General features: G+C 71.5%; 52 protein-coding genes and 3 pseudogenes (1 of these 55 running past the window's edge). 23 read left to right on the forward strand and 32 right to left on the reverse strand.

The genetic code is table 11. The annotated features are described in order from the left end of the window. Positions 1–83 precede the first annotated feature (83 nt). Positions 84–992, forward strand: coding sequence for a pseudouridine-5'-phosphate glycosidase (locus ACIQI8_RS10780; protein ID WP_402350351.1), 909 nt, complete (start codon positions 84–86; stop codon positions 990–992). Further along, a complete protein-coding gene (locus ACIQI8_RS10785; protein WP_402347211.1) occupies positions 989–1918 on the forward strand; it encodes a carbohydrate kinase family protein in 930 nt (309 codons plus the stop codon). Before ACIQI8_RS10780 ends, ACIQI8_RS10785 begins: the two co-directional genes overlap by 4 nt. A 395-nt stretch (positions 1919–2313) precedes the next feature. On the opposite strand, the gene ACIQI8_RS10790 is transcribed toward ACIQI8_RS10785, so the two are convergent. Next, entirely contained in the window at positions 2314–3108 is a 795-nt protein-coding gene (locus tag ACIQI8_RS10790) for a methyltransferase domain-containing protein (RefSeq protein WP_402347214.1), read from the reverse strand. 211 nt (positions 3109–3319) lie between these two features. On the opposite strand from ACIQI8_RS10790, the gene ACIQI8_RS10795 reads away from it, so the two are divergent. Further along, positions 3320–4447, forward strand: coding sequence for a magnesium and cobalt transport protein CorA (locus ACIQI8_RS10795; protein ID WP_402347217.1), 1128 nt, complete (start codon positions 3320–3322; stop codon positions 4445–4447). A 52-nt stretch (positions 4448–4499) separates the two neighbouring features. Here the strand turns inward: ACIQI8_RS10795 and ACIQI8_RS10800 are convergent, their stop codons facing one another. The 3 genes from ACIQI8_RS10800 to ACIQI8_RS10810 all read right to left on the reverse strand — a co-directional run bounded on the left by ACIQI8_RS10800 (position 4500) and on the right by ACIQI8_RS10810 (position 6252). Then, complete coding sequence (locus ACIQI8_RS10800) at positions 4500–4928, reverse strand: CBS domain-containing protein (RefSeq protein WP_124004415.1); 429 nt, start codon at positions 4926–4928, stop codon at positions 4500–4502. A gap of 194 nt (positions 4929–5122) precedes the next feature. Next, a complete protein-coding gene (locus tag ACIQI8_RS10805; RefSeq protein ID WP_402347220.1) occupies positions 5123–5518 on the reverse strand; it encodes a PPOX class F420-dependent oxidoreductase in 396 nt (131 codons plus the stop codon). A gap of 92 nt (positions 5519–5610) precedes the next feature. Further along, positions 5611–6252 carry a uridine kinase gene (locus ACIQI8_RS10810; RefSeq protein WP_402347223.1) on the reverse strand — a complete coding sequence of 214 codons (642 nt, stop codon included), beginning with the start codon at positions 6250–6252 and terminating at the stop codon, positions 5611–5613. 102 nt (positions 6253–6354) lie between these two features. On the opposite strand from ACIQI8_RS10810, the gene ACIQI8_RS10815 reads away from it, so the two are divergent. Together ACIQI8_RS10815 and ACIQI8_RS10820 are read left to right on the forward strand one after the other, a co-directional pair. Beyond that, positions 6355–7047, forward strand: coding sequence for a DUF2293 domain-containing protein (locus ACIQI8_RS10815; protein ID WP_402347226.1), 693 nt, complete (start codon positions 6355–6357; stop codon positions 7045–7047). Positions 7048–7175: 128 nt separating this feature from the next. After that, positions 7176–7409 (forward strand): hypothetical protein, encoded by a 234-nt coding sequence (locus ACIQI8_RS10820; protein WP_402347228.1) that lies wholly within the window; start codon positions 7176–7178, stop codon positions 7407–7409. 68 nt (positions 7410–7477) lie between these two features. Here the strand turns inward: ACIQI8_RS10820 and ACIQI8_RS10825 are convergent. Then, a pseudogene (locus ACIQI8_RS10825) lies at positions 7478–8436 on the reverse strand (IS110 family transposase); the annotation flags it as partial. A 431-nt stretch (positions 8437–8867) separates the two neighbouring features. On the opposite strand from ACIQI8_RS10825, the gene ACIQI8_RS10830 reads away from it, so the two are divergent. Both ACIQI8_RS10830 and ACIQI8_RS10835 read left to right on the forward strand, forming a co-directional pair. Beyond that, positions 8868–9347, forward strand: a complete 480-nt coding sequence (locus ACIQI8_RS10830) for a DUF1772 domain-containing protein (protein ID WP_402347231.1) — start codon at positions 8868–8870, stop codon at positions 9345–9347. 167 nt (positions 9348–9514) lie between these two features. Beyond that, complete coding sequence (locus ACIQI8_RS10835; protein ID WP_402347234.1) at positions 9515–11002, forward strand: glutamate synthase subunit beta; 1488 nt, start codon at positions 9515–9517, stop codon at positions 11000–11002. Between the two features lie 187 nt (positions 11003–11189). Here ACIQI8_RS10835 and ACIQI8_RS10840 read toward each other — a convergent pair whose 3' ends face one another. Next, entirely contained in the window at positions 11190–11735 is a 546-nt protein-coding gene (locus ACIQI8_RS10840; protein ID WP_402347237.1) for a carboxymuconolactone decarboxylase family protein, read from the reverse strand. 46 nt (positions 11736–11781) lie between these two features. Between ACIQI8_RS10840 and ACIQI8_RS10845 the strand changes: the two genes are divergently transcribed. From ACIQI8_RS10845 to ACIQI8_RS10860, 4 genes are all read left to right on the forward strand, one after another. Next, positions 11782–13263, forward strand: a complete 1482-nt coding sequence (locus tag ACIQI8_RS10845; RefSeq protein ID WP_402347240.1) for a PLP-dependent aminotransferase family protein — start codon at positions 11782–11784, stop codon at positions 13261–13263. A gap of 358 nt (positions 13264–13621) precedes the next feature. Continuing rightward, on the forward strand, positions 13622–15988 hold the full coding sequence (locus tag ACIQI8_RS10850; RefSeq protein WP_402347243.1) for a PEP/pyruvate-binding domain-containing protein: 2367 nt from the start codon (positions 13622–13624) through the stop codon (positions 15986–15988). Further along, complete coding sequence (locus tag ACIQI8_RS10855; RefSeq protein WP_402347246.1) at positions 15985–16902, forward strand: hypothetical protein; 918 nt, start codon at positions 15985–15987, stop codon at positions 16900–16902. Before ACIQI8_RS10850 ends, ACIQI8_RS10855 begins: the two co-directional genes overlap by 4 nt. Positions 16903–17084: 182 nt before the next feature. Further along, positions 17085–17789, forward strand: a complete 705-nt coding sequence (locus tag ACIQI8_RS10860; protein WP_402347249.1) for a dual specificity protein phosphatase family protein — start codon at positions 17085–17087, stop codon at positions 17787–17789. Positions 17790–17909: 120 nt separating this feature from the next. Here the strand turns inward: ACIQI8_RS10860 and ACIQI8_RS10865 are convergent, their stop codons facing one another. Both ACIQI8_RS10865 and ACIQI8_RS10870 read right to left on the reverse strand, forming a co-directional pair. Beyond that, positions 17910–18164: a DUF397 domain-containing protein gene (locus ACIQI8_RS10865; RefSeq protein ID WP_124004405.1), complete on the reverse strand. Its 255-nt coding sequence runs from the start codon at positions 18162–18164 to the stop codon at positions 17910–17912. Then, the gene (locus ACIQI8_RS10870) at positions 18165–19025 is read right to left on the reverse strand and encodes a helix-turn-helix transcriptional regulator (RefSeq protein ID WP_402347253.1); all 861 of its coding nucleotides are present in this window, start codon (positions 19023–19025) and stop codon (positions 18165–18167) included. 227 nt (positions 19026–19252) lie between these two features. Between ACIQI8_RS10870 and ACIQI8_RS10875 the strand changes: the two are divergent. From ACIQI8_RS10875 to ACIQI8_RS10885, 3 genes and pseudogenes are all read left to right on the forward strand, one after another. Then, a pseudogene (locus ACIQI8_RS10875) lies at positions 19253–19876 on the forward strand (ATP-binding protein); the annotation flags it as partial. Positions 19877–20598: 722 nt separating this feature from the next. Beyond that, complete coding sequence (locus ACIQI8_RS10880; RefSeq protein WP_402347256.1) at positions 20599–21036, forward strand: hypothetical protein; 438 nt, start codon at positions 20599–20601, stop codon at positions 21034–21036. A gap of 343 nt (positions 21037–21379) precedes the next feature. Beyond that, complete coding sequence (locus ACIQI8_RS10885) at positions 21380–23341, forward strand: ABC transporter ATP-binding protein (protein ID WP_402347259.1); 1962 nt, start codon at positions 21380–21382, stop codon at positions 23339–23341. A 2-nt stretch (positions 23342–23343) separates the two neighbouring features. Here the strand turns inward: ACIQI8_RS10885 and ACIQI8_RS10890 are convergent, their stop codons facing one another. The 4 genes from ACIQI8_RS10890 to ACIQI8_RS10905 form a co-directional block, all read right to left on the reverse strand. Beyond that, positions 23344–23532: a hypothetical protein gene (locus ACIQI8_RS10890; protein ID WP_402347262.1), complete on the reverse strand. Its 189-nt coding sequence runs from the start codon at positions 23530–23532 to the stop codon at positions 23344–23346. Between the two features lie 175 nt (positions 23533–23707). Further along, on the reverse strand, positions 23708–24397 hold the full coding sequence (locus ACIQI8_RS10895; protein ID WP_402347265.1) for a DUF899 domain-containing protein: 690 nt from the start codon (positions 24395–24397) through the stop codon (positions 23708–23710). Between the two features lie 89 nt (positions 24398–24486). Beyond that, positions 24487–25686 (reverse strand): cytochrome P450, encoded by a 1200-nt coding sequence (locus ACIQI8_RS10900; RefSeq protein WP_402347268.1) that lies wholly within the window; start codon positions 25684–25686, stop codon positions 24487–24489. A gap of 52 nt (positions 25687–25738) precedes the next feature. After that, on the reverse strand, positions 25739–27091 hold the full coding sequence (locus tag ACIQI8_RS10905; protein ID WP_402347271.1) for an amidohydrolase: 1353 nt from the start codon (positions 27089–27091) through the stop codon (positions 25739–25741). A gap of 136 nt (positions 27092–27227) precedes the next feature. On the opposite strand from ACIQI8_RS10905, the gene ACIQI8_RS10910 reads away from it, so the two are divergent. Continuing rightward, positions 27228–28178, forward strand: coding sequence for an endonuclease/exonuclease/phosphatase family protein (locus ACIQI8_RS10910; RefSeq protein WP_402347274.1), 951 nt, complete (start codon positions 27228–27230; stop codon positions 28176–28178). Here the strand turns inward: ACIQI8_RS10910 and ACIQI8_RS10915 are convergent. Further along, a complete protein-coding gene (locus ACIQI8_RS10915) occupies positions 28148–28951 on the reverse strand; it encodes a class I SAM-dependent methyltransferase (protein ID WP_402347277.1) in 804 nt (267 codons plus the stop codon). The genes ACIQI8_RS10910 and ACIQI8_RS10915 overlap by 31 nt on opposite strands. 166 nt (positions 28952–29117) lie before the next feature. Between ACIQI8_RS10915 and ACIQI8_RS10920 the strand changes: the two genes are divergently transcribed. Further along, positions 29118–30398 carry a sensor histidine kinase gene (locus ACIQI8_RS10920; protein ID WP_402347280.1) on the forward strand — a complete coding sequence of 427 codons (1281 nt, stop codon included), beginning with the start codon at positions 29118–29120 and terminating at the stop codon, positions 30396–30398. A 23-nt stretch (positions 30399–30421) separates the two neighbouring features. Beyond that, positions 30422–31078, forward strand: a complete 657-nt coding sequence (locus ACIQI8_RS10925) for a response regulator (RefSeq protein WP_402347283.1) — start codon at positions 30422–30424, stop codon at positions 31076–31078. Between the two features lie 71 nt (positions 31079–31149). On the opposite strand, the gene ACIQI8_RS10930 is transcribed toward ACIQI8_RS10925, so the two are convergent. The 3 genes from ACIQI8_RS10930 to ACIQI8_RS10940 all read right to left on the reverse strand — a co-directional run bounded on the left by ACIQI8_RS10930 (position 31150) and on the right by ACIQI8_RS10940 (position 35071). After that, positions 31150–33012 (reverse strand): FUSC family protein, encoded by a 1863-nt coding sequence (locus ACIQI8_RS10930; RefSeq protein ID WP_402347286.1) that lies wholly within the window; start codon positions 33010–33012, stop codon positions 31150–31152. Between the two features lie 460 nt (positions 33013–33472). Continuing rightward, on the reverse strand, positions 33473–34204 hold the full coding sequence (locus ACIQI8_RS10935; RefSeq protein WP_402347289.1) for a hypothetical protein: 732 nt from the start codon (positions 34202–34204) through the stop codon (positions 33473–33475). Positions 34205–34252: 48 nt separating this feature from the next. Beyond that, positions 34253–35071, reverse strand: a complete 819-nt coding sequence (locus ACIQI8_RS10940; protein WP_402347292.1) for a nucleotidyltransferase domain-containing protein — start codon at positions 35069–35071, stop codon at positions 34253–34255. A gap of 118 nt (positions 35072–35189) precedes the next feature. Between ACIQI8_RS10940 and ACIQI8_RS10945 the strand changes: the two genes are divergently transcribed. After that, positions 35190–35654 carry a GNAT family N-acetyltransferase gene (locus ACIQI8_RS10945; RefSeq protein WP_402347295.1) on the forward strand — a complete coding sequence of 155 codons (465 nt, stop codon included), beginning with the start codon at positions 35190–35192 and terminating at the stop codon, positions 35652–35654. 18 nt (positions 35655–35672) lie between these two features. Here ACIQI8_RS10945 and ACIQI8_RS10950 read toward each other — a convergent pair whose 3' ends face one another. From ACIQI8_RS10950 to ACIQI8_RS10965, 4 genes are all read right to left on the reverse strand, one after another. After that, positions 35673–36629 (reverse strand): glycoside hydrolase family 6 protein, encoded by a 957-nt coding sequence (locus tag ACIQI8_RS10950; protein WP_402350354.1) that lies wholly within the window; start codon positions 36627–36629, stop codon positions 35673–35675. A gap of 161 nt (positions 36630–36790) precedes the next feature. After that, a complete protein-coding gene (locus tag ACIQI8_RS10955) occupies positions 36791–37813 on the reverse strand; it encodes an MBL fold metallo-hydrolase (RefSeq protein ID WP_402347298.1) in 1023 nt (340 codons plus the stop codon). A gap of 33 nt (positions 37814–37846) precedes the next feature. Then, positions 37847–38560 (reverse strand): aspartate/glutamate racemase family protein, encoded by a 714-nt coding sequence (locus ACIQI8_RS10960; protein WP_402347301.1) that lies wholly within the window; start codon positions 38558–38560, stop codon positions 37847–37849. Between the two features lie 5 nt (positions 38561–38565). Beyond that, positions 38566–40041, reverse strand: a complete 1476-nt coding sequence (locus tag ACIQI8_RS10965; protein ID WP_402347304.1) for an NCS1 family nucleobase:cation symporter-1 — start codon at positions 40039–40041, stop codon at positions 38566–38568. A 194-nt stretch (positions 40042–40235) separates the two neighbouring features. On the opposite strand from ACIQI8_RS10965, the gene ACIQI8_RS10970 reads away from it, so the two are divergent. Beyond that, positions 40236–40895: a GntR family transcriptional regulator gene (locus ACIQI8_RS10970; protein ID WP_402350357.1), complete on the forward strand. Its 660-nt coding sequence runs from the start codon at positions 40236–40238 to the stop codon at positions 40893–40895. A gap of 56 nt (positions 40896–40951) precedes the next feature. Here ACIQI8_RS10970 and ACIQI8_RS10975 read toward each other — a convergent pair whose 3' ends face one another. Together ACIQI8_RS10975 and ACIQI8_RS10980 are read right to left on the reverse strand one after the other, a co-directional pair. Beyond that, positions 40952–41683: a uracil-DNA glycosylase gene (locus ACIQI8_RS10975; RefSeq protein WP_402347307.1), complete on the reverse strand. Its 732-nt coding sequence runs from the start codon at positions 41681–41683 to the stop codon at positions 40952–40954. A gap of 24 nt (positions 41684–41707) precedes the next feature. Further along, a pseudogene (locus ACIQI8_RS10980) lies at positions 41708–42001 on the reverse strand (YfcC family protein); the annotation flags it as partial. A 165-nt stretch (positions 42002–42166) separates the two neighbouring features. Here ACIQI8_RS10980 and ACIQI8_RS10985 point away from each other — a divergent pair. Continuing rightward, complete coding sequence (locus tag ACIQI8_RS10985; RefSeq protein ID WP_402347310.1) at positions 42167–42805, forward strand: RNA-binding S4 domain-containing protein; 639 nt, start codon at positions 42167–42169, stop codon at positions 42803–42805. 82 nt (positions 42806–42887) lie between these two features. Here ACIQI8_RS10985 and ACIQI8_RS10990 read toward each other — a convergent pair whose 3' ends face one another. Then, positions 42888–43343, reverse strand: a complete 456-nt coding sequence (locus ACIQI8_RS10990; protein ID WP_402347312.1) for a DoxX family protein — start codon at positions 43341–43343, stop codon at positions 42888–42890. A gap of 66 nt (positions 43344–43409) precedes the next feature. Next, entirely contained in the window at positions 43410–44357 is a 948-nt protein-coding gene (locus tag ACIQI8_RS10995) for an acyltransferase domain-containing protein (protein ID WP_402347315.1), read from the reverse strand. A 125-nt stretch (positions 44358–44482) separates the two neighbouring features. Here ACIQI8_RS10995 and ACIQI8_RS11000 point away from each other — a divergent pair, with 125 nt between their 5' ends. Then, on the forward strand, positions 44483–44749 hold the full coding sequence (locus ACIQI8_RS11000) for a DUF6343 family protein (RefSeq protein WP_402347318.1): 267 nt from the start codon (positions 44483–44485) through the stop codon (positions 44747–44749). A gap of 53 nt (positions 44750–44802) precedes the next feature. On the opposite strand, the gene ACIQI8_RS11005 is transcribed toward ACIQI8_RS11000, so the two are convergent. The 5 genes from ACIQI8_RS11005 to rpsA form a co-directional block, all read right to left on the reverse strand. Further along, positions 44803–45183: a tetratricopeptide repeat protein gene (locus ACIQI8_RS11005; RefSeq protein WP_402347321.1), complete on the reverse strand. Its 381-nt coding sequence runs from the start codon at positions 45181–45183 to the stop codon at positions 44803–44805. A gap of 50 nt (positions 45184–45233) precedes the next feature. Next, entirely contained in the window at positions 45234–45863 is a 630-nt protein-coding gene (gene coaE / locus ACIQI8_RS11010) for a dephospho-CoA kinase (RefSeq protein ID WP_402347324.1), read from the reverse strand. 120 nt (positions 45864–45983) lie between these two features. After that, positions 45984–46922 (reverse strand): PAC2 family protein, encoded by a 939-nt coding sequence (locus tag ACIQI8_RS11015; protein WP_401727263.1) that lies wholly within the window; start codon positions 46920–46922, stop codon positions 45984–45986. Positions 46923–47036: 114 nt separating this feature from the next. Next, the gene (locus ACIQI8_RS11020) at positions 47037–48563 is read right to left on the reverse strand and encodes a flavin monoamine oxidase family protein (protein ID WP_402350360.1); all 1527 of its coding nucleotides are present in this window, start codon (positions 48561–48563) and stop codon (positions 47037–47039) included. 309 nt (positions 48564–48872) lie between these two features. Next, positions 48873–50381, reverse strand: coding sequence for a 30S ribosomal protein S1 (gene rpsA / locus ACIQI8_RS11025; protein WP_402347327.1), 1509 nt, complete (start codon positions 50379–50381; stop codon positions 48873–48875). A 242-nt stretch (positions 50382–50623) separates the two neighbouring features. Here rpsA and ACIQI8_RS11030 point away from each other — a divergent pair, with 242 nt between their 5' ends. Both ACIQI8_RS11030 and hrpB read left to right on the forward strand, forming a co-directional pair. Continuing rightward, the gene (locus ACIQI8_RS11030; protein WP_402347330.1) at positions 50624–51607 is read left to right on the forward strand and encodes a class I SAM-dependent methyltransferase; all 984 of its coding nucleotides are present in this window, start codon (positions 50624–50626) and stop codon (positions 51605–51607) included. A gap of 4 nt (positions 51608–51611) precedes the next feature. Continuing rightward, a complete protein-coding gene (hrpB, locus tag ACIQI8_RS11035) occupies positions 51612–54125 on the forward strand; it encodes an ATP-dependent helicase HrpB (protein ID WP_402347333.1) in 2514 nt (837 codons plus the stop codon). Here hrpB and ACIQI8_RS11040 read toward each other — a convergent pair. From ACIQI8_RS11040 to ACIQI8_RS11050, 3 genes are all read right to left on the reverse strand, one after another. After that, positions 54115–55107, reverse strand: a complete 993-nt coding sequence (locus ACIQI8_RS11040; protein WP_402347335.1) for a DUF3068 domain-containing protein — start codon at positions 55105–55107, stop codon at positions 54115–54117. The genes hrpB and ACIQI8_RS11040 overlap by 11 nt on opposite strands. A 21-nt stretch (positions 55108–55128) precedes the next feature. After that, a complete protein-coding gene (locus ACIQI8_RS11045) occupies positions 55129–55263 on the reverse strand; it encodes an SPW_0924 family protein (protein ID WP_124004370.1) in 135 nt (44 codons plus the stop codon). 161 nt (positions 55264–55424) lie between these two features. Next, on the reverse strand, positions 55425–55740 hold the end of the coding sequence (locus ACIQI8_RS11050; RefSeq protein WP_402347338.1) for a lytic transglycosylase domain-containing protein. It continues 1412 nt past the right edge of the window; 316 of the gene's 1728 nt are visible here — the last part of the coding sequence; the start codon falls outside the window, past its right edge; it ends in the stop codon at positions 55425–55427.

Consider the following 55740-nt stretch of genomic DNA (forward strand, 5'->3'; position numbering starts at 1 on the left):
TCGTCTCCCACAGGCCGCAAGTGTTTGACCGGCTCTGTCGGCTGCCAGAGATGAGGGAAGAACCGATGACAGGAGTGAGGCGCGTGGTGCTGGTGGTGTCCGAAGAAGTGCGGGCGGCGATCGACGCGCGTCGACCCGTGGTGGCCCTGGAGTCCACGATCATCGCGCACGGGCTGCCGCGTCCGCGCAATCTGCAGGTGGCGCTGGAGCTGGAGGACGTCGTACGGCGGGAGGGGGCCGTTCCCGCGACGATCGCGGTGCTGGACGGGCAGCCCCGGGTCGGGCTCGACAAGGAGCAACTGGAGCGGGTCGCCAACGAGGACGGGATCCGCAAGCTGGGCCATCGGGACCTGCCGCTCGCGGTGGCGTCCGGGGCGAGCGGCGCGACTACCGTGTCGGCGACGGCACTCCTGGCGGCCCTCGCGGGTGTGCGGGTGTTCGCGACGGGCGGTCTCGGCGGTGTGCACCGGGAGTGGACGGTCACGCAGGACGAGTCGGCCGACCTGGGGTTGCTGGCGCGGACACGGATCACGGTGGTGTGCGCCGGCGTGAAGTCGATCCTGGACGTGCCGGCGACCCTGCAACGGCTGGAGACGCTGGGCGTCGCGGTGGCCGGGTACGGCACCGACCGCTTCCCCGGCTTCTATCTGTCGGACTCGGGACATCCGGTGGACTGGACGCTGGACAGCCCCGAGCAGGTCGCTGCGGTCATGCGGGCGCAGGACGCGCTCGACGGGCCCGAGTCGGCGCTGATCGTCGCCAACCCCGTGCCCGAGGACGAGCAGCTCGATCCCGAACTCCACGCGCGTGTGCTCGCCGACGCGCTGCACGCGTGCGAGGCGGAGGGCATCACCGGCCAGGCCGTCACACCGTTCCTGCTCGGCTACCTGGTCGAGCACACCGACGGTGCCTCGCTGACCGCGAACCTGGCCGCGGTCCGCGGCAACGTACGGCTGGCGGCGCGGATCGCGGCGGCCCGGGCCGCGGCGTGACCACGGCACCCGGCGGGGCGCTGCTGGTGGTCGGGGACGTCGTCACGGACGTCGTCGCCCGCCACTGGGGGCCACTGGCCGCGGGGACGGACACGGCGGCCGAGATCCGGACGGTGGCGGGCGGGGCGGGCGCCAACGTGGCCTGCTGGGCCGCGCATTGGGGCTGCCCCGAGGTACGACTGCTCGGACGGGTGGGCACGGACGCGGCCTCCTGGCACGAGCGGGAACTGACCGCGAGCGGCGTACGGCCCCGGCTCGTCGTCGACGAGGAGGCGCCGACCGGGACGGTGATCTGCCTGGTCGACACGGGTGCTTCCGCCGAGCGGACGTTCCTCACGGACAGCGGCGCCTCGCTGCGTCTGGATCCCGGCGACTGGTCGGACGCGCTGCTCGACGGTGTGGCCCGGCTGCACCTGTCGGGCTACCTGCTGTTCTCCGAGCCGAGCCGCGCACTGGTCTCGGTGGCGCTGGCGTCGGCACGCGCGCGTGGTGTGCCGGTGAGCCTGGACCCCGCGTCGGCGGGCTTCCTCACGGAGTTGGGCGTCGACCGTTTCCTGGAACTCGTCGCCGGAGTGGACGTCCTGCTGCCCAGCCGGGACGAGGCCTGCCTGCTCACGGGGCTGCCCGACCCGGCCGACGCGGCGGCGAAACTGAGTCGGTACGCCCCGCTGGTGATCGCCAAGCAGGGCGCGGAGGGCGCGTTGGTCGCCCGCGCCGGAGCGGTGCGCGCCCACGTTCCCGCGACCCCGGCCACGCCCCGGGACACAACCGGGGCCGGGGACGCCTTCACCGGCGCGTTCCTCGCCGCGCTGCTCACGGGCGCCGAGCCCGAGGACGCGGCGCGCGAGGGGTGCCGTGCGGGAGCGCTGGCGGTCGAACGGGTGGGCGGCCGACCGCCTGGGCGAGGTGAGGGCGGGCGAGGGTAAGGGGGTGAAGTGGGGGTCGGCGGAGCTTAGGAGGCAGGCGGGGGTCGGCGGAGCTCAGGAGGCAGGCGGGGGCCGGCGGAGCCGAGGAGCCAGTCGGGGGCTGGCGGAGCTGAGGCATCGAGGCCAGGACTGGCGGAGCCGAGCCAGCGCGGTCAAGACAGGCGGAGCCAAGGCGGCACGGTCAAGACCGGCGGAGCCGAGCCAGCGCGGTCAAGATAGGCGGAGCCAAGCCAAGCAGGCCTGGACCGGCGAAGCCGAGCCCGCACGGTCAAGACGAGTGGAGCCAAGGCGGCGCGGTCAAGACCGGCGAAGCCGAGCCAGCGTGGCCAGGGCCGCCTGGCCCAGGCGGTGAGGGTGCGGGCGGATCCAGCGACCGCCCAACTCCCCTCCCCTCCCTACGCCTTGCGCCCCCACGCCGAGATCATCGGGGCCGTGGCCAGGTCCATGTCGCCGGCCGCGATGTTTGCCAGGTGGCGGTCGATGTCCTCGTCGGTCGCGATGCCTGCGGTGACGAGTTGCTCGCGGATCTGGCGGATCGTCGCGGATTCGAGGGCCGTGCAGGCGGGTGAGGCGACCGGGAAGTAGGCGTCAGCCTCGACGCGGCGCAGTCCGGCCTCGCGGAGCAGCCGCGGGAGTGTGCGGCCGTAGGAGAGGTCGGCGCCCCGCTCGGCGAGGAGTTCGCGGAAGCCCTGCCGCAGCCGGTTGGCGAGCCGCTCTTCGGGACCGTGCTCGTCGGGGCTGGTCAGGGGCTGCAGGGCGGGGTCGGCGTCCTCGATCAGGAGGTGGCCGCCGGGTCGCAGGGCCTTGATCATCGACTCCAACGCCCGTTCCCGGTCCGGTACATGGACCAGGACGAGCCGGGCGTGCACCAGGTCGAAGCCCTCCCCCGGGGGTTCCTCGGCGCCTACGTCGTGGACGCGGACCGCCACCGGCGGGCGGGCGGCCGGGGTCAGCCGGGAGGTGTCGATGTCGGTCGCGACGACCTTGCCGGTGGGGCCGACCTTCTTCGCCAGCCAGGACACCACGGAGGTGCCGCCGGCACCGACCTCCCAGCAGCGCCAACCGGGTCCGATGCCGAACCGCTCGAGGTGGCGGAAGGTCGTGGGGTCGAAGAGGGTGGCGAAGGCGTCGAAGCGCTCCTGGGCCTCGGACTGCCGGTTGTTGAGGAGATATCCCTCGGTTCGCGTCATGCCGCGATCATCCCAGTTGCCCGGCTCGGCGGAAGCGGGCGACGCGGCGAAACCCTTCGTCCACAGGCGGGAACAAAGCGGAACATTCTGTTTCCACAGGCTTACCCGCCCCTCACGCCGACCTGGCAAACTGGCCGACCAAGGCGGAGGAACGCGGCGCGGGCCGTCGTTCCGTGCGTCAGATCCGGGAGATCCACGCAAGGAGATCCGAATGTCCATGGCAGGGAATCTGCGGAGGGTCACGAGCCTCGGCGGGGTCGGCGGCCTCCGCAAGGTGGCACGGCTGGCTCGACGGCGCCCACGCGTCGACCTGAGCCACCATGCCCGGTCTCCGCTGGGCTCCTCGGTGGTGAACTGCGTGACGTACCGGGACGGCGAGCGGGTGCCGGTCGGCAAGGATCTGGTCGACACGGTGGAGCAGGTGCGCAAGCAGCGCGACGGATTCGTGTGGCTGGGGCTGCACGAGCCGACGGACCAGGAGTTCGCCGGCATCGCCGAGCTCTTCGACCTGCACCCGCTGGCCGTCGAGGACGCGGTCGAGGCCCATCAGCGCCCGAAGCTGGAGCGCTACGGCGAGACGCTGTTCGCGGTGTTCAAGACGGTCTGTTACGTCGAGCACGAGAAGCTGACGGCGACGAGCGAGGTGGTGGACACCGGCGAGATCATGGTCTTCGTCGGCGAGGACTTCGTGATCACCGTGCGGCACGGCCGGCACGGCTCGCTGGGCCCGCTGCGCGAGGAGCTGGAGGCCAGTCCGCAGCAGCTCGCCAAGGGGCCCGCGGCGGTGCTGCACGCGATCGCCGACCACGTGGTCGACGATTATCTGAGCGTCACGGACTCCGTCCAGGGGGACATCGACCAGGTCGAGACGGACGTGTTCGCGGAGAACGGCGCGCGGGCCGACCCCGGGCGGATCTACCAGATGAAGCGCGAACTGCTGGAGCTGAAGCGGGCGGTGGTCCCGCTCGCCCGGCCGATCGAGGATCTCGCCACCCGGCCGATCCGGGTGGTCGACCCGGAGATACAGGCCTACTTCAGGGACGTCTTCGACCACCTCATGCGAGCGAAGGAGCAGATCGCCTCCTTCGACGAGCTGCTCAACTCGATCCTGCAGGCCCACCTCGCGCAGGTGACGGTCGCGCAGAACGAGGACATGCGCAAGATCACCGCCTGGGCCGCGGTGATCGCGGTCCCGACGATGGTCTGCGGGGTGTACGGCATGAACTTCGATCACATGCCGGAGCTGCACTGGAGGTTCGGGTACCCCCTGGTCATAGGCGTGATATCGGTGTCGTGCCTGGTGCTGTACCGCGGCTTCCGGCGCAACGGCTGGCTCTGAGGGGGCCGGTTCCGAGGCGCACGGTCGCCGCGGGGTGGGTCAGCGGGGTGGGTCAGCGGGGTCCGGTCCTGGCGTAGACGCTCTCCGCCCAGGAGGCGATCTGCTCCTCCGTCAGATGCTGGGCGAGGTCGGCCTCGCTGATCATGCCGACCAGACGCTTGTTCTCGATGACGGGGAGCCGGCGGATCTGGTGGCTCTGCATCTCCTCGAGCACGTCGCCGACGTCGGCGCCCGAGTCGATCCAGCGGGGGGTGCCCTGGGCCATCTCGCCTGCGGTGATCTTGGCCGGGTCGTGGCCCATGGCCACACAGCCGACGACGATGTCCCGGTCGGTGAGGATGCCGCAGAGCCGCTCGTTCGCGTCGCTGATGGGCAGGGCTCCGACGTTCAGCTCACGCATCAGCTGGGCCGCGCGGTCCAGCGTCTCGTGGGCGGGGATCCACTGGGCGCCCCGGTGCATGATGTCTCCGGCGGTGGTCATGGAGTACCTCCTGATGCCGGGCGGCCGGCGCGGCACGGGGGGTACCGCTGGTCCCGGCGCCCTACATTCTCGCCGCGCGAGAGGACGGACGCACCCGGAACCGGGCGGTAACGGCGGAGCCGAACCGTGCGGGCGTACAGGCAGGGGCGGGCGCGAGCACAGCGGCAGGCGCGGGCGCAGAGGCAAGGTGGCGTTCAGACCGAGAAGCCCACGATCTTCGTCGGGATGACGCGGATGATCACGCGGACCTCGTCGCCCTTCTCGGCGGGCGGGTCGATGCCGAGGTACTTGCGCGAGAGCTCGTACGGGAGGCGCTTGTCCGGGTCCGGAAGGATCTCGGCGGTGCCGCGGATCTCGACCGATGTGTAGGGGTCGGCGAGGTCGAAGACCGAGACGCTGACACGGGGGTCGCGGCGGAGGTTGCGCACCTTCTGACGCCCGTCGGTGGAGGAGAAGAGGACGGTGTCGCCCTCGCGTTTGATCCAGACCACGGAGTTCTGCGGGGCGCCGTCGGGGCCGAGGGTGGCGATGCCGGCGAAGTTCTTGCCGTCGAGGAGGGCGCGGACCGGTTCGTCGAAGGAGATCGTCATGACGTCAGCGTACTTATATGCACGTGCATTTAAAAGAGATGCGCCCGGGCGACCGCACAACGACGGTTCGGGCCGCTCAACGGTTCGGCCGTTCATGCGCTCCATGCCGGATGGCGCGGGTCGTCGGCGCGGACCAGGACGTCGGCGGTGGTGGCGGGGTCGGTCTCGTCGGTGTAGCGCTCGTAGGCGGGGAGGGTCCAGTGGTCGGCTTCGGGGGTGCGGCGGCGCAGGGCACCGGGGGTGAGGAGGACATGGACGGTCAGGTCGAAGGGGAACCAATGGCGCAGCAGGAGGGGGCCGTGCAGCAACAGGAAGCCACCTGGCGGGAGTTGGACGTGAGGGCTGCGGGTGGCACGATCGGTGACCGGGTCCCACAGGTCGGGCAGGACGCGTCCGTCGCCGCCGGGTTCGAGGGGGCCGAAGACCTCGCGCCACAGGGCGCCGGTGTCGAACCAGCCGTCGTAGTAGGCCTCCACGTCGTGGCGGCCGTACTCAAGGCGCAGCGAGGCCGGGCGCAGGAAGCCCTCCGTGCCGACGGTGAGCGAGGGGCGGCCGTGGATGCGCAGTGCCTGGCCCACGCGTTCGGCGAGTTCTCCCGGCCGGGCCGCCGGGGCGCCGTCGAAGGCGATTCGCGGCCAGGGGCTGCCGTCGGCCGGCTTCAGGTCGAGCAGGCGCTCGGCGAGGAGGTCGCCGAGCCGGTCCCAGGTGATCGCTTCGAGTCGCACACGGCCCATGATGCGCCAGGCGATGGGTAGGGTGCGGGGCCCCACGGCCGGAGTTGGGGGCACGGGCCCCCAGGGCGGGGTCGTGGACCGGCCAGAGGGAATGACATACGTATGGCGCGCCTCGCAACTCCCCCGCATCGCACCGGACTTCTCGTCATTCAGCCGCTCAGGAGACGGTACTGCGCGGAGTGTCAGGCGGGGCCGTTGGCGCTGCTGGTGCTGGAGGAGGGCGCGCCGAGGTGTCTGGACTGTGCCGACCTCGCGCATCTGGTGTTCCTGCCGCGCGGCGACACCGCGCTGACGCGCCGGTCGCGGGAGGAGAGCGGTCTTTCGGCGGTCGTGGTGCGGTTCAACCGGCGCAAGAGCCGGTACGAGCGGCAGGGCGTCCTGGTCGAGGAGGCGGGGCTCGCCCGGGCCGAGCAGCGGTGCCTGGCGGACGCGGAGGCACGACGACGGCGCCGGATACGGGACGCGCGGCGGCGGTCGGCCGAGGACGTGCGGTTCGCGGAGGCGTTCGCGGCGGAGATACGGCGGCTGTTTCCCGGATGTCCGGCGGAGCGGGCGCGGGAGATCGCCGGGCACGCGTCGGCACGGGGCAGCGGGCGGGTGGGCCGGAGTGCGGCGGGGCGGGCACTGTCCGAGGGGGCGGTGGTCTCGGCGGTCGTGGCATCGGTACGGCACGTGGACACGCCGTACGACCAGTTGCTGATGAGCGGGGTGGCCCGGCACGAGGCGCGGCGGCGGATCGGGGCGGCGGTGGAGGACGTGCTGCTGGGGTGGCGGGCGGAGGGGGCGGTCGGCTGACCATGCCGGTGTGCCCCCGGGTGAGGGAGGGGGATGGCGGGGGCGGAAGGGTGCCCCCATGTGTTTGGTCAAGGCCGAAGGCCACTAGGTTCGTGTGGTCGAGGGCGGGCTGAGCCGTAGGGGTGGGCATGAGTGATGGCCAGGTCACGATCAAGCTGACGGGTGACGAGGCACTGGTGTTTTCGCACTGGCTGGAGAAGCTCCAGATGACGGACCTCGGCCAGGTTGTCGACGATGCGGCGGTCTGGGCGCCGATCCATAGGATCGCCGGAACGCTCGATAAGACGCTTCCTGGGCTGTTCGCATCCGACTATGACGAGCGGCTTGAGGCGGCTCGTCAGAGGCTTCGGCCGGAGGACTGATCGAGCGGTCTGAACTCCTCACGTGGCTGCGGCGGGTCGGGGTTCGTAGAAGGTGCCGTCGCGGAGCATGAGTTGCGGGTCGCCGGGGCGAGGCCCGCATAGGCGGCGAGGTGGCCGGCGGTCGGGAAGGTGCTGCCGTCGCCAACCTCGATCAGGATCCGCGCGCCGGTCCTGATGCCGATGCCCGGCATGGACGTCAGGACCTTCGAAAGAGGGTGGGTCTCCAGCAGTTCCTCGATCCGCCCCCGGCCGGCAGTTTGCGCTGGTCAAGCACGGCGGTCAGCGAGCGGGTCAGGCTCGGGACGATCAAAGGGGCTGCCTCGGTGCCCGGAACAGTGACGGTCTGCTCGTCCAGGGCAGCAAAGATCTCCTCGACCAGCCGCTGGGCCATCCTCGGCGCCTTCGGCCGTAGCAACGTGACGAGGTGGCGTCGGCCGGCCCTGCGGATCTGGGACGGTGAGCCGAATCGCTCCAGCAGGGCCAGGACGGCCGGGTATTGCAACCGCGGCCCCAGCACCCGCTCCAGCGAAGGATGGATCCGGGTCAGCAGGCCGTGCAGCCGGTTCGTGACGCGGGTGACCTCGCCGGCCAGGTCGTCGTTGAAGCCGACGATCATCTCCAGCTCGGCGATCGTCTCGTCCTCGCCGTCGATGGCGCGCAGCGTGTGAGGCATCGCCCGGGAGGCGTCCGCGATGATGAACGCGTCCCGTGCATCCGTCTTGGCCTCGCCCGGGTAGAGGTCCGCGATCCGGCGCATCGTCAGTCCGGGCAGGTAGGCGATGGGGCAGCCCATGGCTCTCGCAACCGCCAGCGGCAGGGCCCCGATTGAGGCCGGCTGGTCGACCACGACCAGGACCGTTCCGTGCTTGGCCTCAAGTTTCGCGAAGAGCTCGCGAAGTTTGGGTTCGGTATTGTGCGGCCGCTTGTCGAAGGCCTTCTTCCCGGCCGAGGTGACGGCGGTGGCGTGGTGTTCGCCCTTGCCGACGTCCAGTCCAAGGAAGACGTCGATGTCGCCGGTGTCGATCACGTGCAGGCCCCTCCGGTCACGCCTTTCGTCCGGCCTGCCAGGGCATCGAGCTGCCACATCCACGTTACGGAGAGCTCTTCCGGCTCGGGTGAAGCCGGTGCTCAAGCCCCTCATCAGCGGTCCGTCGATGCCTCCGGGCCCGGTGACACCCCCCCCGGATCATGAACAACAGGAGGGGAAGTCATGCCGGACCCGAAGGCCGGAGGCGCCGTTGCCGAGCCATGAAGCCGGTAACGGAAGGGGGGAGGCCCCCCAGGGTGAGGCCCTCAGGGTTGGGGGAGGTCGGCAGCAGTCAGGTGAGTCGGGGTGGACGGTCGCTTATGTTCGTGAGGTCTTTGGGCATGGTCACCGGGGAGGTGCGGGGCTTCACTTGAGGTGGTGACGGGTGGTGCCGGGTTCGGGCTCGGCCGATACGGGGAGTTGACGTTCGGATGATCGATGGGCCGTACTTCGTGCTGGTGGTGCTGGGGGTGCTCGGAACCGGGCTGGTCGCCGGGGTCTTCTGTGGGTTCTCCACGTTCGTGATGAGGGCGCTGGCCGCGTTGCCGAAGGCGCAGGGCGTGGCCGCGATGAACTCGATCAACGTGTGCGCGGTGCAGCCGCCGTTCATGCTCGTGTTCCTCGGGTCGGCGGTGCTGTGCGCGGTGATCGCGGTGGTGACGTTCGTGGTGTGGCCGGACGAGGGGACGGTGGAGCTGCTGGTGGGCAGCGCGCTGTATCTGTTCGGCACGTTCGGGGTGACCATGGTGGCGAACGTGCCGCGCAACGACGCCCTGCTCAAGCTGGAGCCGGGCACCCCGGAGGCGGCGACGTACTGGCCGACGTATGTGCGCGAGTGGACGACGTGGAACACCGTGCGCACGGTCGCCTCGTCCGGCGCGGCGGTCTCCTATGTGCTGGCGCTCACCTGAGGGGGCGCTGAGAGCTTTCGGGCGGGGAGCTGGGAGAAGCCTGGGAAGAGGGGGCGGAAAGCGCCGTCCGTTCACTCTGCGCGGGTGGCCGATGGGCCGTATCGTGGCCGAAAGAGTGCCGCCCGATGACGCACGGCCTGTCGCATGCGGACGCAAGGAAGACGGCCATGGCCGATCCCAAGGGATTCATGACCACGCCTCGCAGAGACTGGCCCCGCCGGCCGGTCGAGGAGCGAGTCCGGGACTGGGACGAGGTGTACGTCCCGGGAGCACTGCTGCCCATCATCGACAAGCAGGCCGATCGCTGCATGGACTGCGGGATCCCGTTCTGCCACGACTCCTGTCCGCTCGGCAATCTGATCCCCGAGTGGAACGACCTGGTCAGCCGGGACGACTGGCGGGCCGCGGCGGACCGGCTGCACGCCACGAACAACTTCCCGGAGTTCACGGGGCGGTTGTGCCCGGCGCCGTGCGAGGCGGGGTGCGTGCTCGCCATCAACCAGCCCGCGGTCACCATCAAGAACGTCGAGGTCGCCATCGCGGACCAGGCCTGGGAGTTGGGTCTCGCACCGCCCCGGCCGCCGGACCGGTTGTCCGGGCGGACGGTCGCGGTGATCGGGTCGGGGCCGACCGGTCTCGCCGCGGCGCAGCAGCTGACCCGGGCGGGGCACACGGTCGCCGTGTACGAGAAGGACGACCGGCTCGGCGGGCTGATGCGGTACGGCATCCCGGAGTTCAAGATGGAGAAGCGGCATCTGGAGCGGCGGATCGAGCAGATGCGGGCCGAGGGGACGAAGTTCCGTACGTCGACGGCGGTCGGGCGGGATGTGGGGGCGGCGGAGCTGCGGGCGCGGTACGACGCCGTGGTGATCGCGACGGGGGCGACCGCGTGGCGGGAACTGCCGGTGCCGGGGCGGGAGTTGGCCGGGATCCAGCAGGCGATGGAGTATCTGCCGCTGGCCAACCGGGTGTGCGAGGGGGACTTGGCCGACTCCCCGATGTCCGCCGCCGGGAAGCACGTCGTCATCGTCGGCGGCGGTGACACGGGGGCCGACTGTCTGGGCACCGCGGTGCGTGAAGGGGCCGCGTCCGTCAGCCAGTTGGACATCTACGCCCAGCCGGGCGCCGAGCGAGACGAGGACGCCGAGCCCTGGCCGACGTATCCGAAGATCTACCGGCTGTCGGCCGCGCACGAGGAGGCCGGGGAGCTGCGGACGGCGCCGGCGGCGCACGCGGACGCGCGGCTGTTCGCGGCGTCCACGCTCCGCTTCACCGGCGACGAGAGCGGGCATGTGCGGTCGCTGCACCTCGTCGAGGTGGACGCGGCGCGGCGGCCGGTCGCGGACAGCGGGCGGACCCTGCCCGCCGACCTCGTGCTGCTCGCGCTGGGCTTCTCCGGGCCCGACCGGACGGACGGGCTCGTGGACCAGTTGGGCCTCGCGATGGATCCGCGCGGGACGATCACGCGGGACGCCGGCTTCGCGACGAACGTCCCCGGGGTGTTCGCCGCCGGGGACGCGGCGCGCGGGCAGTCGCTGATCGTGTGGGCGATCGCGGAGGGGCGGGCGGTGGCGGCGGCCGTCGACCGCCATCTGACGGGGAGTTCGCGGCTGCCGGCGCCGATCGGGCCGTACGACCGGCCGATGACGGTGTAGAGGCGGACCCCGCTCCCGCGAGACCGGGCCGCCCAGGACACCTGCTCGATCCCGCGAGACCGGGCCGCCCAAGGCACCTTCTCAATCCCGCGAGACCAGGCCGCCCAAGGCACCTCTGCAATCCCGCAAGACCAGGCCGCCCAAGCCACCTCCACACTCCCGCAAGGCCCGCCCGCCCAGAACCTGCTCAGCGCCGCGTGTCCGTCCCCGCCACCTTCGCCGTCGACAGCGCCACCCGGTTCCACGTGTTGATCGTGAGGATCAGGGAGAGCACGTGGGCCAGTTCCTGTTCGTCGAACTGGGCGGCGGCCTGCGCGTAGACGTCGTCCGGGACGCCGCCGTCGGCCACCAGGGTCACCGCCTCCGTGAGGGCGAGGGCGGCCTGCTCGCGCTCGGTGAAGAAGTGCCGGGCCTCGCGCCAGACGGGGACCATGTGCAGCCGGTCCTCGCTCTCGCCGGCCTTGCGGGCGTCGTTGGTGTGCATGTGGAGGCAGTACGCGCAGTGGTTGAGGTGCGAGGCGCGGATCTGGATCAGCTCGACCAGGGCCGGGTCGAGGCCCTCGCGGGCGGCGGCGTCGAAGCCGATGAGCGCGCGGAAGACCTTCGGGGCGGACTTCGCGAGGTCGATGCGAGATGCGGTGTCGCTGTCGGTGCCGGTGTGAGTGACGGTGTCGGTGACCTGGGCGTTCGTGTTCACGTTCATGTCCGCCTTCGCGTTCGTGTTCGTCGTCATGTGACAAATCTACGAGCCGCAAAGACCCCCTGTAGGGTGCATTTCCATGGCGAATTCGTGGGTCAATTCGGCGGAGCGGATCGGGGTCGATCTGCACCTGGAGCTGTCCGGGAGCGGCGGCCGGCGGGCCGCGCTCATCGACGCGCTGCGCGCGGCCGTGCGCGACGGCCGGCTCGCCCCCGGCACCCGGCTGCCGCCGTACCGCTCGCTCGCCGCGGACCTCGGGGTCGCCCGCAACACGGTGGCGGACGCGTACGCGGAGCTCGTGGCGGAGGGGTGGCTGACCGCGCGCCAGGGCTCGGGCACGCGGGTCGCCGAGCGGGCCCGGCCACTGCGGAGCGAACAGCGGGCGCGACCCCCGCGACACGCCGGGCACGGCCCGGTCACGGCACCTCCACGCGCGCGTGCGCCCCGGCACGACCTGCGGCAGGGCACGCCCGACGCGTCGGCGTTCCCGCGTGCGGCCTGGCTCGCGTCGTACCGGCGGGCCGTCCAGCAGGCGCCGAACGAGGTGTTCGGACCCGGCGACCCGGCCGGGCGGATCGAACTGCGGGAGGCGCTCACGGAATACCTGGCACGCGTACGTGGCGTACGGACGACACCCGACCGGATCGTGATCTGCTCCGGCTTCGCGCACGGGCTGCGGTTGCTGTTCGGCCAGGGCGGCGGCGGGGTGCTGCGCGGACCGCTGGCGGTGGAGGCGTACGGTCTGGGCTTCCATCGGGCGCTGCTCGGGGTGGCGGGCGTGCGGACCGTACCGCTGTCGATCGATGAACACGGAGCGTGCGTCGAGGAGTTGGAGCGGGAGCGGGCGGTTTTGCTCACGCCCTCGCACCAGTTCCCGACCGGTGGTCCGCTGCACGCGGAGCGGCGGTCAGCGGTGATCGACTGGGCGCGCGCGCGTGGTGGGGTGGTGCTGGAGGACGACTACGACGGGGAGTTCCGCTACGACCGCAAGCCCGTCGGGGCGCTCCAGGGCCTCGACCCGGAGCGGGTGATCCTCCTCGGTTCGGTCAGCAAGAGCCTGTCGCCGGCGCTGCGCCTGGGGTGGATGGTGCTGCCGGAGCGGTACGTCGAGGGCGTGCTCGCGGCCAAGGGCGAGCGCGAGGCCTGGGCGAGCGTCCTCGACCAGCTGAGCCTGGCCGACTTCGTGTCGTCGGGGTCGTACGACCGTCATGTGCGGCGGATGCGGCAGCGGTACCGGAGCCGGCGTGACCGCCTGGTCGCGGCGCTCGCCGCGCACGCCCCGCACATCGAGGTCACCGGCGTCGCGGCGGGACTGCACGCGGTGCTGCGGCTGCCGCCCGGCACGGAACGCTCCGCCCTCAAGGCCGCCACCTGGCAGGGCGTCGCCCTGGACGGCCTCGCCGCCTTCCGCCACCCGGACACGGACACGGACATGCCGACCCGGGACGGCTTGGTCGTCGGGTACGCGACACCCTCGGAGCACGCTTACGGGGCGGCTCTGGAGGCGCTGTGCGGGGTGCTGCCGCCGGGGGAGGCGACGGGGGTCACAACCGGCGAATGAGCAGTCGTCCGTCGCCCCCGCAGGGCACGACCGAGGCGCGGCCCGCTATTCCCCTGCGGCCGGACGAGATGTCGTACGCCCCCGCTCGGACCTCCGGAGGAGACCGCTTGTACTACCCGGGGACGAGCCGTCCGCGCCCGCTCTCCTCCCGGGTCACGAAATCCGTCGTCGGGAGGCGGGAAGGTGGCTTCCCGGCGTCTGGAATCGCAATGGCGGTGGGACCATCGGCGTAGGAGGCGAGTTGTCGTCGGGCCGGAGCGGTCCGGTCGCCGGCCCGCCCCCATCCTTCGTTCCGTCGTCAGGCGCAGGGCCACCCCCGCGCGTCCCCCCTGTTGGCGGTCGGTCCTGGAGGGTGTTGATGACGACGCTCGACGAACGTCATGGAGAGGGTGCGCGCGACGGGGACGGTCCCCGGGGCGAGGTGGCCCTGGAGCGGATCGAGGCGCGCGAGGCGGAGGGGGCGTTCCGCCCGGCCGCCGTCCCGCTCGATCACCCCATCGCCGCGTTGCCCCGACTCGCCGGTTCCAAGGCGGCGAACCTCGCGCGTGCGGCGCGGGCCGGACTGCCCGTGCTCCCCGGGTTCGTGATCCCCGAAGGTGCGGACGGCGACACGGTCGCCCTGCGCCGGGCCTGGCAGGACATCTCCGACTCGGGTGCGCTGCCCCTGGTCGTACGGTCCTCGTCGCCACAGGAGGACACGCAGGAGTCGTCCCTGGCAGGCCAGTTCGACTCCGTGCTCGACGTGCGCGACTGGCCCGCTTTCCGTACGGCGGTGCAGACCGTGCTCGATTCGGCGCATCGGCCCGACGGGTCCACCGCGCCCATGGCGGTGCTCGTGCAGCCGATGCTGGCGGCGCGTGTGGGCGGGGTGATGTTCGGCGCCGATCCCGTGGAGGGACGCGCCGACCGGATGCTGGTGAGTGCGGTGCGCGGCGGGCCGGACAGCCTGGTGAGCGGTGAACAGGCGGGAACCAACTACTGGTTGAGCCGGCGGGGGCGGTTGCTGCGTACGGAGCCACCGACCGCCGACGCGCTGCTCACGCCCGCCGAACTACGCCAGTTGGCACGGCTCGCGCGTCGCGCCCGGCAGGTGTTCGGGGGTCCGCAGGACATCGAGTTCGGGTTCGCCGGGCGCGGGAGCGAGAGTGGGGCCGGGAGCAGGAACAGGGGCGTGGACGGTGAACGGGCCGAGCGGCTGTGGCTGTTCCAGAGTCGGCCCATCACGGCGATGGCGGTACGGGCGCCGCGCGGGGCCCGGTTGCTCGGGCCCGGGCCCGTCGCGGAGACGCTCCCGGAGCAACTCCAGCCGTTGGAGCAGGACTTGTGGGTCACGCCGATGACCCGCGGGCTGACCGCCGCGCTCGACATCACGGGCAGTGCGCCGCGCCGGCTGCTGCGGTCGGTACCGGTGGTCACCACCGTCGGCGGATGGGCCGCGGCCGACCTGCGCCTGCTCGGCGCGGCGGCGCCCCGGCACCGGTGGCTCGCGCTGCTCAACCCCGCGCCGGGGGCGCGGCGGCTCGGTGCGGCCTGGCGGGTCGGCCGGCTGACCACCGCGCTGCCCGGCCTGGCCGCGGACCTCGTCGCCGACGTCGACCGTCACCTCGCCCAGATCCCGGCGCCCACCGGGCTCCCCGCTCCCGACCTGGCCGCCGAGCTCCGCTGGACCCGCGCGGTCCTGGTCTCCCTGCACGCGCAGGAGGCCCTCGCGGGCGCCCTCCTGCACGAGCCCGAGCCCTCGACGACCCGTACCGCGGCGGGCGCCGCCCTGACCGCCCTCGCGGAGACCCGCGCCAGAGGCATTCCGGACGACCAGGCACCCACCGCGTCCCCGACGATCCTCGCCCTGACGGCACCGGCCCTCCGAGGACGTGGGCGGTTGCCTCAGGGCGACGCGTCGAACACCGGCGACGGCCTCAACCGGTATCCGGGCAGCCCGTTGCCGCCGACGGCCGCGCCTACGCCAGCGGCCTCCCTGCCCACGCCCCCGTCGGCCTCCCTGCCCACGACCTCGCGGGCCCTCGCGCCCACCCCCCTCGCCGTCCCCTCCCTCGCACCCGCCCCCGTCACCGTCTCCACCGCCGCCACTCCCCCGCACACCGCGCGCCCCACCCCACCCGTCTCCCTTCTCTCCCCGCTCTTCCCCACTCCCTCCCTCCCGCCCCGCGAAGCCCTCCGCCTCCGCGTCCGTTGGGTTCAGGAGCTGCAGGTACGGCTGGTCCGGGAGGCCGCCCGGCGACTGGGGCTGGCCCCGGACCGTGCGGGGCTGCTGCGCTGGCCGGAACTGGCCGCCGTGCTCGACGGCGACCCGCTGCCCGAGGATCTGCACGCGCGCGTGCCGCAGCCCGAGTCGCCGCCGTTGCCGGATGCCTTCCGGTTGGCGGAGGGGACGGTGGTCGCCGAGCGCACCGAGGGTGCCGGTGAGGGCAGGGGCGTGTCCGGTGGGCGGGTCGTCGGGACGGTCTGGGACGGGACCGGGCCCCGGCCGCCGGACGCCGTTCTCGTCGTACGCACCCTCGACCCCGCACTGGCGCCGCTGCTGCCCCAACTCACCGGCCTGGTCGCGCAGACCGGCAGCCCGCTCTCCCATCTCGCGGTACTGGCACGGGAGTTCAGGCTGCCCGCCGTCGTCGGCGCGGCCGATGCGGTACGGCGCTTCCCGCCGGGGTCGCGCGTCTCCGTGGACGGCACCACCGGCGACGTACGAACAGGGGACGGACGATGAGACGGATCGCGTATCTCTTCGGGAGCCTCGCCGCCGCCGGGGCCGGGACCTATCTCGTCGTGTACCTGTACCGCTGGCAGTGGCAGCGGGCCATCCTGTGCGGGATCCTGCTGCTGGTCGTCGAAGTGATGCTGCTCGGCATCGTGTTGCTCGGGCGGCTGGCCCGGATCGAGGAGCGGGTCAAGGAAAGCGCCGAGCAGCAACGGGAGTTGACGAGCCGTCAGGAAGACGTGTTGGTACGGCTGCGGCAGGCGCCCGTGGAGCGGGAGAGCGCCCGGTTCCGCTGGCTGGAGGACACCGCCGACCGGACGTACGTCTTCGTGCCCGTCCTGATGGTCACCGGTGTGCTCCTGTCCGGGCTCGCCTGGGTGGTGCAGCGGATCGCGTCCGCGACCGGTCGTCCGGCCGAGCGGCGGCTCGCGGGACGGCTCACCGTCCTCACCGCACCGGCTCCGGGCACGGTGGGTGAGCTGGAGGACCGGCCCGCGCTGGGCGGCCGGCGTTCCAAGGGCTACACCGCGCGCGTGGCCGCCGTCGCCGTCGTCGGGGCGGCCCTGCTCGCCGGGCTCGTCGTCGGGCTCGCCGACCTCACCCAGACCCGGGAGCAGCACGAGAACGACAACGAGGCGACCTCCGTACTGCTCCAGGTCGACATGCGCGGCAGCGGCATGACCGCCGAACGCCGGACGCTCGCCGCGCAGCAGGTGTGGGAGCGCTGCCGGGACGCCACGTCCGTACCGCTGAACCACGCGACCCTGGGCGACCTGGGCGACGGCGTGTACGCCGGGGTGGTACGGCCCGCGCTCACCGAGCACGACCGGATGCGGCTGCGCGGCTGCCTTGAGGACACGACCCTCGACCGCGCCCATCTCACGGTGGTCGGCATCGGAGACGCGGACGCGGACGACGACTGAGCCGGCCCGCGCCCGCCGCCCGAGCCTGAGCCCGGACCCGGACCCGGGCCCGGACCTGGGCCCGCACCCGATCCGTATCCCCAGCTCACCCCGCACACCCGTACGTACACGGACAACTCACCCCTCACCCACTCGGGTTACCATGCCAAAGCGCCCCCGTCCCCTAGCCCCCCGGGTCGCCCATGGCTGTCGCCCTCGTTCCCCCGCCCCGATCCGCCCTGCCCGGGGCCCGCCTGCCACGCCGTGCGGTGCGGATCCTGCTCGCGGTCGTGCTCGGTTACGTCGTTCTGTGGGCGGCCGGTGCGCTCGGCGTGCTGGCGCTGTCGTACTGGGTGCGGTCGGAGACTCCGCCGCCGCCCGGGACCCGTACCGTGCAGGGCATCCATCACTTCCAACCCGTGGACACCGAGGGGCGGTTGTGGCGGGGCGCGGCGCCGTCGCCCGCCGGGTACCGGGAGCTCGCGGGGACGGGTTTCACCACGGTCGTCGACCTGCGCGCGGAGGACCTGAGCGCGGCCCAGCTCGCCGAACCGGGCAAGGCGGGGCTGGATGTCGTACGGCTTCCCGTCCGGGACGGTCAGACACCGAGGCCGGAGCAGGTGCGGCGACTGCTGGACGTGGTCGCGCAGGCGCCCGGGCGGGTGTTCGTGCACTGCGGTGCGGGGGTCGGCCGTACGGGGACGATGGCGGCCGCCTATCTCGTACGGACCGGGGAACGGTCGCCCGAGGAGGCGGTCCGGCGCAATCTCGCGGTCGGACCGCCGTCGATCGAGCAGATCTACTACGCGCTCAGCCTAGGGACGGGCCGGCTGGAACAACCGCCGTTCCCGGTGGTGGCCGTCAGTCGGCTGGTGGACGCGCCACGACGGATACTGTCGTGGTTCTGACTCCATAGCAAGATGTAGCGATTAGTGATCAACTCAGTGCCGTACCAAGGGACTTGCGGGGGGTTGGTGGGGGGTTGTCGGTGGGCGGGTGACGAAACTCAATGAGCCGGCGAACCGGTCTCAGGACAGCAGGAAGTCGGCCTCACCCGCCTTGGCGCCCTCGATGAAGGCGGTCATCTCGTCGGTGGTGTAGATCAGCGCCGGTCCGTCCGGGTCGGTGGACTGGCGGACGGCGATCCGGCCGTCGGCGAGCTTCATCGCCTCCAGGCAGTTGCCGCCGTTCCCGCCGCTCCACGGCTTGTGCCAGCCCTCGCTTCCCAACTCCCGCGCGGGCATGCCGTTGTAGACCTGCTTGCGCGGCTTGATGCGATCCATTCACAGCTCCTTGCGGAAATCCCGGAGGATCTCCTTCGTGCGATGTGCCGTAGCGGCCTGCGCCGCCATGCGGTCCATGACCTCGAGATGGGTCGCCACCTCTGCGCGCGCGTCCAGGTAGACGGCGCCGGTCAGGTACTCGCTGTAGACCATGTCCGGCAGTTCTGACATGGCAAATCGGAACAGCACGAAGGGCCCGAACGTGCCGGGGTGCGGCCCGTTGGAGAAGGGCGCGACCTGCAGCGTCACATTGGGCAGCTTCGTGGCGTCGAGCAGCTTGTCGATCTGTGCACGCATCACCTCCGGGCCGCCGACGTGGCGGCGCAGCGCGGTTTCGTCGAAGACGGCCCAGAAGCGGGGCGCGTCGGGACGGGTGAGCAGATCCTGGCGTTGTATGCGCAGGGCGACGTGGCGCTCTATGTCCTCGGGCTGGGTCTGGCCTATGGCGCCCGACGTGAACACCCCGCGCGCGTAGTCCTCGGTCTGCAGGAGTCCGGGCAGGAAGTGCGGATCGTAGGAGCGGATCAGGCCGGCCGCGCCCTCCAGGCTGACGTACATCGAGAACCAGCCCGGCATGATGTCGTGGAAGCGTTGCCACCAGCCGGGTTTGTTGGCCTCCTCGGCCAGCAGGACGAAGGTCTCGGCCTCCTCGTCGGAGACGCCGTAGGACTTCAGGAGCAGCTGGAGGTAGGGGATCTTGAGCGAGACCTCGGCCATCTCCATGCGGCGGACGGTGGCGGGGGCGACGCGCAGGACGCGGGCGGCCTCCTCGCGCTTGAGTCCGGCACGTTCCCGCAGGTCCAGCAGGCGGCGACCGAGGACGACCTGGCCGACCGTCGGCGCGGACCGCGGTTCGCTCACGGCTCCACCTCCACTGAGTCCCTTGATCGGCCGGGCGCGGACGGGTCCGGTCGACGCCAGAAGCATGCTGACAGCCCTGCGGCGCCATTCGAAGACCTATTCGAAGATCTGTACGGATATGTACGGATCTCCGGTGATCCCAACTGGCGCCGCTCAACGTGCTGTTGAGCAGTGTGCCACGACCGTCCACACCGTCACACCGCACTCTGCATTTTTCAGAGTGACACTTGCCAAGTGTTCACGGCGGGGCGATAGTGGCAAGCGTGATTCCGTCCGCGCCCTTAGGAACAGACGCCGCCGCAGGCCCCCTCGGCCTCGGTGCCGCCGCGGGAGCAGCGCCCCACGGGGCCGCCGCTGCCGAGCGCCGGTTCCGTTTCGAGCTGGCCGCCCATCCGGGTTCCCCCGCACAGGCGAGACGTCTGGCCAGGGCCCGGTTGACCGGCTGGTCGGTGTGCGAGGACATCTGCGACACGGCGGTCCTGGTGATCTCCGAACTGGTCACCAACGCCATCGTGCACACCGCGAGCAGCCTCATAGTCTGCGAGCTGCACGACGGTGCCGACCTGGTGCGCATAGCCGTGCGTGACGAGGGCTGCGCGCCGGGTGAGCCACACCCGTCGCCGGTCCGGCCCGAGGAGGAGCACGGGAGGGGATTGCTTCTCATAGACGGCCTCTGTCACGCCTGGGGCGCCCAGGAACACGGTCCCGGCCTGCTGGTCTGGGCCGAGCTCCCCCGCAAGGCCGACTCCCCCCGCCACGACTGCGGCCCCTGCAACGACCTCGGCTGGGGCGCCCGCCCCAAGCCCGGTCCCGCGGACGGTCCGGACGAGGAGGGCGAGCCGGAAGGACACCACTCGCTGCCGCTCGGCGGAACGGGGGGCTCGGCGGACGTCCGAACCCCGTCCCCCGACGAGCGGGCCGACGGACCGGGGGGCGTGGGGGCCTCTCGACCCGACGGCGAGCGAGCCGGTGAACCCGGGAGCGGCACCGACACCGCCGGCCCCCAGGCCCATGAGCACGGTCGGGAGGCGGGATCCAGGGGGGTCCCGCCACTCGACGCACAAGCTCGACAGTCATGGGGCGTGGGGGCTCCACGACTAGGAGGTCAGGCTCCGGGCTCGTGGAACGCGGAAACTCCACGGCCCGGAGGTCGCACTCCGGAAGCGTGGGGTGCGGGGATTGCTCCGCGGCCCGGGGATCAGTCTCCGGAACCGTGGAACGCGGAAACTCCGCGGCCCGGAGACCGGACTTCGGAAGCGTGGGGTGCGGGAACTGGTTCGCGGCCCGGAGGTCAGGCTCCGGGCTCGTGGACCGCTGAGACTCCTCGGCTCGGAGGTCAGGCTCCGGAAGCGTGGGGTGCTGAGACTCCTCGGCTCGGAGGTCAGGCTCCGGAGTCGTGGGGTGTGGGAGCTCCGCGGCTCGGAGGTCAGGCTCCGGGGTCGTGGGGTGTGGGGGATCCTCGGGTCGGCGGTCAGGCCTCGGGAACCTGGGGCGTGGGGGCCCCTCGGGTCGGAGGGACGAGTGACGTGGGGGTTCCTCCGACCGACGGTTCCGGCCGGGATCGGGGGCGGCAGTGAGCGGGACACCCGGCGGCGGCCGGGTACTGAGCCTGGACACGCTGGTCCGTGTCCAGCGGGGGCTGAGCGTGTCGGCCGGATCGCGGCGACTGCCGCTGCCCGTCGGCATGACGGCTCCCCTCGGCTGCGACGCGGTGGCGGCGCCGGCCGAGTTCGGTCCGCTGGTGCTGCCACGGCTGCCACGAGTGGGGTGCGTCTACGCCGACGAGGCGCACTGGTGGTGGCTCGTGCCGTCCGACTCCGATTACGCCCTGGAGTGGCCGGCGCCCGCGCAATACACCGCCGGGGCGGTAGTTCCGGACGCCCCGGCGGTCCCCGGCCTGATCCACAAGCCGGACGGCACACTCCCGTACACCCCGCCGATCCCTCTGTACCTGGCCCTGTGCCGGGTCACGGGGACCACGCCGACCTGGTCACGGCCGGTCAGCGCCTGACGCTTCGCCGAAGAGGCCGGGCGGGTGGCACAGGGGGCCGCTCCGCCGGAAGGCCTCGCCGGTGGTTCCTTCGGCTTCGCTCGGGGAAGCCGAAGGAACCACCGAGCGCGAAGGCACTACTGACCGCGAAGGAATGCCGAGCGCCCCGCACGGCGTACGCGTACGCGCGAGCACCGACACCGGTGGCGGATACGCCGAGTCGGCCCTCCCTCTTCCTTCTCCGTCCCGCACGGCGTACGCCCGCGCGTCCCTCCCCTCTTGTCCCGCGCCCTCCCCTGCCCATCCCCGTCCCGCGATAGTTGCCCTTCATCAGCGGGGCTCGGCGGATCGGGGGAACAGGGCGTTGGCCAAGAAGCAGGACAAGGGTGATCCGGAGGTCTCCGAGTCGGAGCGGCTGCTCTTCGGCGGACCACTGCGGTACGACATGGGCTGGAACCAGTACCGCGAGGCGTTCCTGGAGCTGAACTTCCGGGCGATGGTGACGCGCCTGCCGGCCCTGATGGGGTCGAGCTTCCGGCTGGCGTGGCAGGCCGACCGGCGTGCCGCGCGGGTCGTGATGGGCGCCGAGGTGAGCCGGGGCGTGGCGCAGGCGGTGGGTCTGCTCGCCGTCAACAGCGTGCTGGGGCGGCTCATCGCCGGCGGCCCGATCGCCGACCGGCTGCGCGACGCGGCCCCCGCACTGGCCGCGATGGCCGCCGTGACCCTGTTGGGGGCTCTGCTGCGCGCCGCCTCGACCTACGCCACCGGGCGCCTTGAGCCCAAGGTGGAGCGCGTGGCCACCGAGCTGTATCTGGAGCGGGCGGCGGCCGTGGAGCTGGCCGCGATCGAGGACCACGCCTTCCACAAGCTGCTGGACACCGCCCAGTACGGCGCCGGCGCGGCCCGCCGGATGATCTCGTACGCCACCCGGGTCGTGAACGCGGGCATCTCGCTGATCGCGGCGGCGAGCGTGCTGACCGTGCTGCACCCCGCCCTGCTCCCGCTGCTCGCGACGATGACCCTGCCGAGCGCGTGGAGCGCGCTGACCAACGCCCGGCGGCGCTACGAGTCCTTCCACACCTGGGTCCAGCACGCCCGCGCCGGACATCTGATCAGCGGGCTGCTGACCGAACCGGAGGCCGCGCCCGAGATCCGCGTGCACGGCGTCGGCCCCTTCCTGCTGCGCCACTTCCGCGCCATGTCGGAGACGGCCGAGGCCGAACAGGCCCGACTGGCCCGCCTGGCGGCGCGCACCGGGCTGATCGCCGCGGTCTGGACGGGCCTGGCGACGGTGGCGACGTACACGACACTCGGCGGTCTGCTGCTGTCCGGGACGATGGCGCTGTCGGTGGCGGGTACGGCGGTGATCGCGATCCGGACCGGTTCGTCGAGCCTGGACAGTCTCGTCCTGGAGGTCAACGCCCTCCACGAGGAGGCTCTGTTCGTCGGCGATCTGCAGAAGCTGTACGTCGAGGCCGCCGAACGCGCGATCCCGATCGGCGGGGACCCGCTGCCCGAGGACCCGGCGGAGATCCGCTTCGAGAACGTCACCTTCAACTACCCCGGCGAGTCCACCCGCCCCGCCCTCGACGACATCACCCTCACCCTGCCGCTGGGCCGGATCGTGGCGCTCGTAGGCGAGAACGGCTCCGGAAAGACCACCCTCGTCAAGCTGCTCGCGGGCCTGTACACCCCCGACCGGGGCCGCATCCTGTGGGACGGCGTGGACGCGGCGACCGCCGACCGGCACGCGCTCGCCGACCGGGTCGCGATGCTGGCCCAGGACTTCAAACGCTGGCCGTTCACGGCCCGCGTCAACGTCGCCATCGGCCGCTCCTCCGCGCCCCTCACCGAGGAGCACATGGCCACCTCGCTCACCGAGGCGGGCGCCGAGGACGTGGTCGCGGACCTGCCGCGCGGCCTGGACACCCTGCTGGCCCGCAACTTCAGCGGCGGTCACGAGCTGTCGGGCGGCCAGTGGCAGCGGCTCGGCATCGCACGGGCCGCCTACCGGCGCGGGCGGATCCTGATCGTGGACGAGCCGACGGCGGCCCTGGACGCACGGGCCGAGCTGGAGGTCTTCGAGAAGATCCGCGCCCTCGCCTCGGCCGGGCAGACCGTCGTCCTGATCACCCACCGGCTGGCGTCCGTACGCCACGCGGACCTGGTGCACGTCCTGGACCAGGGCCGCCTCGCGGAGTCCGGCACCCCCGAGGAGTTGCTGGCGGGCGGTGGCATCTACGCCGAGCTGTACCGGCTCCAGGCGGAGCAGTTCACCGCGCCCGTCCCTGCCCAGTCCGTCCAGGCCGTGCAGAAGGGGAGCTGACGTCAGGCCAGCGCGTCCACCGCCGCCTCGCCGCCGCGCACGACCACCAGGAACGTGTCCGTCGCGAGGTCCATCACGACCTCCGCCTGCAGCCCTTCCATGCGTCGCGCCTGCGCGAACTCCTCGGCCGGCCACGAACCCCGCGGCCCGCCCGCGGGAAAGCGCTCGAGCACGGTGCGCCCGTTCACCATCCTGCACCTCCAGAAACGTCGTCTTGCGGGAGTTCCTGTAGGAGTTAACGCCGAACCAGGGGTGAACGCCTCGCCAAGTTGCGGTTCTGAGACGTAGTCGACACACGGACACTGCGGAGTGTGAGAGTCCCGTCACGAATCGATCATCATTCGATCAACGACCATACGGAATGTGTCAGTCCTCGTACTCGTCGTGATACCGGACGCGTTCGCTCCCGGCCGGCGCCCCGAGCGCCGAGGCCCGCCCCACGGGCAGCTCCCACTCCTCCTGACGCCCCAGCGCGGTCAGATCCAGGAAGCTCGTGGTCGAGCCCAGGCCATCGAGACCGCGCGCGTACGTCGAGTACGTGTGGAAGACACGCCCCCCGTCCCGCAGGAAGCAGCTGATCCCGGGCCGGTCGAACAGCTCCCCGTTCTCCTCCAGGGTCGCCTCGAAGTCGTGGTTGAAGTCCCCGCCGCACGCCGAGTACCAGGGCAGCGTCCACCCCATCCGCGCCTTGAACGGCAGGATCTTCGTGTACGGCGCCCGGGAGACCGCCGCGAACGTCGTGCCCCGCGCCTTCAGATGCGCCAAATGCCCGATCTGGTCGAGGAACCCGGAACAGCTGCGGCAGCCGGCGTCCCACTCGGGCGCGAACATGAAGTGGTATACGACGAGTTGGGACCGCCCCTCGAACAGATCACCCAGCGCGGCCTTCCCGTCGCCTCCCTCGAAGACGTACTCCTTGTCGATCTCGACCATCGGCAGCCCGCGCCGCTCGGCGTTCAGCGCGTCCCGCGCGCGGGTGGCGGCCTTCTCCTTGACCAGCAGTTCCTCGCGCGCCGCGCGCCACTGCTCGCGCGAGACGATCTCGGGAAGCGACATGGCCCCTCCAGTTGCAACGGTCCGTTCCGCAGAGGTGACCGAGGGGAGGAACGGAACTCATCGGTGCCGCCGAAGTTTTTCTCGCCGGGTCAGGAAAGCCCCGGGGATCCGGGAGTTCGGGAGTACGTCACCGGCAGCGCCGTGAGCCCGCGGGCGCGCAGCGACCGGCGCCAGGTCGGTCTCTCTTCCGCGAGGGCGAGTTCGGGGAAGCGTTCCAGGAGGGCGGCCAGGGCGATCTCGGTCTCGGCGCGGGCCAGGGGCGCGCCCAGGCAGTAGTGGATGCCGTGGCCGAGGGCGAGATGGCCGGAGGCGTCGCGGCCCAGGTCGAGGCGGTCGGGGTCGGGGAAGCGGTCGGCGTCGCGGTCGGCGGCGGACAGGGAGACCCACACGGTCTCGCCCGCCGGGATGGTGACGTCCCCGATGGTCACGTCCTCGACGGGGAAGCGCCGGATGCCGAACAGGGCGGGGCCCTCGTAGCGGGCGAACTCCTCGACCGCGCCCGGCAGCAGGGCCAGGTCCTTGCGCAACTCGGCCAGCTGGTCCGGGTGTTGGAGCAGGGCGAGCACCGCGTTGCCGATGAGCTGCACCGTGTTCTCGTACCCGGCGAAGAGGATGAGGAAGGCCAGCGACATCAGCTCGTCCTCACTGAGCCGGTCGCCCTCGTCGCGCACGGCGATCAGGTCGGAGAGCAGGTCGTCGGCGGGCTCGCGGCGCTTGTCCGCGAGGAGCCCGGTGAGGTAGCCGAGCAGTGCGACCACCGCCTGCTTGGCGGCCTCGGGGCGCGCCGGGTCCGGTGCGATCAGGGCGTCGGTCCAGACGCGGAAGTCGAGGCGGTGGGTGTCCGGGACGCCGAGCAGGTCGCAGATGACGGTGATGGGCAGCGGGGCGCAGTAGGCGGCCACCAGGTCGGCGGTGCCGTGCGGGCCCAGGGCATCGAGGAGCCGGTCGGCGGTTTCCCTGATGGGCGTGCGCAGTTGCTCGATCCGGCGGGGTGTGAAGGCCCGGCTGACGAGTCGGCGGACCCGCGTGTGGTCGGGCGGATCCATGTTCAGCAGGTTGGCGTCGAGCGCGGGCGGCAGCGACAGTCCCTTGTAAGTCCCCGCCGTCGCATGCCGCTTGTCCAGCGAGAGCCGCGGATCGGCCAGTGCCGCCCGTACGTCCTCGTACCGCGTGACCAGCCAGGCGGGCGTGCCGTCCGGGCCGGCGATGCGGTGCACGGGCGAGGTGTCGCGCAGCAGCCGGTACGCGTCGTAGGGCTGGTCGAGAAGGCCTTCGGCGAGGTCGTCCATGGGGTCAGCCTATGGGGAGCTCCGGGTGGCTCCGCCGGCGGTCCGGGATGCCTCAGGTGTCGTAGTCCTGGATGCGCCGGCCGTGTCCGCGGTCGAGCAGCGCGGGCAGTCGCTCCTCCAACTCGCGTACCACCGAGGGGACATCGAGGGTGAGGAGCTGCCGGTCGCGCATCAGGATCCGGCCGTCGACGATCGTCGTGCGGACGTCGGAGGAGCGGGCGCTGTGCACGAGGGTGGCGGCGAGGTCGTGGACGGGCTGGGTGTGCGGTCCGGTGAGGTCGACGAGGACGATATCGGCGCGGCGGCCCGGGGCGAGGGTGCCGAGGGTGTCACCGAGGCCGACCGCGCGGGCGCTCTGTAGCGTTGCGTGGTGCAGGGCCTGACGGGAGGTCAGCCAGCGCGGATCGCCGGTGGTGGACTTCTGGATGAGGGCGGTCAGGGCCATCGACTCCCACACATCAAGGGAGTTGTTGGAGGCGGCGCCGTCCGTGGCGAGTCCGACGGGGATGCCGAGGTCGTGCAGGGCGCGCACGGGAGTGGTCGTGGGCCAGCCGAACTTGAGGTAGCCGCGAGGTGCGGTCGCCACCGCCGTACGGCCGCTCGCCCGCTCCAGTACCGGCAGGTCGCGGTCGATGATGCCGGTGCCGTGCGCGATGAGGACGTCCACGTCGAGGATGCCGGTGCGGGCCAGGATCTCGATGGGGGTGACGCCGTGGCGGGCGAGGCTGGCCTCGGTCTGGTCGCGGTTCTCGGCGGCGTGGAGGTGGACGGACAGGCCGTGCTCGCGGGCGAGTTCGGCGGTGGCGGCCAGGTCGGTGTCATCGACGGTGTAAGGGGCGTGCGGGGCGAGGGCGGTGGTGATGCGGCCGCCGGCGCTGCCCCGGTGCCGTAGCGCGAACTCCAGTGATTTCTCCCGGCCTTGGGCACCCTGCGAGGAGAAGTACGCCTCTCCCAGGTGTGCCCGCAGCCCGCACTCCTCGACCACGGCGGCCACCGCGTCCATCGAGAAGTAGTGGTCCGCGAAGCAGGTGACGCCGGCCCGGATCATCTCGGCGCAGGCGAGCCGCGCCCCCAACTCGACGTCTTTCTCGGTGAGGTTGGACTCGATGGGCCAGACGACGTCGTTGAACCACTCCTCGGTCGGCAGGTCCTCCGCGACTCCGCGCAGCGCGACCATCGGCGCGTGGGTGTGGCAGTTGATCAGCCCGGGCATGGCCACCTGCCCACGGGCGTCGATGCGCTCGACGGCCGGCGTCCCCTCGACCGCGGCGGCGGTGGTGACGGACTCGACGAGCCCGTCCCGTACGACGAGGGCCGCGTCCTCCTCGAACCCGATCCGTTCTTGATCGTCGTGCGTGAGGACGGTGCATCCGGTGATGATGACATCGGCGGGAGACTCGGTCATCCCGCCAACGTACGACGCGGTCGTCGGCGCGTGTGAGCCGAACCGCGCATCCCGTCACGGCCCTGTCCAGGATTCGCCCGGGCGGGGACCCTGGCCTCACCACGACCTGCCCGACGGCTCCGGAAAGAGGCCCGGCATGCTCCTCGGCACCTGGAACCTGGAGAACCTCTACCGCCCCGGCGGCCCCTCGGGCCCCAAGGACAAGGCCGCGTACGACACGAAGCTCGCCGCCCTCGCCGCCGTGCTCACCGCCCTGGACCCGGGACTGCTCGGCGTGCAGGAGGTCGGCGATCCCGAGGCGCTGGAGGACCTGACCGGGCTGCTGGACGGCACCTGGCACACCGCGCTCTCCCGGCATCCTGACGGGCGGGGCATCCGGGTCGGCTTCCTCAGCCGGACGCCGCTGGAGGTGCTGGCCGACACGAACGCGTTCCCGGCGACACTGCGTCCCGTGCAGGAGGACGACTCGGGCGCGCAGGTCGGGGCGGCGGGCCGGGGCTTTCTCGCGGTGGAGACGGTCAGCGAGGCCGGCCCGCTGCGGGTGGCCGTCGCCCACCTCAAGTCGAAGCTGCTGTCCTACCCGGGGAACCGTTTCTTCCCCCACGACGAGGGCGAACGCGCCCGTTACGGCGCCTACGCCCTGTACCGCCGCGCCGCCGAGGCCACCACCCTGCGCGCCCTCGCCGACACACTCCTGTCCGGCGACGGCCGCGAGCGGGACGTCGCCGTACTGGGCGATCTGAACGACGAGGTACAGGCGGCGACCACCCAGATCCTGCTCGGCCCGCCCGGCTCGGAGCTCGGCACGGCGGGCTACGACCGCCCCGACCAGGGCGACGCGCTACGGCTGTGGGACGTGGCCCCGCTGATCCCCGCCGACCAGCGCTACTCCCGTATCAACTCCGGCCGCCGCGAGCTGATCGACCACATCCTGGTCAGCCACCGCCTGGTCCACCGGGTGACGGCGGCGGGCACGGGCGTGCCGGGCGAGGGCACGCTGCGGCTGCCGTCGGTGGGGCCGGATCCGGCGGAGCGGCGCGGTGCGCCCGGGTCGGATCACGCGCCGGTGTGGGTGCGGGTGGGCTGATCCGGTGCGGTGACGCGGATCTTCGACTGGCCGTGCGGGAGTTGCTCCCAGTCGTCCATGAAGCGTGCGGTCAGGCCGTATTGGGCCGCGAGGGCGAGGAGCGTCTCGGTGCGGTAGTAGAAGTCCTCCCGCAGGACCTGGTGTTCCTCCCCCTCCGTACGGTCGAAGGTGAAGTCGAACCAGCCCCCCGGCGCCAGCACTCGCCCCACATTGGCCAGGCACTCCTCGATGACGGGCAGCGGGGAGTGCGAGAAGACGCTGTGCGCGTGGACGACGTCGAAGTGGGCGTCGGGCAGGAAACCGAGGGTGAGGTCGTGGACGGGAGTCAGGGTGGGGAGCCGTTTCTGCAGCCCCATCTCGACGACCGTGTCCTGCGCGGCGACGAGGATGTCCGGCGAGATGTCGATGCCGTAGTAGTGGCCGGGCTCCAGATGCCGGATGAAGCGCCAGCCGCCGCGCAGGTTGCCGCAGCCGATCTCCAGCATGCGGTGCTCGGGGCGCAGTCCGTGGCCGACGAGGTAGTCGAACTGCAGGGCGCCGAGCGCCAGCCAGCGTTCGCGGTTGCGGCTGCCGACCGCGTTGTCGGGGTCGGCGCGGGTGTCGGAGCGCATCACCGCGCGGTAGTAGGAGACGTGGTCGGGATGACGGTGGCTGAGCCACAAGTCCCGGGCGGCGCGGGCCAGATGGCGGGGCACCCGGTCGGGGTGGCGCAGGGCGTAGGCGACACGGTGGCCGAGGGCGGCGCGGTTGGCGGTGAGGTTCCTGGCGGCCATGGGCGGGTGCCTTTCGGGGTGGCGGTGCGTGCTCTGCACCCAGCCTCGGGGCGTGGACACGGCTCATGGCTCGACCGACAGTCGCTGGTCCGCGGCCCCTTCGGGCGAGCCGGATGTCAGCCGATCGGCTGATGCGCCGCCTCGCCGGGCGCGTTAGACACGGAGGATGGAACACTCCGAGGCAACCGCTCCGACCGACCCGACCGCTCCGATCGATCCGGACGAGCGCTGGCTGGTCGCGACCGTGCACGCGGCGTTCTTCCTGCTGCTCGGCTCCTCCTTCGTCCGCTTCCTGATGCGCGACGGGCGCGGAGCGCACACCGGTTGGATCGTGACCCTGTTCGCCGCCTTCTGCCTCCTCTACGTCCTCGGTCGCGCACTGACCCCGGCGCCCCGCCCCGGTTCGGCACCGACCGCGCGTCATCTGGTCTGGCTCGGCTCGGTGTCGGCGGTGTGGGCCGTCCTCGTGGTCGTGGCGCCAAGCGCCACGTGGTGCGCGATGCCGTTGCTGTTCGTCGGGGTGCACACGCTGCCGCCACGGATCGCGGTACCGCTGGCCGCCGTCCTCACCGCGCTGGTCGTCGCCTCCGAGATCCGTGTCGCGCACGGCACGCTCAACCCGAACATGGTCGTGGCCCCGCCGGCCGTCGCCGCGGTCGCCACCGCCGTACTCGTCCATCTGCAACGGCAGTCGGTACGCCAACGGGTCCTGATCGACGACCTGGTCCGCACCCGGCGCGACCTCGCCGCCACCGAACGGCGGGCGGGCGTGCTGGCCGAACGGCAGCGGCTGTCCTCCGAGATCCACGACACGCTCGCCCAAGGCCTGTCCAGCCAGCGGATGTTGCTGCAGGCCGCGGAGCGGGTGTGGGAGTCGGATCCGGAGGCGGCCCGCGCGCATCTCGGCAAGGCGACCGGCATCACCTCGCGCGGCCTCGCCGAAGTCCGCAGGCTCGTCCACGACTTGGCACCGGCCGACCTCGCCGAGCACTCCCTGCCCGGGGCGCTGGCAGCACTGGCGGAACGGGAGAGCGGGCCGGGCCTGACGGTGGAGTTCCAGGAATTCCGGGAGTTCCAGGAGTTCCGGCCGGACGGCACCCAGGGCTCGCTCCCGGAACGGTCCGAGGCGGCCCTGCTCCGCATCGCCCAGGGCGCGTTGGCCAACGTCCGCGAACACGCGGCGGCGACCCGGGCCGCGCTGACCCTGACCTGGCTGGACGACCAGGTCTCCCTGGACGTCGCCGACAACGGACGGGGCTTCGACACGACCGCAGCGACGCCGACCGGCGAGTCCGACCGGGCGCGCGGCCATGGCCTGCCGGCGATGCGGATCCGGGCCGGCCAGGCGGGCGGGACGTTGACGGTGGAGTCGACGCCGGGTGAGGGGACAGTCGTGTCGGCGGCGATTCCTTTGGCGGCCAACGTCCTTGAGGAGCAGGTCTCTTGAGCACACCTGAAGGAGCCCGTCCCGTGAGCGTCTCCGAGGCAGCCGGTCCGACGGACAAGCCCGTCCGTCTCCTCCTGTGCGACGACCACGCGGTCGTACGGGCCGGACTGCGCGCTCTGCTGTCCAGCGCCGAGGGCATCGAGGTGGTCGGCGAGGCGGGCAGCGGGGAGGAGGCACTGGCGCTGGCCGCGCGGCTCGGGCCGGACGTGGTGCTGATGGACCTGCAACTGGGCGAGGGCATGGACGGAGTGACGGCGACGAGAAGACTGACGTCCGCCGAACCGGCTCCGCGCGTCCTGGTGTTGACGATGTTCGACACGGACGCGGACATCACCCGGGCCATCGAGGCGGGCGCCACGGGCTATCTGCTGAAGGCGGAGCGCCCGGAGGAGCTCTTCGCGGCGATCCACAGCGCCGCGTCGGGCCGTACGGCCCTGTCGGCGCCGGTCGCGGACCGCCTCCTGGCCCGTATGCGCAGCCCGCGCCCCACCCTCTCCGACCGCGAGCACGACATCCTCGGCCAGCTCGCCCGCGGCCTCGGCAACCGCGAGATCGCCCGGGCGTTGTTCATCAGCGAGGCCACGGTGAAGACCCATCTCGGGCGGATCTACGGCAAGTTGGGGGTGGAGACACGGGCGGGCGCGGTGGCGGTGGCGAAGGAACGGCGGTTGTTGCGGTGACGGGGGTCAGGGGGCCGGGTCGGCAAGGACCGGGGAGGCCAGGTCGCGGGGCTGCCCGGCAGCGAGGATTGCTATCCGGCGAGGGGCACCGCGGGCGGCCGTAGCCCCCGTAGCCCCGTCCGCTCCTGCTCCCGCTCCAACTCGTCGAGGAGTTCCGCGAGTTGTTCGCTGTGCCGGGCCGACAGGTGGCCGGAGTCGTCGAGGTGGACGGCGCAGGCGGTCGTGGTGTCCACGAGCCGTTCGAGGGTGGCGACGACCTCGTCGGCGCCGGCCGAGTGCCGGGCCAGGGCGGGGAGTTCGGCCGCGGACAGAGCGATGGCGGTGCGGGCCTCGGCGAGGGCGCGGTAGGCCTCGCGGCGCAGGGTCCAGCGGGCGGCGCGGTCGTCGGAGCCGCTCAGTACGTGGTCGAGGTAGGCGTGCGCGGCGCCGCCGGCCCGGGTGAGCCGGGCCCGTACCGTCCCGCCCCGCTGCCCCGGCATCGGCAGATGGCCGACGACGAGCACGATGGCGCAGGCCAGCAGCGTCTCGCCGATCCGGCCGACGGAGGCCTGCGGTTCCCCACCGACCATCACCAGGGCGAGCACGAGGACGGTGACGACGGCGGTCTGGGCGGCGAAGTGGCGGGTGGCGACGGGGATGAGGGCACCGCTGAGGGCGACCAGCGCGATGAGTCCTTCGGGCCGGGGCAGCACGAGGGCGAGCCCGGCGAACAGGAGGGCGCCCAGGACGGTCCCGGCGGCCCGGCACAACACCCGGGAGGCGAGCGGCCCGAGGTCGGGCTTGACGAGGAAGACGGCGGTGGCGGGCAGCCAGTACCAGTGCTCGTGCTGCCCGTACCAGCGGGCGTGGTGCAGGGCCTGGGCGACGGCGACGCTGGCCCCGAAGCAGAGGGCGACCCGCAGTCCGTACTCCCGTCCGCCGGCCCCGAAGGCGACCTTGAACAGCCCCCGGACGGACCGCCGCCGGGTGTGCAGGTCGGTGCCCCTCCCCCGGTCGAAGGCCTCGGCGGCGTGCAACAGCGCGTCGTCCAGGGCCCGTAGCGCGGGCGCGGAACGGTGCGGCGCGGGCAACGGCCCCGTGTGCGTGCTTTCCCGTACGGCGGTGGCGAGCCGGCGCGGCCCTTCGGAGGCCCGTCCGGCCACGGCCTCCCCGCCCCACGCGAGCGCGGTCGCCGCCTCGGCCAACGGCAGCGCGGCCGCGTACTGCGCGTGCAGCCGCCGCTCGGACGAGGAACTGGCGTACCGCCGCAACCGGGGCCCGGCCAGGGCGTCCTGCGCATGATCGAGAGCCGCGGTCAGGGCTGCCCGCCGGGCGATGGCTTCATCGGTCCCGACGGCGTCGAGGAGTTCGGCGACGGCGTCGTACACGGCCGCGACGGCGTCACGTTCGCCGTCGAAGCGGAAGTCACCGGCGGTGGCGCCGGGGGTGGGCAGCACCAGCCGCAACGCCACCAGCCACCCGGCACCGGCGAGGAAGGCGAGGGCGCGCTGCCACCCTTCCTCGGGCAGGGGCATCCCGGCACCGATGGCGGAGGCGACGAGCAACTGCGTACCGGCGCCGGAGGCGACGGGCCCAACTGCGCTGACACCACCGGCGAGCAGCCCGACGCCGGTGAGCAGAAGGGTGAGCACCACGGCACCGACATGCTCTCCCGCATACGTCCCCACGAGCATCCCGCCGGCCCCCGCGAGCGCCGGCACCCCGATCCGCCGCACGGACGCCCGCCGGCTGCCGGGCCGGTCGTTGATCCCGGCGAGCATGGCGGCGATGGCGGCGACGACACCGAGGGAGGTGCGGTCGAGAAGGACGGCGACGAGGAGAAGGGGCCCGGCGGACAACGCCCCGCGGGTGACGGCGCTCCAGGGGACGGGGCCGCGTTGGGCGCGGAGGGCGTGGGCGAGCCAGGGGGGTACGGCGGGCGCGGTGCGGGACACGTTCTTCACCGTAGGACGCGTGAGCGGAGAGAACGGGACGTCGGCATTTCAGGAATGTGACGATCGGCGGGGAGGGCGAGTTCTTTATGAACGAAACCCTGAAGCGCCCGCACCGGACGGCAAAAGAAGGCGGACCCGGGGGCGTAGCCTGCCCCCGGGCCCTGTGAGGCCGCCCACATTCACACGCCGGTCCGTTCAAGGGTCCAGGTCAGTCATCATGTCGTCGCGTCCTGCCTTTGGACCACCGCACATCGAGCTGCGCGGACTGGACTTGAACCAGTATTTCGACGCCGTGGGGGCCTGGGCCCGGTGGATACGGCGATGGACGGCGAATACTGAGTCTGGAGCGAGAGTCTGAGATTGATTCATCACGACAAGCTTCAGCATCAGCTTTGCGCTCTTCGCGCACCCCGGTCACAAGGACCGGGGAGTCTTGAATTCAGGAACCCTGAACTTCCGGCTACTGGAAAAGATAACCGAACACGGAGTCCCCGACCCGCTGATCGACGACCTCGACGCCATTGGCCTCCTCCCGCGCGAACTTCACCGCCTGCTGCAACTTCTCGACCCGGTCGAGGAGTTCGTTGACGCGGCGGGCGGGCAGCGCGCCGGAGAACTTCACGGTCGTCCAGTACCCGACGGGAATGTCCTCGTAGTACACCTCGACCTGCGCGGGATGCTTCTCGGTGGCCTCGGCCTTCACGTGGTTGCGAGGCACCTTCTTGGTCCGAAGGGTCCGTACGGCCTCGGTCTTCCACGCGTCGGTCGACGGATCCTGCACCCAGAACTCGGAGGCGTCGAGAACGGGCAACCTCCGCACAAAGGCGTTGAGTTCGACGAGCTGCTTCTCCAGAAACAACAGATACGACACGGGCACATCGGCGACGACCACACGCCCGTCCACCGTCACATCCGCCCGCGCCTCGCAGTTGGCCCAGTCCTTGGTGGCGGTCACGTCGAACAACCGCGTAAGCGTCGCCGCGGTCTCCTTCAACACCCCTTCGGCCTGCACCTGCACCCGGGTCGACTCGGGCGGCAACTGCTCACCCTCCTCGTCCTTCGACTGATACGTCCGCGAGATACCGGCCAGCAACGCGGGCTTCTGCAACCCGTGCTGGGCAGCGGTGAGATCCTGGTGGGCCTTGGACTTGATGCCCTTCTCGACTGCGATGATCTGATTGAGTTTCGCCACGAGAAGGAAAGTAGCAACGTCAACTCCCGTAAGGCGAAAGGTTTTCCGTCACTCGCCGAATGAATCGGCGACGGCCCGGAAAAGCGTCTCGGCATCGTCGACCGCCCGGGCCAGGACCAAAGGCTCCGGTTCTGCGCCCCATCCCGATCCCAATCCACCGAGCACCCCGTCGAGACCCCGCAGCCCGGCCCGCTCCAACAACCGCTTCTCGTTGGTCACCCACTCCCCCCGCGCCGCGAGCAAGCCGTGCCCGGTCTGCACGCCGGCCGTCGCGACGGCCCCGACGACCTCGGTGAGCCGACCGCTCGGAACGTGATTGGCCTTGGCGTAGGCGAGGGTGATGCGGGCAGTCCCGTACCAGCGCGCGGCAGCGGAGACCCGCAGCGCCTCCGGATACCGGTCCGGCCGCGGCACTTCCCCCTCCCCCCGCAGCACCTGATTGATCGCCAACTCGGCGACGATCAGGTAAGTGGGAATCCCCGCGAGATGAAACAACAACGGCTCCACCCGGAACCGCCCCTCCTCCGCCTCCGCCACCTCGTGCTCGACGACATCGAGATCGCGATAGTGCACGTCGACCCGCCGCCCGTCGACGGTGAGCCAGGCCCCGCCATTGAAGACCCCGCCTCCCCACCCGCCGACTTCGGAGACCTCCCCCTCCCACCCCACGGCACGAAGATCCTCCGGATCGAGGGCACCGCGGTAGTAGACGGCAAGGTCCCAGTCACTGTCGGGACGATGCGTGCCCTGCGCACGAGAGCCGCCGAGGGCCACGGCACGGACGCTGGGAAGGGCGGCCAGGCGATCGGCGACCGTATCGAGGAAAGCCCGGTCGTCTCTGCTCATGTCACCGCTCACGTCAGCCATGACAGCAGCCTGCCCCTCGCCCGACCGTCAGTGCCACGCGTTATCAGTGCACGCGGTGGCAGGGTCGTCGTCGTGAAAATGAGGTGAGGCCCGAGCACCCGCCCTCTAGGGTGCCCGCATGCGCAGCGACTCGGATCCCGAAGTGGTGCTCCGGCGGGCCACCGCCCCCGACGCCCGTCCCGCCGCCGACGTCTGGCTTCGGTCCTTCGCCGCCGCTCTGCCGACCGTCGTCAGTCCGCGGTCCGCGGACGACGTGCGGGGCCACTTCCGGGACGTGGTGGTGCCGTTTCGGGAGACGTGGGTTGCCGATGCAGGGGGGACTGTCGTCGGGGTGATGGTCGTCAACGGGGACGAGCTCTCGCAGCTGTATCTCGAACCCGACTGGCGTGGGCGCGGGATCGGGGATCTGTTCGTCGGGCTGGCCAAGGAGCGCAGTCCGCGGGGGCTGGCCCTGTGGACCTTCCAGGTCAACAAGCCCGCCCACCGCTTCTACGAGCGGCACGGCTTCGTCGCCGTCGAGTACACGGACGGCAGCGGGAACGAGGAGCGGGAGCCGGATGTGCGGTACGTGTGGCGACCGTAGGGCGCGCGCCCGGTTGCCTCAACGGGCCTTCCCCGTCGCCGCGTTGCGCGCCAGCTCCAGCGCGTACGTCGGCCACCACTGGCCCGCCGCCGGCCCGCCCCGGCACGTGCCGTCGGACTCGCCCGGACGTTTGATCCACAGGTAGGCGTCCAGAAGGGCGTTGCCCGTGCGGGTCGTGGGTGGAGTGCCCAGGGCGCGGCCCGGGGGATTGCACCAGGCGTCCGTGCCGGTGGCAGCGGCGTTCGGGCCGTTGCCGTTGCGGCTGGTGTCGATGACGTAGTGCTTGCCTCCGAGATCCTTCGACAGCCACTCGCCGTACGTCGAACTCGCCGCGTTCGTCTGGAAGTTGGAGACGTTCAGCGCCACGCCGTCGGCCCGGGCCACGCCCGCCGACTTCAACGCGGCGACCAGGCGCCAGGCCTCCGGGATCCACGCGGAGTTGCCCGCGTCGAGGTAGACGTGGGTGTGCGGCTGCCGCTTGAAACGGTCCACCGCGTAGGCGAGCAGCGCGTACCGCTCGGTCGCCGCCACCCGCGTGCAGCCCGCCACCACCTGCGCCACCGCGTCCGGTTCGACGATCACGTACGCGCCCCGGTCGCCCAGCGCCGTCGCGAACTCATCCGCCCAGGCACGGTAGTCGGCCGCCGTGGCGGCACCGCCGCCCGAGTACTGGCCGCAGTCGCGGTTCGGGATGTAGTACGCCACCAGCACGGCGAGGCGGCCCGCACGCTCGGCCGCGGTGGTGCGGGCGCGGACCACCGGGCCGGGGTTCGGGCCGTTCAGCCACTCCGCCTGGGGATGGTCGGCGATACGGTCCATGAGGGCGGCGTCGGCCGTCCGGCCCTCCCCTCGCCACTGGGCGGACTGCCGGGCCGCGCGGGAGTCGGGGTCCGTCCACAGGTCAGCGGACGGCTCCGCGGCACTGTGGGAGGCACCCGTGCAGCACAGGCCGGCCAGCAGCACGGCCGGCAGCATTCGCGGCACGGACCGGGACCTCGGCCCCGGTCCCGTCAGTCGAGCGGGCAGGTTCCTGAACACTCGCTTCTCCGTCCCCGGCGCGACTCACTCGCCCTGACGGGAGTCTGCGGGTACGGCTCCGCAGTGCCCGGCGCCTCACCGGGCAGGTCGTCGGAAAATCACCCCGACGGCGGTCGCAGCCGCTCGCCGGCCGACGCCGTCACAGCATCGGCAAGTCCGCTCCCCGGCCCCCGATGCCGATACGCCCAGGCCGCCGCCTGCGCCGACAACTGGACGAGGTTCGGCTCCGAGGTGTCGGCATCAAGGTGTCGGTACTCGACCGCAGTAAGGATGACGACGCGTTCGGGCAGGCCCAGGTCGTCATGGAAGCCGGTCGCGAGGATGTCCGCGGCGGCCTCGGCGGCCGCAACCCCCGCCGCGTGGTGGGCGTGGACCAGTGCTTCGAGTTCGCGGAGGTAGGCGATGTACGCCCGGACGTCCCGCGGAGTCATCAGCGGGCCGTGGCCGGGGACGACGACCTCGGGGTCGAGGGCGAGGACCGTCTCGCAGGCGGCCACGATCGCGGACAACGGGCCGTCCCAGTGCACGGGGTGGTCGCCGGCGAACAGTACGTCCCCGGCGCAGACCACCCGTTGGGCCGGGAAGTGGACGATCAGGTCACCGGCCGAGTGAGCCGGTCCCACCTCGATCAACTCGGCCTCGATGTCGCCCACTTGAAGGTCGTACCGGCCGGAGAAGGTCGTGGTGGGCGGGACGGTCTCCACGTCCTCGTACCGGTAGCGGCCGAAGTGCTCGCGCGCGTACCAGCCAAGCGGTTCGTCGGGCGGTGTCCCGTGGGTGAGGAAGTGCATCTGCTGGGGTGACGGTTCGCGGCACAGGTGCTCCGCGCTGGCCCGGGTGGCGATGATCTCGGCGCCGGGGAAGCAGCCGTTGCCGAAGGTGTGGTCGCCGTTGACGTGGGTGTTGACGATCGTCCGCGCCGTGACGTCGGCGGACAGCGCCCGACCGGCCGCCGCGATCAACGCCTCCGTCATCGGCCGGTCGTAGGGGGTGTCGACCAGCGCCGCCTGCTCGCCCGAGGTGATCAGCAGACAGTTCGCGAAGCCCCAGGTGCCGACGTGCTGCGGCGCCCACAGATGGAGGCCCTCGGCAACCGGAACGAGTCCGTCAGGAAGGTTCATGCCCTCATTCTGACCGCAGGCCCTTACGTCCCCTCACCCCCCGCCCCACACCCGCCGCTTCACCAACGGCCGCGCATAGCCCCCCGCCCGGCTCGTCGACAACCCCAACTCCACCAGCGACTCGGCGAGTTTGACCGCGGCCCCCACGCCGTCCACCACCGGCAGGCCCAGTTTCTCCCCAACCACCCTCTGCAGCCCGGTCATTCCGGCGCACCCAAGGACCAGGACCTCCGCCCCCGCCGCCCGCACCCGCTCCGCCGCCGCCACGAACGCCTCCTCCGTGCGGTCAGGGTCGCCCAGGTCAAGGACGCCGAGCCCCGTGCCGACGACGGCGGCGCAGTTGCGGCCCACGCCGGCCAGCTCCAGGCTGTCCTCGATCTGGCCGCAGGACCGCTCAAGGGTGGTGACCACGCCGTAGCGCCGCCCCAGCAGACACGCCAGGTGGGCCGCCGCCTCCGTGATGTCGACCACGGGTACGTCCACCAACTCCCGTACGCCTTCCCGCCCGTGCTCCCCGAAGCCGGCCAGCACGACGGCGTCGTAGGCGGGGCCTTCGTATGTGCGCAGCAGGTCCATGACGGCCGCCGCCGAGAGGTAGCTGTCGAGCCAGCCCTCCGCCGACTCCGGGCCCCAGGTGGGGGTCAGACCGGTCACGGAGGTGCCCGGGCCTGCGGCGGCCCGGGCACCTCGTACGATCTCCTCGGTCATCTCCTGCGTGGTGTTGCAGTTGGTGACGACGATCCGCACTCCGCTCAGACCCCCACCTCGACGGCCGGTTCGGCGCCGCGCTCGGCGCGCTCGCTGCGGCAGATCAGCAGGTACAGGCCCGCCCCCAGTGCCGTGCCGATGAACCAGGAGTACGGGGCCACATCGCTGAACGTCTTCACCAGCGCGAGCACCGCCGCGACCGCCGCCGACGGCAGGAAGGCCGCCAGCGCCTTGGGGTTGACGCCGTTCCGGTAGTAGTAGCGGGAACCGGGGCGGGCGTCGAAGAGTTCGTCGACGTTCACCCGGCCGCGCTTGACCCAGTAGTAGTCGACCATGATCACGCCGAACAGCGGGCCCAGGAAGGCGCCGAGGCCGCCGAGGAAGTAGTTGACGACCGTGGGGTTGGAGAAGAGGTTCCACGGCGTCACGACCAGCGCGGCCACCGTGCTGATCATGCCGCCGATCCTGAAGGTGATCTTCTGTGGCCAGACGTTGGCGAGGTCGTACGCCGGTGAGACGAAGTTGGCGACGATGTTGACGCCCATGGTGGCGACGGCGAACGTCAGCGCGCCCAGCACCATCACCCAGGTGTTGCCCACCTTGGCGACCAACTCCGCCGGGTCGGTGATGGCCTGGCCCCAGACCTCCAGCGAGCCGGCCGTGACGATCACCGAAACGACCACGAACGCGGTGGAGTTGATGGGCAGGCCCCAGAAGTTGCCGCGGCGGACGGTCCTGTAGTCCGGCGCGAAGCGGGAGAAGTCGCAGAAGTTGAGCATCAGCGTGCCGTACGTCGCGAGGATCAAGCCGATCGCGCCGAACCACTGGCGCCACTGCTCGCCGACGGATACCGGGTGCGGGGTGGAGGTGAGCGAGAGACTCCAGCCGGCCTTCGACAGCACCCACACCGCCAGCGCGATCATCACCAGCCAGATCGCGGGACCGCAGAAGTCCTGGAACTTCCGTACCGACTCCATGCCCTGGCTGATGATCACCGCCTGGATCAGCCACAGCGACACGAAGGAGATCCAGCCGAGGGCGTCAAGTCCCAGGAAGGAGTGGTGAGTCCAGGATTCCAGGCCCGGCCAGGCGGCCAGCAGCATCACGTTGACGGCGACCGAGGCCAGGTAGGTCTGGATGCCGTACCACATGATGGCGATCACGGCCCGGATCAGGGCCGGGATGTTGGCGCCCCAGACGCCGAAGCTGATGCGGCTGACGACCGGGAACGGGACGCCGTGCGCCTGCCCGATCCGCCCCATCCAGTTCATGCCGACGTAGATGAGCACGAAGCCGACGAGCAGGGAGGTGAAGACCTGCCAGACGTTCATGCCGAGGACCAGCAGGCCGGCGGCGAAGGTGTAGTTGCCGAGGTTGTGGACGTCGGACATCCACATGGCGAAGAGGTCGAAGACCTTCCAGTTCCGCTTGCCGGCGGGGGCGAGGTCTTCGTTGGTGAGCCGGGGGTCGGGGACGAACGCTGGGGCGCCGGTGGCTTCGGCGCGGTCGGCGAGGGACACGGGGCCTCCATGAGCGACGGGGCTGGGGGACGAAGGAGGACTGCTTGCCGGGTCGTTTGGTATACCAAACTGCCGACATGGTCCCGCCGTCAAGCGTTCCGACCGATGTCCGTCCCGTTACGTCTCCGTAAATGCACCCTCACCCGCCGCCGCGGGAACACCCGCACGTCAGCGAAGATGGGGCCATGGGCGCCATGACGAAGATCGAACCCCTCGGTGCGGTGCGCGAGCGGGTCCTGGCCACGCTGCGGCAGGACATCATCGCGGGCCGGCTGCGGGCCGGGGACCGGCTGGTCGAGCGGGAGCTGGCCGAGCGGTTCGGCGTCTCCCGGGTGCCGGTCCGGGAGGCGATCCGGGTCCTGGTCGCCGAGGGCTTCGTCCTCTTCGAGTCCGCCCGCCGTACGGTCGTACGCCGCCTCACGCCCACCGACGTCAAGGAACTCTTCGAACTGCGCGAGGCGCTGGAGGTCTACGCGGCGGGCCTCGCCGCCCAACGGGCCACCCCTGAGGCACTGACGGAGCTGCGCGAGCTGCTCACCCAGGCGGCCACGGCGACCGAGGCCGGCGACGGCGAGACCATCACGGACGTCAACACCCGCTTCCACGACCGCATCCTCGCCCTCGCCGGCAACAGCCTCCTGATCTCGGTCATGGAACCGGTCGACGGCCGCCTGCGCTGGCTCACCCGCCAGAACGAGGAGTGGCCCCAACTCCTCACCGAACACCAGGAGTTGTACGAGGCGATCGCCTCCGGCAACCCGGACCGGGCCCGCGCCCACGCCCTGGAACACGTACAGGCCAACTACCGCTCCACAGTGCGGCATCTGTTCGGGGACGCGGAGGCGGACACCTGACGAGGAGGCACCGCACGACCCGGGCGACCCAGGCCCTAGGCCCTAATCCCTAGGCCCTAATCCCGAACCGTCAGGCCGGCGGCCGAACCCGCCGTGCGCAGCACGTCCCGCAGCATCTCCGGCGTCAACTTCCCCGTGAACGTGTTCCGTTGGCTGACGTGGAAGCAGCCGAACAGGTCAATCCCGTCGCCCCCGTCAGTCCCGTCGCCCCCATCCACCCCGTCGAGCCGCACGCGCGTGCCGTGCCCGAAGACCGGGCGCGGCCGAGGAACCGTCCAACCCGCCCCCGCGAACGCCGGCAAGGACGCCTGCCACCCGAAGGCGCCGAGCACGACCACCGCGCGCAACGTCGGTCGCAGCAAACGGAGTTCATCGACCAGCCAAGGGCGGCAGGTGTCCCGCTCCCCCGGGGTGGGCTTGTTCTCGGGTGGCGCGCAGTGCACGGGGGACGTGATGCGCACGCCGTGCAGGGCCAGGCCGTCGTCCGCCGAGACCGCCGTCGGCTGGTTCGCCAACCCCACGTCATACAGGGCCTGGTAGAGCACGTCCCCGGACCGGTCGCCGGTGAACATCCGGCCCGTGCGGTTGCCGCCGTGCGCGGCCGGGGCGAGGCCGATGATCAGCAGCCGGGCGTCCGGCGGGCCGAAGCCCGGTACCGGCCGGCCCCAGTACGTCCAGTCGGCGAAGGCGGCGCGCTTGACGCGGGCCACCTCCTCGCGCCAGTCGACCAGCCGGGGGCAGGCACGGCAGTCCGAGATGCGCAGGTCGAGTTCGGCGAGAGGGTCCACGTCACCACCGTAAGACCCTCCGCGCTACGTCCACGCCGCCCCGAGCGCCACGAATCCGCAGATCAGGAGGAACAGGATCGCCAGCAACGGCCATACGAACCGCAGGTACCTGTCGTATCCGATCTTGGCGAGGGCCACGCCACCGATCGTCACCGCCGTCGTCGGCACCCACAGGTTCATCCAGCCGCTGGCCGCCTGCCAGGCGGTGACGACGAGGGCGCGGGAGACACCGGCGAAGTCGGCGAGCGGGGCGAGGATCGGCATGGCGAGGGTGGCGTGGCCGGAGGTGGAGGGGATCAGGAAGGCCAGCGGGAGGTCGGCACGACAGAGCCCGGCCCTGCGACCGCCCTCGTCCAAGAGCTCCGCACCGCACGGTCGTCGCGACGCGGATCGGCTCCTTCCGCCACGACCCTCCCACCCGTGACCTGACCGGCGTTCCGGAGACGGATCACGACGTCACACCCGCGTACTAAGGTCGACGGCATGGCTTCGGAAGCAGAGGTGGAGAAGGACGGGCAGGCCGCCGCCGTGGCCGGGGCGGACGGGTCGGACACGGACCCGGAGGCGGCCGACGCGGACGGCACGATCGTCGACCGAAAGGCCGCGAGCGCGCAGACGGCCGTCGTCGACCCGAAGGTGGCCGCCGCGATCGCCGCCGCCGAGGCGGCCGGGCCCTCGGACGGCGTGTCCGTGCGCATCGACAGCTGGATCTGGTCCGTACGCCTGGCCAAGACCCGCTCGCTCGGCGCGAGCGCCTGCAAGGGCGGGCATGTGCGGGTGAACGGCCAGAACGTGAAGCCGTCGCACACCGTCCGGGTCGGCGACGAGGTGCGGGTGCGGCAGGAGGGCTGGGAGCGGGTCGTGATCGTCAAGCGCCTGATCCGCAAGCGGGTCGGCGCCCCGGTCGCGGCCCAGTGCTACGTCGACAACTCCCCGCCCCCGCCGCCGCGCCAGTTCGTCGGCGCCCCGGCCGGCATCCGCGACCGCGGCACGGGCCGCCCCACCAAGCGCGACCGCCGCGAGATGGAACGCCTGCGCGGCCTCATGGACTCGGCCACGGCAGCCCGCACCACCCGGTCGGAGGGTGACGGGCCACGGGATCAGGGACCTCAGGAGCGGTGACGTGACGGCCGTGCCGTGACATGGGTCGGTGGCGTCCGGCGGGCCGAGCAGGCCCGGGCCGGACGCCGCCGTCTTCGTCGGGTCACGCCCGCAGTCCCACCAGTCGCAGCAGATCCGCGTTGTGCCGGCGCCGGGCCCAGGCGATGAGGACCAGGGGGACGATCAGGATGATCGGGGTCGCCGCGTTCTCGCCGTTGAAGACGGTGAGCTGGACGACGAACGCGCCGACCATCAGGGCGCTCAGCGCGACGGCCGCCACAGACTGCAGCACCGGGATCAACAGCGCGATGCCACCGGCCAGTTCGAGCGCGCCGATGACGTACATGCCCGTGCTGCCCCAGCCGATCCTGTCGAAGGAGTCGACGGCCGCGGAGTTCGCGATCAGCTTCGGCAGGGCGCTGGCGACGACGTAGAAGAGGGCGAGCACCACCTGCAGGGTGCGCAGGGCGATCCGGGCCCGACGGCCGCGCGTGGTCTCGGACTCGGCGATGACGGGACGGCGAGCGGCGGCGGTGACGGGGGCGGTGGTCTGGGACATCGTGGTCTCCTGTGATGAGCGGTTCCTGTCGCTTTCACAGAGGTAGACCGGGCCTCGCCCCGTAACTCATCGCGGACCGCGGAACGTTGTCGGACCCGATCGGACCGGATCGGACTGGAGCGGAAACCACCCGTGCCCGATGTACCAGTGGCCGCCCGCCCGCAGATGGTCCCCGACGGCCCGCTCCACGGCCGTCCGCCGGGGCAGGTTCTCGACCGCCAACTCCGGGTCCCCGAACACGAACTGGACCGGTTCGGAGTCGGACGGTTCCACGTCGGCACGGGCGAGCCGGAAGCGGTCCTGGAAGCGGACGATGTTGGAGTACTCGGGCAGGTAGTCCCTCAACTGCGGGTCCAGCAGCCAGGAATGGCAGAGCCCGGCCCGGTACTTCTCCTCGGGATAGTGCCGCGCGAAGAACTCCCGGGCCAGCGCCAGCGAACGGTCGCAGGCGGCCGGTGACAGCGGGCCGAAGAAGTCGGGGATGTGGAGGTTGAGACAGGCCGTGCCGGCCGTCGCGTCCAGCCCGGCCGCCGCGACCGCCCGCGCGGTGCGCTCCCCGAGCCGGGCCCGCTCGAACTGCAGCCGGCCCAGCTGGTACAGCTCGCCCCGGAAGTGATGGGTCAGCCACCAGGGGGCCTGCACGCCCAGCTTCCCGTACCGCCTGCGGTGCACCACCATGTTCCGCCCGAGGTCGGCGAGGGTGCGCCGGGACACCTCGTCCGGCACGCCCCGGGCGCGGTGGTACGCCCGCGTGTACGGCAGGGCTGCCACGAACACGAACACCGGGAAGCAGCGCTGCAGGTCCCCCGACGGCCAGTCGAGCTCGGGCAGGTCGACCGCGGTGCCGATCTCCCCCATCCCGCGGACCAGTTCGTCGACCGACGCCTCCAGGAACCGCAGCAGTTCCGGGTCGTCGGTCACTCGCCTGCCGATCTGGACGAGTTCGTTGATGTCCTCGTGGGGTACCGCCAGGTCGAAGAGCGTCTCGGCCAGTTCCTCGGCTACCGGAAGCACGTGATGAACCCCCTGCACGTCATGGACCCGTGCAGACCCTTATGGACCCGCATGGACCCTTATGGACCCGTTGTGGTGGACCTCCGCACCGAAGAGTACGTTGCAGAGAGGAACGGTGATCAGCGATGCGTACAGGCAGTGAACCGACGACCGCGCGCAGTGCCCTGCGGGCCCGCTTCTGGCTGACCGTGTGGGGACTGGTCTGGACGGTCTTCGGCACGGTCGCCTTCGCCCTCGCCGGCCGTCCCGGGTGGGCGCTCGCCTGCGGGGTGCTGTGGCTGGTGATCACCGTCGACCTGGCGTTCGTCCTGCGGCACATCAGGCAGGGCCCGCACTATCAGCCGGGCCCGGACATCCCTCCGTACCGGCCGCCGGAGAACCGCCGGCGGTAGCCCGGGAAGGCGTACGGAAAGCCGTCCGGAACGGCTCCAGGAAACGCTCCGCGTCAGGACTCGAAGTCGGCGTGCCGCAGGTACTGCGGGTTGGGGTCCAGCGCGGCGGCCAGCCGGAAGTGCCGCTTGGCCAGATCGGACAGGCCCCGGCGCTCGTAGGTGCGGGCCAGCGCGAAGTGCGCGTACGCGTTGTCCGGCTCGCGCTCCAGGACGATCGTGAACTCCAGCTCGGCGGGCCGCAGTTGCGCGGCGGCGAAGAAGGCACGCGCGCGCAGCAGCCGGGCGGCGGTGTTCTCCGGGTGTGCGGCGATGACCGAGTCGAGCAGCCTCACCGCGCCCCGCGGGTCCCGCGCGTTGAGCAGTTGCTCGGCGGCACGGAAGTCGATGACATGCGTCTCCGGAGTACGTCCGGTCGAACCGCTGATCTCGGGCACGGCACAGTCCTTCCCTGTCTCAAGCAGTTCAACGCCCCGACAGCGAGCCGCTATTCCTCGGACGCCCGCTCCGCCCGCTCCGTCCCGTGCGCCCCACGTGTCAGCTCCGCCCACACGTCCTTCACCCGGCGCTCCAGATCCGCCAGCGGTACGTCGTTGTCGATGACGACGTCCGCGATCGCCCGGCGCTGCTCCCGCGTCGCCTGGGCGGCCATCCGCGCGCGGGCGTCCTCCTCGGTCATGCCGCGCAGCCGCACGAGCCGGTCGAGCTGGGTCTCGGGACTGGCGTCGACGACGATCACGACGTCGTAGCGGGGAGCGAGGCCGTTCTCGGCGAGAAGGGGCACGTCGTGGACGACGACCGCGTCGTCGGGGGCGGCCTCTTCGAGTTCATGGGAGCGGGCACCCACGAGCGGATGCACGATCGAGTTGAGGACGGCGAGCTTCGCCGGGTCGGAGAAGACGATCGAGCCCAGCTTGGGGCGATCGAGACTGCCGTCCGCGGCGAGCACGTCCGCGCCGAAGGCGTCCACGACCGCCGCGAGACCGGGCGTACCCGGCGCCACGACCTCGCGCGCGATGCGGTCCGCGTCGATCAGCACGGCCCCGCACGCGACGAGCAGCCGTGACACCTCACTCTTGCCGGCGCCGATACCACCGGTCAGTCCCACCGTCAGCATGAGCGGCAGCTTAGGGCCTTGTCAGGCGGATCATGCGGGCGGGGGGGGGCGCCCCCCCCCCCCCCCCCCGCCCCCCCGCGGCGCCGCCCCCCCCCCCCCCCCCCCCGCCCGACCGACCCGCTAGTTGTCGCCCTCGCGCTCCGCGAGGAACCGTTCGAATTCGAGCCCGATCTCGTCGGCGGACGGGATGTCCACCGGCTCGGCGAGCATGTTGCCCCGGCTCTCGGCGCCCGCGACCGCGTCGTACTGGTTCTCCAGGCCCGTGACGAGGGCCGTGAGCTCCTCGTCGCCCTCCTGGATCTGCCGGTCGATCTCCGTCTGCGTGCGGTGCGCGTCCGTGCGCAGGCCATGGGCGAGAGTGGGCAGGACCAGCCCGGTGGCGGCCGTGATGGCCTCCAGGGCGGTCAGGGCCGCGTCCGGGTAGGGGGACCTGGCGATGTAGTGCGGCACGTGCGCGGCGACGCCCAGGACGTCGTGTCCGGCCTCCATGAGGCGGTACTCGACGAGGGACTCGGCGCTGCCGGGGACCTGCGCCTCGTCGAAGGGGCTGCGGTGGCCCGGGACGAGGTCCGTGCGGTTGCCGTGCGGGGTCAGGCCCACGGGGCGGGTGTGCGGTACGCCCATGGGAATGCCGTGGAAGTTCACCGCCAGGCGGACGCCCAGCCGCTCCACGATCTGCTCGACGGCCTTCGCGAAGCGCTCCCACTCCACGTCCGGCTCCGGGCCCGACAGCAGCAGGAAGGGCGCTCCGGTGGTGTCCTGGACCAGCCGGACGTCGATGGTGGGCTCGTCGTAGTCGGTCCACTGGTCCCGCTTGAAGGTCAGCAGCGGGCGGCGGGCGCGGTAGTCCACGAGCCTGTCATGGTCGAATCTGGCCACGACCTGGTGGGGCAGCGAGTCGAGGACCCGATCGACGATCTGGTCGCCGGTCTCGCCCGCGTCGATGTATCCGTCGAAGTGGTAGAGCATGACAAGACCGGCCGACTCCTGCGCGAGCGCCATGTCGACGACAGCCAGGCCTTTCGGCTCCCATGCGTACAAACCCTGCGGATCAAGCACAGTGACGCTCCTCCTCGTGTTCGTACTGCACAACACGCCCAGGGACACGGGCATTCCCACCCGCGCCCCTGATCAGGCCTCTCTTACTGCCTTTTCATGCCCTGCCGAGCCGCCTCATGCGGAGAGCACGCGCGTGTGCAGGGCGGTCACCGCCTTGCGCGCCGAGGTGAACGCCCCGTGCTGCCAGGCGTCCGTGTAGCTGAGCCAGTCGCCGGCGAAGTACACGCGCCCGGTCGGCTCGTTCAGCGGCTTGTAGCGGGGGTCGTCGGGTCCGCCGGGGGTGCTGTGCCAGGCGGCCTCCAGGTGGGGCGTCTGCCGCCAGTGGTGCGAGAACGAGGACGCGAGTTCGCTGCGGTACTTCTCCCCGTAGATCTTCACGCCCGCGGCCACCGCCCGTGCCTCGCGCGCCTTGGGCGTGAGCTTCGCGTAGCTGTCGGCGTCGTCGCCGTAGTTGTAGTACCCGACGAGGACCCCGCGTTCGCCGTGGAAGCCGTACGAGGGATGCCAGATGTGGGTGACGTCCTGGTCGGTCTCGGTGATACCGCCGTAGATGCCGTGGTCGAGCTCCCACCAGCGGGACCGGTACTCCAGCCCGATCTTCGCGGCCGACGACGGCTTGATCGCCTCCAGCGCGGACTGCACCCCGGAGCCGAGGTTGTGCGGCACCTTGGCGAGGATGTTGGGCGGCAGCGCGGCGACGCAGTAGTCGGCCTCGACGACCTTCGTACGACCGCCCTGCGCATACGTCACCGACACCCCGCGCCCGGTGTCGCTGATCTTCTTCACGACCGCGCCCGTACGTATCCGATGGGCGCCGACCGCCTTGCTGAGCGCCTTGGGGATCTGGTCCATGCCACCGACCGGCTGGAACATCAACATGGCCTGGTCGAAGCCGAATTCGAAGGAGAAGTACCGCCCCACGCCGCTGGCGAGGACCTCGGAGGCGCTCGGCACGTCCCCGAGCAGCACACCGGGGGTGCCCGCGGCGGCCGGAACGGTCGTGTACCCCCGCCGCTCTCCGCCCTCGTACGTCAGGGTGTCGCCCAACTCCCCCCAGTCCTTGAGGAATTCGACCAGCCGCTCCTGGTCGGTCGCGGTCAGCTCCTTGTCGAGCGCGCCCTTGTCTGTGGCCTTGGCGAGCAACTCCGATACGTAGCCGTACACATCGGCCTTCGCCGTGCGGTACCGCACGGGCTTCGTCATCCCGGCGGACTCGTTGTAGAGGTACGCGTCGGCGTTGACGTTGGTGAACACCTCGATGGGAACGCCGAGTTCACGACAGTAGTCGAGGGTGACCATCCACTGCGGGATCCGCGCGGGCCCACAGTTCATGTACTGCCCGTCGTGAAAGCGGGCGGTCTGCGTGTTGCCGTAGAGGTCGGTCGTGGAGTCCCCGCCCCGCACGGTGAAGTTACGCCCGCCGGTCCGCCCCCTGGCCTCCAGAACCGTACAGTCGTAGCCGGCTTTTCCCAGCTCGTAGGCGGTGGCCAGGCCGGCGATGCCACCGCCGACGATGACGACCTTGGCGGCGGTCCGTCCGGTGAGCGTGAAGTCGCTCGTGCCGAGGGCACGAAAGCTCTGATCCCGTCCGGCCGCCTGGGCGGAGGGGGCGAGACCGAGGGCCCCCATGGTGGCGAACATCGCGCCCGCACCGCCGGTGATACCCACGTTGCGCAGGAACGCACGCCGACTCTGAGTGTGTGCCATGTGTTCGGCTCCCCTTCTCCGCTCATGGATGACCGGGGAAGCCTGGCAATGGCCCGTTACGGCCCATCGGTTACTGGTGTATCCCGCGAGTTTCTGCAAGAGCGGTGAGCGGGACGCGCCCGGAAAGGGGCGCGGGGAACTGCGCGCTCGGCCCTCACCGGGCCGGCAGCCAAAATGACTGAGGGACCGCACCTCGAAAGGTACGGCCCCTCAGTCAACTGCTAGGCCTCAGCGAGCCAGCGTTCAGCTCTGTCCGCCGGCGAGCTTCTCCCGCAGCGCGGCAAGCGCCTCGTCGGAAGCAAGCGCACCGGAGGTGTCCGCACCCTCGGAGGAGTACGAACCGCCGCCACCGCCACCGGCACCCGCCGCGGCCGGAGCCGCCGCGTCGCCACCCTCGGCGGCCGCCGCGGCGTCCGCCTCACGCGACTTGATGACCTGCTGCTGGTGCTGCTCGAAGCGGGTCTGCGCCTCGGCGTACTGGTTCTCCCACACCTCACGCTGGGACTCGTAGCCCTCGAGCCAGTCGTTGGTCTCGGGGTCGAAGCCCTCGGGGTAGATGTAGTTGCCCTGGTCGTCGTACGACGCGGCCATGCCGTAGAGCGTCGGGTCGAACTCGACCGAGGCCGGGTCGGCACCGAAGGACTCGTTGGCCTGCTTCAGGGACAGCGAGATCCGGCGACGCTCGAGGTCGATGTCGATGACCTTGACGAAGATCTCGTCGTTGACCTGGACGACCTGCTCCGGGATCTCCACGTGGCGCTCGGCCAGCTCGGAGATGTGGACCAGACCCTCGATGCCCTCGTCCACGCGGACGAACGCACCGAACGGAACCAGCTTCGTGACCTTGCCGGGCACGACCTGGCCGATCTGGTGGGTCCGGGCGAACTGCTGCCACGGGTCTTCCTGGGTCGCCTTCAGCGACAAGGAGACACGCTCGCGGTCCATGTCGACGTCGAGGACCTCGACGGTGACTTCCTGGCCGACCTCGACAACCTCGGAGGGGTGGTCGATGTGCTTCCAGGAGAGCTCGGAGACGTGGACCAGACCGTCGACGCCACCCAGGTCCACGAAGGCACCGAAGTTGACGATCGAGGAGACCACACCGGAGCGGACCTGACCCTTCTGGAGGGTCGTGAGGAACGTCTGGCGGACCTCGGACTGGGTCTGCTCCAGCCAGGCACGGCGGGACAGGACCACGTTGTTGCGGTTCTTGTCCAGCTCGATGATCTTGGCCTCGAGCTCCTTGCCCACGTAGGGCTGGAGGTCGCGAACGCGGCGCATCTCGACCAGGGAGGCCGGGAGGAAGCCACGGAGGCCGATGTCGAGGATGAGACCACCCTTGACGACCTCGATGACGGTACCGGTGACGATGCCGTCCTCTTCCTTGATCTTCTCGATGGTGCCCCACGCCCGTTCGTACTGGGCGCGCTTCTTCGAGAGGATCAGGCGGCCTTCCTTGTCCTCCTTCTGGAGAACAAGGGCTTCGATCTCGTCACCGACGGCGACGACCTCGTTCGGGTCGACGTCGTGCTTGATCGAGAGCTCGCGGCTCGGGATGACACCTTCGGTCTTGTAACCGATGTCGAGGAGAACCTCGTCCCGGTCAACCTTGACGATGACGCCGTCGACGATGTCGCCATCGTTGAAGTACTTGATCGTCTCGTCGATAGCGGCGAGGAATGCTTCCTCGTTACCGATGTCGTTGACCGCAACCTGCGGGGTGGTGGCGGTGGTCTCGGTGCTGCTCGTCATGTGGGAAAGGGCTCCGGTACGGACATTGAAGTCGTAGGTACTGCTACGCCGGGAGCCCGTGTCGCTCTGAAGAAGCCGGACAGCCTAGGAAGCGCCCCAACAGCAACTGGAGAACCAGAGACTGGAGATGGCGCCTCGACAACCGAGGGGACATACAACAGATGCGAGCGCAGCCTGCTACGTCTGAGGAGCGCAGGCCCGCAGCGCAACTTGTAGCATACGGGGGCAGCCGGACAGGGTCAATGCGCGAAGGCGCACACCCGGGGCGGATCGCCGCATACCCGGCACAAGAACTGTCTCCGGAGGCCACGCGGGCCTTGGGACACCTCTTCCGTGACACCCGCAGACGCCCGCGGGCGTCCCGGATCGGAGGGAAGAGTACGACGAGGGAGCCGATCATCCAAGAGTCCGAAGCGGCCGAAGCGTTCGACGCGCAGGAGCCGGAAGCGACCCGGCGTCAGGCCGACGTCACCGAGAGTTCGCGGGCCAACCGGGGCTGGTGGGACCGGAACGCCGACGAGTACCAGGTCGAGCACGGCACCTTCCTCGGTGACGACCGTTTCGTCTGGAGTCCCGAAGGGCTCGACGAGGTGGAGGCGGAGCTGCTCGGCCCGCCGGAGGAGCTGAAGGGGAAGGACGTCCTGGAGATCGGCGCCGGCGCGGCCCAGTGCTCGCGCTGGCTGGCCGCCCAGGGGGCCCGCCCGGTCGCCCTGGACATCTCCCACCGCCAGCTCCAGCACGCGCTGCGCATCGGCTCGCCGTTCCCCCTGGTGTGCGCCGACGCGGGCGTCCTCCCCTTCGCGGACGGCTCCTTCGACCTGGCCTGCTCGGCGTACGGCGCGCTGCCCTTCGTCGCCGAACCGGTGCTGGTGCTCAAGGAGGTGCACCGGGTGCTGCGCCCGGGCGGCCGGTTCGTCTTCTCGGTGACGCATCCGATCCGCTGGGCGTTCCCGGACGAGCCGGGCCCCGAGGGCCTGTCGGTGTCCGCCTCCTACTTCGACCGCACGCCCTACGTCGAGCAGGACGAGGAGGGCCGCGCGGTCTACGTCGAGCACCACCGCACGATCGGCGACCGGGTCCGGGACGTCGTGGGGGCGGGCTTCCGGCTGGTGGACCTGGTCGAGCCGGAGTGGCCGTCCTGGAACACCTCGGAGTGGGGCGGCTGGTCCCCGCTGCGCGGGAACCTGATCCCGGGCACGGCCGTCTTCGTGTGCGTAAGAGACTGACCGCGTGATCCGTTACGACGCGCTGGACGCCCTTCCCGTCCGTGGTGCGCTGCCCGCGCTGGGCGACGCCCTGGCGGGACACGGCACGGCGGTCCTCGTGGCGCCTCCGGGCACCGGCAAGACGACCCTCGTCCCGCTCGCCCTGGCGGGCCTGCTGGGCGACGGGCCCGCGCGCCGGGTCGTCGTGGCCGAGCCGCGCCGGATCGCGGCCCGGGCCGCCGCCCGGCGGATGGCGTGGCTGCTGGGCGAGCGGGTCGGCGAGAGCGTCGGGTACACCGTGCGCGGCGAGCGGGTCGTCGGGCGGCACGCACGCGTGGAGGTCGTCACGACGGGTGTGCTGCTGCAACGGCTGCAGCGCGACCAGGAGTTGGCGGGCGTCGACGTGGTGGTCCTCGACGAGTGCCACGAGCGGCATCTGGACGCGGACACCACGGCGGCGTTCCTGTGGGACGTGCGCGAGACGCTGCGCCCTGAGCTGCGCCTGGTGGCCGCGTCGGCGACGACGGACGCGGCGGGCTGGGCCCGGCTGCTGGGCGGTGCGCCGGTGGTCGAGGCCGAGGGCACCTCATACCCGGTGGAGGTGGTGTGGGCGCCGCCGGTACGGCCCGTACGGCCGCCGCACGGCATGCGCGTCGACCCGGCGCTGCTCACGCATGTGGCGTCGGTGGTGCGGCGGGCGCTGGCCGAGCGGGACGGGGACGTGCTGTGCTTCCTGCCGGGCGTGGGTGAAATCGCGCGCGTGGCGGGGCAGTTGGGGGATCTCGGTGACGTCGAGGTGCTCCAGGTGCACGGGCGGGCGCCGGCCGCCGTGCAGGACGCGGTACTGGTGGCGGGCGCGCGGCGCCGGGTGGTCCTCGCGACCTCGGTCGCGGAGTCGTCGCTGACGGTCCCCGGTGTGCGGTCGGTCGTCGACTCCGGTTTGGCCCGGGAGCCGCGGGTCGATCACGCGCGCGGGCTGAGCGCCCTGGCGACCGTACGGGCCTCGCAGGCCGCGGGACGGCAGCGCGCGGGGCGGGCCGGGCGGGAGGCGCCGGGGGCGGTGTACCGCTGCTGGGCTGAGGCGGAGGACGCGCGTCTGCCGCGTTTCCCGGCTCCGGAGATCAAGGTGGCCGACCTGACCGCGTTCGCCCTCCAGACGGCGTGCTGGGGCGATCCGGACGCGTCCGGGCTGGCCCTCCTCGACGCACCGCCCGCCGGCGCGATGGCGGCGGCGCGGGCGGTGCTCACAGCGATCGGCGCGGTGGACTCCGCCGGGCGGGCCACGGACCGGGGAGTGCGGCTGGCGCGGCTGGGGTTGCACCCCCGACTGGGGCGGGCGTTGCTCGACACCTCGGGTGCCGGCGCCGAGGTCGTGGCACTGCTCAGCGAAGAGCCACCACGGACGTACGGGGACGATCTCGCCGCCGCACTGCGGGCCGCCCGGCGCGGCGGCGACGCGTATGCGGGGCGTTGGCGCACCGAGGTGCGGCGACTGCGGTCCGCCTCGACGGAGTCCGCCGACCCCCGCGCCCGGCATGTCGAGGCTCCGCCGAGTGGCGCCCTGGGCGACGACCACCTCGTGGGTCTCGTCGCAGCCCTCGCCTTCCCCGAGCGCGTCGCCAAGGCCGAGGGCGGCTCGTATCTCATGGTCTCCGGCACGCGCGCGGAGCTCGGCGTGGGCACCGGCCTGCGCGGCGCCCCCTGGATCGCCGTGGCCGTCGCCGACCGGCCCGTCGGGCGAGGGCACGCACGCGTGCAGCTCGCGGCGACCGTCGACGAAGAAGTCGCCCGAGCCGCGGCCGGGGCGCTGCTCGATGTGCGCGAGGAGGTCCACTGGGCCGACGGGGACGTCGTCGCACGCCGCGTGGAGCGGCTGGGGGCGATCGAGCTGGCGGTGCGGCCCCTGAAGAAGGCCGACCCCGTCCTCGTACGCGAGGCGCTTCTGGAAGGGCTGCGGCAGGAGGGGTTCGGCCTGTTGCGGTGGACTCCCGACGCCCTCGTACTGCGTCAGCGGCTCGCGTTCCTGCGGCTGCGGCTCGGGGAGCCGTGGCCCGATGTCGGTGACGACGCTCTCCACGCGCGCGTGGACGAGTGGCTGGAGCCGGAGCTGGGGCGGGCCCGGCGGCGGGCCGATCTCGGGCGGATCGAGGCCGGGCAGGCGCTCGGGCGGCTGCTGCCGTGGGCTTCCGGACAGGCCGGCCGGCTGGACGAGTTGGCGCCCGAGCGGATGGCCGTGCCGAGCGGGTCCAGGATCCGGATCGACTACGGCGATCCCGAGCGGCCCGTGCTCGCGGTGAAGCTGCAGGAGATGTTCGGGCTCCAGGAATCCCCCGCCGTCGCCGGGGTGCCGCTGCTCGTGCACCTGCTCTCCCCCGCGGGGCGGCCCGCCGCGGTGACCGCCGATCTGGCGTCGTTCTGGCGGGACGGCTACAAGGGTGTGCGGGCCGAACTGCGGGGCCGGTATCCGAAGCATCCGTGGCCGGAGGACCCGGCCACGGCGGAGCCGACGCGGTACACCAACGCGCGGCTCAGGCGGTGACCGGTTCCGGCGCCGAGGACTCGGCCGGTTCCGGGTCGGCCGGGCGGCGGCTGCGCGCCTCCAGATAGAGGGAGAGGGCCAGGAGGAGGACGCCGAGGCCCAGGAAGCCCCAGGGGAGGTACGAGGTCAGGAGCAGGACCAGGGTGCGGTTGGACTTGACCAGGTCGACGGTGTGCTCGATGTAGTCCTCGCGCATCTTCACGTGCCCGGAGAACGCGGTCACCTTGTCCTTGTCGCCGAGCAGCGTGCCGCCGCGCAGCTCCTCCTTGTGGATCTCCTCGCCGTAGACGGGGGCGCCGGTGGTGGGTTCGACCCAGAACTTGCGGACCGTGGTGTACCAGCGGGTGGTGCCCGTCTTGGCGATCGACTCGGCGGTGATGCCCTCGACGGGCAGGATCTTGGGGAAGGCGACCTTGGTCCAGGGGATGGTCTGCTCGAAGTAATAGACCTTCAGGCCGCGGAAGTTCTGCGTGCCCTCGTAGTGGATGGGGGCGCTGGTGCGGGTCTGCGCGTCGAAGTAGACGTAGTCCCGCTTCTCGGTCAGGAAGGGCCACTTGAACTCGATGCCCTGCCGTTTCACCGGATCGTTGTCGACCATCTCGCCGGGGGCGTGGACGGGTTCCTGGGAGTGGGCGTCGAAGATGTAGCGCTCGGGGAGCTTGGAGACCATCCTGCCGTCGGGGCCCTGGACATAGGAGAGGCTGTCCCAGACGACAACGTCCTTGCCGTACGACTTCTCGACCTTGTCGGCGGCCTGCACATTGCCCTTGAGGGTCTGCACGATGGTGACCTTCGGGACCTTCTTCGCCGTCATCGTGCCGTAGTCGAGAAGGGTCGCGTCCTTCGCCTCAAGGACCATGTCCTGGTACTGATTTGCCGGGATCTTGGCCAGGCGCGGGAAGGCGTACCAGCGCAGCAGCGGGGACAGCGCCGTGCAGAACACGGCGAGGGCGAGCAGGACCAGACTGGCCTTGCGGCGCATCTCGGCCTCCCGGGCGGACGGCTACGGGTGTGCGGGGACCGTCGTCAGCAGCGGTTTCGGGGACGTCTTGCCGGCCGGCGAGCCCATCGCGGTCATCGTGAGGACGAGCGCGAACGCCAGGGCGAGACCGGTCGCGGCGGCGATCAGGGCGCGCATGCCTGCCTCCCGACGGACTGGAGCCGATGGACGAACGGGAACTGATACATCGTCAGGTCCGGCACCGTAGCAACGGGTGCGCGAGATGAGAACAGGTCGTGCGCACACAACGACGGCGCCCCTTCGGCGAAAGGGCGCCGTCGTGGTCGTACGAGGAGCCGCTAGGACCCGGTGCTCTCCGAGGCGCTCGGCGACGGGCTGGGCGAGGGGGACGTCTCGGCCGGTGCCGTCACCGTCAGGTCGACGGTGAGCGTGGCGCCGCCCGCGGTGGTGATGCGGAGCTGGTAGGTGCCGGCGGTGTCGTCCGCGTAGAGCTTGGGCAGCTTGATGAGGCCGTCGGCGTCCGTCGTCAGGCCCGTGAGGGTGCGTACGGACTTGCCGTCCGCGTCCTTGAAGTAGGGGCCCTTGTCGTTCTCGGTGGCGTCGTCCGCCGACTTGATGAGGGTGGCGGTGGCCGCGACCTTGCCCGCGACGGCG

This window comes from Streptomyces sp. NPDC092369 (assembly GCF_044755245.1).
GTDB lineage: Bacteria > Actinomycetota > Actinomycetes > Streptomycetales > Streptomycetaceae > Streptomyces.

What these genes read in the sequence shown, in the direction of transcription:
- ACIQI8_RS10970 (WP_402350357.1), top strand. Translation starts at nt 40,236, where the DNA reads ATGACGAAGATCGAACCCCTCGGTGCGGTGCGCGAGCGGGTCCTGGCC.
- ACIQI8_RS10990 (WP_402347312.1), bottom strand. Translation starts at nt 43,343, where the DNA reads ATGTCCCAGACCACCGCCCCCGTCACCGCCGCCGCTCGCCGTCCCGTC.
- ACIQI8_RS10810 (WP_402347223.1), bottom strand. Translation starts at nt 6,252, where the DNA reads ATGGGCCGTGTGCGACTCGAAGCGATCACCTGGGACCGGCTCGGCGAC.
- ACIQI8_RS10910 (WP_402347274.1), top strand. Translation starts at nt 27,228, where the DNA reads ATGCTCCTCGGCACCTGGAACCTGGAGAACCTCTACCGCCCCGGCGGC.
- ACIQI8_RS10845 (WP_402347240.1), top strand. Translation starts at nt 11,782, where the DNA reads ATGGCGAATTCGTGGGTCAATTCGGCGGAGCGGATCGGGGTCGATCTG.
- ACIQI8_RS10955 (WP_402347298.1), bottom strand. Translation starts at nt 37,813, where the DNA reads ATGAACCTTCCTGACGGACTCGTTCCGGTTGCCGAGGGCCTCCATCTG.
- ACIQI8_RS11045 (WP_124004370.1), bottom strand. Translation starts at nt 55,263, where the DNA reads ATGCGCGCCCTGATCGCCGCCGCGACCGGTCTCGCCCTGGCGTTCGCG.
- ACIQI8_RS10950 (WP_402350354.1), bottom strand. Translation starts at nt 36,629, where the DNA reads ATGCTGCCGGCCGTGCTGCTGGCCGGCCTGTGCTGCACGGGTGCCTCC.
- ACIQI8_RS10805 (WP_402347220.1), bottom strand. Translation starts at nt 5,518, where the DNA reads ATGACGATCTCCTTCGACGAACCGGTCCGCGCCCTCCTCGACGGCAAG.
- ACIQI8_RS10820 (WP_402347228.1), top strand. Translation starts at nt 7,176, where the DNA reads ATGAGTGATGGCCAGGTCACGATCAAGCTGACGGGTGACGAGGCACTG.
- coaE (WP_402347324.1), bottom strand. Translation starts at nt 45,863, where the DNA reads ATGCTGACGGTGGGACTGACCGGTGGTATCGGCGCCGGCAAGAGTGAG.
- ACIQI8_RS10940 (WP_402347292.1), bottom strand. Translation starts at nt 35,071, where the DNA reads ATGGCTGACGTGAGCGGTGACATGAGCAGAGACGACCGGGCTTTCCTC.
- ACIQI8_RS10905 (WP_402347271.1), bottom strand. Translation starts at nt 27,091, where the DNA reads ATGACCGAGTCTCCCGCCGATGTCATCATCACCGGATGCACCGTCCTC.
- ACIQI8_RS10850 (WP_402347243.1), top strand. Translation starts at nt 13,622, where the DNA reads ATGACGACGCTCGACGAACGTCATGGAGAGGGTGCGCGCGACGGGGAC.
- ACIQI8_RS11030 (WP_402347330.1), top strand. Translation starts at nt 50,624, where the DNA reads ATGCGCGAAGGCGCACACCCGGGGCGGATCGCCGCATACCCGGCACAA.
- ACIQI8_RS10855 (WP_402347246.1), top strand. Translation starts at nt 15,985, where the DNA reads ATGAGACGGATCGCGTATCTCTTCGGGAGCCTCGCCGCCGCCGGGGCC.
- ACIQI8_RS10790 (WP_402347214.1), bottom strand. Translation starts at nt 3,108, where the DNA reads ATGACGCGAACCGAGGGATATCTCCTCAACAACCGGCAGTCCGAGGCC.
- ACIQI8_RS10900 (WP_402347268.1), bottom strand. Translation starts at nt 25,686, where the DNA reads ATGGACGACCTCGCCGAAGGCCTTCTCGACCAGCCCTACGACGCGTAC.
- ACIQI8_RS11000 (WP_402347318.1), top strand. Translation starts at nt 44,483, where the DNA reads ATGCGTACAGGCAGTGAACCGACGACCGCGCGCAGTGCCCTGCGGGCC.
- ACIQI8_RS10835 (WP_402347234.1), top strand. Translation starts at nt 9,515, where the DNA reads ATGGCCGATCCCAAGGGATTCATGACCACGCCTCGCAGAGACTGGCCC.
- ACIQI8_RS10920 (WP_402347280.1), top strand. Translation starts at nt 29,118, where the DNA reads ATGGAACACTCCGAGGCAACCGCTCCGACCGACCCGACCGCTCCGATC.
- ACIQI8_RS10860 (WP_402347249.1), top strand. Translation starts at nt 17,085, where the DNA reads ATGGCTGTCGCCCTCGTTCCCCCGCCCCGATCCGCCCTGCCCGGGGCC.
- ACIQI8_RS10840 (WP_402347237.1), bottom strand. Translation starts at nt 11,735, where the DNA reads ATGACGACGAACACGAACGCGAAGGCGGACATGAACGTGAACACGAAC.
- ACIQI8_RS10895 (WP_402347265.1), bottom strand. Translation starts at nt 24,397, where the DNA reads ATGTCGCTTCCCGAGATCGTCTCGCGCGAGCAGTGGCGCGCGGCGCGC.
- ACIQI8_RS10830 (WP_402347231.1), top strand. Translation starts at nt 8,868, where the DNA reads ATGATCGATGGGCCGTACTTCGTGCTGGTGGTGCTGGGGGTGCTCGGA.
- ACIQI8_RS10800 (WP_124004415.1), bottom strand. Translation starts at nt 4,928, where the DNA reads ATGACCACCGCCGGAGACATCATGCACCGGGGCGCCCAGTGGATCCCC.
- ACIQI8_RS11020 (WP_402350360.1), bottom strand. Translation starts at nt 48,563, where the DNA reads ATGTTCGCCACCATGGGGGCCCTCGGTCTCGCCCCCTCCGCCCAGGCG.
- ACIQI8_RS10815 (WP_402347226.1), top strand. Translation starts at nt 6,355, where the DNA reads ATGGCGCGCCTCGCAACTCCCCCGCATCGCACCGGACTTCTCGTCATT.
- ACIQI8_RS10890 (WP_402347262.1), bottom strand. Translation starts at nt 23,532, where the DNA reads ATGGTGAACGGGCGCACCGTGCTCGAGCGCTTTCCCGCGGGCGGGCCG.
- ACIQI8_RS10915 (WP_402347277.1), bottom strand. Translation starts at nt 28,951, where the DNA reads ATGGCCGCCAGGAACCTCACCGCCAACCGCGCCGCCCTCGGCCACCGT.
- rpsA (WP_402347327.1), bottom strand. Translation starts at nt 50,381, where the DNA reads ATGACGAGCAGCACCGAGACCACCGCCACCACCCCGCAGGTTGCGGTC.
- ACIQI8_RS10865 (WP_124004405.1), bottom strand. Translation starts at nt 18,164, where the DNA reads ATGGATCGCATCAAGCCGCGCAAGCAGGTCTACAACGGCATGCCCGCG.
- ACIQI8_RS10945 (WP_402347295.1), top strand. Translation starts at nt 35,190, where the DNA reads ATGCGCAGCGACTCGGATCCCGAAGTGGTGCTCCGGCGGGCCACCGCC.
- ACIQI8_RS10985 (WP_402347310.1), top strand. Translation starts at nt 42,167, where the DNA reads ATGGCTTCGGAAGCAGAGGTGGAGAAGGACGGGCAGGCCGCCGCCGTG.
- ACIQI8_RS11040 (WP_402347335.1), bottom strand. Translation starts at nt 55,107, where the DNA reads ATGCGCCGCAAGGCCAGTCTGGTCCTGCTCGCCCTCGCCGTGTTCTGC.
- ACIQI8_RS10795 (WP_402347217.1), top strand. Translation starts at nt 3,320, where the DNA reads ATGTCCATGGCAGGGAATCTGCGGAGGGTCACGAGCCTCGGCGGGGTC.